The sequence below is a fragment of the Streptomyces sp. NPDC058092 genome, from assembly GCF_042884935.1.
Lineage (GTDB): Bacteria > Actinomycetota > Actinomycetes > Streptomycetales > Streptomycetaceae > Streptomyces.
This window is the reverse complement of record NZ_JBHVSY010000038.1, coordinates 1-55,022: the sequence shown is the minus strand read 5'-3', so window position 1 is coordinate 55,022 and position 55,022 is coordinate 1. Positions and strand designations below refer to the sequence as shown.

58 protein-coding genes and 4 pseudogenes (1 of these 62 running past the window's edge) are annotated in these 55,022 nt (G+C 69.3%); 30 read left to right on the top strand and 32 right to left on the bottom strand.

What is annotated here, in order from left to right:
• A protein-coding gene (locus tag ACFVV1_RS37905; RefSeq protein ID WP_389999363.1) for a hypothetical protein crosses the window boundary here: on the bottom strand, positions 1-131 show its start. 598 nt of this gene lie to the left of the window's left edge; the window shows 131 of its 729 coding nt (coding positions 1-131); it begins with the start codon at positions 129-131; its stop codon lies beyond the left edge, outside the window.
• Between the two features lie 352 nt (positions 132-483).
• Here ACFVV1_RS37905 and gcl point away from each other — a divergent pair, with 352 nt between their 5' ends.
• Positions 484-2,259: a glyoxylate carboligase gene (gcl, locus tag ACFVV1_RS37900; RefSeq protein ID WP_389999338.1), complete on the top strand. Its 1,776-nt coding sequence runs from the start codon at positions 484-486 to the stop codon at positions 2,257-2,259.
• A 433-nt stretch (positions 2,260-2,692) separates the two neighbouring features.
• On the opposite strand, the gene ACFVV1_RS37895 is transcribed toward gcl, so the two are convergent.
• From ACFVV1_RS37895 to ACFVV1_RS37885, 3 genes are all read right to left on the bottom strand, one after another.
• Complete coding sequence (locus ACFVV1_RS37895; protein WP_389999335.1) at positions 2,693-4,150, bottom strand: catalase; 1,458 nt, start codon at positions 4,148-4,150, stop codon at positions 2,693-2,695.
• 277 nt (positions 4,151-4,427) lie between these two features.
• A complete protein-coding gene (locus ACFVV1_RS37890; protein WP_389999332.1) occupies positions 4,428-5,327 on the bottom strand; it encodes a 2-hydroxy-3-oxopropionate reductase in 900 nt (299 codons plus the stop codon).
• A gap of 46 nt (positions 5,328-5,373) precedes the next feature.
• Positions 5,374-6,213: a TIM barrel protein gene (locus ACFVV1_RS37885; RefSeq protein WP_389999329.1), complete on the bottom strand. Its 840-nt coding sequence runs from the start codon at positions 6,211-6,213 to the stop codon at positions 5,374-5,376.
• Positions 6,214-6,530: 317 nt separating this feature from the next.
• On the opposite strand from ACFVV1_RS37885, the gene ACFVV1_RS37880 reads away from it, so the two are divergent.
• The 3 genes from ACFVV1_RS37880 to ACFVV1_RS37870 all read left to right on the top strand — a co-directional run bounded on the left by ACFVV1_RS37880 (position 6,531) and on the right by ACFVV1_RS37870 (position 8,526).
• Positions 6,531-7,811, top strand: a complete 1,281-nt coding sequence (locus tag ACFVV1_RS37880; protein ID WP_389999327.1) for a lactonase family protein — start codon at positions 6,531-6,533, stop codon at positions 7,809-7,811.
• A 98-nt stretch (positions 7,812-7,909) separates the two neighbouring features.
• Positions 7,910-8,161, top strand: coding sequence for a thiamine-binding protein (locus tag ACFVV1_RS37875; protein ID WP_389999324.1), 252 nt, complete (start codon positions 7,910-7,912; stop codon positions 8,159-8,161).
• Positions 8,158-8,526, top strand: coding sequence for a helix-turn-helix domain-containing protein (locus tag ACFVV1_RS37870; RefSeq protein WP_389999322.1), 369 nt, complete (start codon positions 8,158-8,160; stop codon positions 8,524-8,526). The genes ACFVV1_RS37875 and ACFVV1_RS37870 overlap by 4 nt, the downstream gene beginning before the upstream one ends.
• Positions 8,527-8,672: 146 nt before the next feature.
• On the opposite strand, the gene ACFVV1_RS37865 is transcribed toward ACFVV1_RS37870, so the two are convergent.
• Positions 8,673-9,680: a tyrosine-type recombinase/integrase gene (locus tag ACFVV1_RS37865; RefSeq protein WP_389999360.1), complete on the bottom strand. Its 1,008-nt coding sequence runs from the start codon at positions 9,678-9,680 to the stop codon at positions 8,673-8,675.
• Between the two features lie 197 nt (positions 9,681-9,877).
• Positions 9,878-10,330: an Lrp/AsnC family transcriptional regulator gene (locus ACFVV1_RS37860; protein WP_389999319.1), complete on the bottom strand. Its 453-nt coding sequence runs from the start codon at positions 10,328-10,330 to the stop codon at positions 9,878-9,880.
• Between the two features lie 111 nt (positions 10,331-10,441).
• Between ACFVV1_RS37860 and ACFVV1_RS37855 the strand changes: the two genes are divergently transcribed.
• Entirely contained in the window at positions 10,442-11,062 is a 621-nt protein-coding gene (locus ACFVV1_RS37855; protein ID WP_389999316.1) for a LysE family translocator, read from the top strand.
• 36 nt (positions 11,063-11,098) lie between these two features.
• Positions 11,099-11,555, top strand: a pseudogene (locus ACFVV1_RS37850) (PaaI family thioesterase).
• A 43-nt stretch (positions 11,556-11,598) separates the two neighbouring features.
• Here the strand turns inward: ACFVV1_RS37850 and ACFVV1_RS37845 are convergent.
• On the bottom strand, positions 11,599-11,826 hold the full coding sequence (locus ACFVV1_RS37845; RefSeq protein ID WP_389999314.1) for a recombinase: 228 nt from the start codon (positions 11,824-11,826) through the stop codon (positions 11,599-11,601).
• A gap of 162 nt (positions 11,827-11,988) precedes the next feature.
• Between ACFVV1_RS37845 and ACFVV1_RS37840 the strand changes: the two genes are divergently transcribed.
• Complete coding sequence (locus tag ACFVV1_RS37840; protein ID WP_389999312.1) at positions 11,989-12,885, top strand: aminoglycoside phosphotransferase family protein; 897 nt, start codon at positions 11,989-11,991, stop codon at positions 12,883-12,885.
• 66 nt (positions 12,886-12,951) lie between these two features.
• Here the strand turns inward: ACFVV1_RS37840 and ACFVV1_RS37835 are convergent, their stop codons facing one another.
• Positions 12,952-13,458 carry an integrase gene (locus ACFVV1_RS37835; protein WP_389999310.1) on the bottom strand — a complete coding sequence of 169 codons (507 nt, stop codon included), beginning with the start codon at positions 13,456-13,458 and terminating at the stop codon, positions 12,952-12,954.
• Between the two features lie 188 nt (positions 13,459-13,646).
• On the opposite strand from ACFVV1_RS37835, the gene ACFVV1_RS37830 reads away from it, so the two are divergent.
• Entirely contained in the window at positions 13,647-13,814 is a 168-nt protein-coding gene (locus ACFVV1_RS37830) for a hypothetical protein (protein WP_389999307.1), read from the top strand.
• A gap of 434 nt (positions 13,815-14,248) precedes the next feature.
• On the opposite strand, the gene ACFVV1_RS37825 is transcribed toward ACFVV1_RS37830, so the two are convergent.
• Together ACFVV1_RS37825 and ACFVV1_RS37820 are read right to left on the bottom strand one after the other, a co-directional pair.
• Positions 14,249-14,458 (bottom strand): hypothetical protein, encoded by a 210-nt coding sequence (locus ACFVV1_RS37825; RefSeq protein ID WP_389999304.1) that lies wholly within the window; start codon positions 14,456-14,458, stop codon positions 14,249-14,251.
• A gap of 26 nt (positions 14,459-14,484) precedes the next feature.
• Positions 14,485-14,661 carry a DUF6233 domain-containing protein gene (locus ACFVV1_RS37820; protein WP_389999302.1) on the bottom strand — a complete coding sequence of 59 codons (177 nt, stop codon included), beginning with the start codon at positions 14,659-14,661 and terminating at the stop codon, positions 14,485-14,487.
• A gap of 289 nt (positions 14,662-14,950) precedes the next feature.
• Here ACFVV1_RS37820 and ACFVV1_RS37815 point away from each other — a divergent pair, with 289 nt between their 5' ends.
• Positions 14,951-15,583, top strand: a complete 633-nt coding sequence (locus tag ACFVV1_RS37815; protein WP_389999299.1) for an NPCBM/NEW2 domain-containing protein — start codon at positions 14,951-14,953, stop codon at positions 15,581-15,583.
• Between the two features lie 178 nt (positions 15,584-15,761).
• On the opposite strand, the gene ACFVV1_RS37810 is transcribed toward ACFVV1_RS37815, so the two are convergent.
• Positions 15,762-15,971: a hypothetical protein gene (locus tag ACFVV1_RS37810; protein WP_389999297.1), complete on the bottom strand. Its 210-nt coding sequence runs from the start codon at positions 15,969-15,971 to the stop codon at positions 15,762-15,764.
• 77 nt (positions 15,972-16,048) lie between these two features.
• Positions 16,049-16,180, bottom strand: coding sequence for a hypothetical protein (locus tag ACFVV1_RS37805; protein WP_389999294.1), 132 nt, complete (start codon positions 16,178-16,180; stop codon positions 16,049-16,051).
• A 566-nt stretch (positions 16,181-16,746) separates the two neighbouring features.
• Between ACFVV1_RS37805 and uraD the strand changes: the two genes are divergently transcribed.
• From uraD to ACFVV1_RS37775, 6 genes and pseudogenes are all read left to right on the top strand, one after another.
• A complete protein-coding gene (gene uraD, locus ACFVV1_RS37800; RefSeq protein WP_389999292.1) occupies positions 16,747-17,268 on the top strand; it encodes a 2-oxo-4-hydroxy-4-carboxy-5-ureidoimidazoline decarboxylase in 522 nt (173 codons plus the stop codon).
• Positions 17,269-17,273: 5 nt separating this feature from the next.
• Positions 17,274-17,666 carry a hydroxyisourate hydrolase gene (gene uraH, locus ACFVV1_RS37795; RefSeq protein WP_389999289.1) on the top strand — a complete coding sequence of 131 codons (393 nt, stop codon included), beginning with the start codon at positions 17,274-17,276 and terminating at the stop codon, positions 17,664-17,666.
• 7 nt (positions 17,667-17,673) lie between these two features.
• Complete coding sequence (pucL, locus tag ACFVV1_RS37790; protein WP_389999287.1) at positions 17,674-18,606, top strand: factor-independent urate hydroxylase; 933 nt, start codon at positions 17,674-17,676, stop codon at positions 18,604-18,606.
• Between the two features lie 257 nt (positions 18,607-18,863).
• Positions 18,864-19,262: pseudogene (locus tag ACFVV1_RS37785) on the top strand (solute carrier family 23 protein); the annotation flags it as partial.
• A gap of 43 nt (positions 19,263-19,305) precedes the next feature.
• Positions 19,306-20,721 (top strand): 8-oxoguanine deaminase, encoded by a 1,416-nt coding sequence (locus ACFVV1_RS37780; RefSeq protein ID WP_389999284.1) that lies wholly within the window; start codon positions 19,306-19,308, stop codon positions 20,719-20,721.
• 244 nt (positions 20,722-20,965) lie between these two features.
• The gene (locus ACFVV1_RS37775) at positions 20,966-22,414 is read left to right on the top strand and encodes a nucleobase:cation symporter-2 family protein (RefSeq protein WP_389999281.1); all 1,449 of its coding nucleotides are present in this window, start codon (positions 20,966-20,968) and stop codon (positions 22,412-22,414) included.
• 90 nt (positions 22,415-22,504) lie between these two features.
• Here ACFVV1_RS37775 and ACFVV1_RS37770 read toward each other — a convergent pair whose 3' ends face one another.
• The 6 genes from ACFVV1_RS37770 to ACFVV1_RS37745 form a co-directional block, all read right to left on the bottom strand.
• Positions 22,505-23,383: a chitosanase gene (locus ACFVV1_RS37770; RefSeq protein WP_389999278.1), complete on the bottom strand. Its 879-nt coding sequence runs from the start codon at positions 23,381-23,383 to the stop codon at positions 22,505-22,507.
• 52 nt (positions 23,384-23,435) lie between these two features.
• Entirely contained in the window at positions 23,436-23,720 is a 285-nt protein-coding gene (locus tag ACFVV1_RS37765) for a hypothetical protein (protein ID WP_389999275.1), read from the bottom strand.
• Between the two features lie 124 nt (positions 23,721-23,844).
• Positions 23,845-24,714, bottom strand: a complete 870-nt coding sequence (locus ACFVV1_RS37760; protein ID WP_389999273.1) for an RNA polymerase sigma-70 factor — start codon at positions 24,712-24,714, stop codon at positions 23,845-23,847.
• Entirely contained in the window at positions 24,711-25,289 is a 579-nt protein-coding gene (locus ACFVV1_RS37755; RefSeq protein ID WP_389999270.1) for a carboxymuconolactone decarboxylase family protein, read from the bottom strand. The genes ACFVV1_RS37760 and ACFVV1_RS37755 overlap by 4 nt, the downstream gene beginning before the upstream one ends.
• Positions 25,290-25,695: 406 nt before the next feature.
• Positions 25,696-25,923 (bottom strand): hypothetical protein, encoded by a 228-nt coding sequence (locus ACFVV1_RS37750; protein WP_389999267.1) that lies wholly within the window; start codon positions 25,921-25,923, stop codon positions 25,696-25,698.
• Positions 25,924-25,967: 44 nt separating this feature from the next.
• Positions 25,968-26,807, bottom strand: a complete 840-nt coding sequence (locus ACFVV1_RS37745) for a chitosanase (protein ID WP_389999358.1) — start codon at positions 26,805-26,807, stop codon at positions 25,968-25,970.
• A 108-nt stretch (positions 26,808-26,915) separates the two neighbouring features.
• Here ACFVV1_RS37745 and ACFVV1_RS37740 point away from each other — a divergent pair, with 108 nt between their 5' ends.
• A complete protein-coding gene (locus ACFVV1_RS37740; protein ID WP_389999264.1) occupies positions 26,916-27,599 on the top strand; it encodes an alpha/beta fold hydrolase in 684 nt (227 codons plus the stop codon).
• A 74-nt stretch (positions 27,600-27,673) separates the two neighbouring features.
• Here the strand turns inward: ACFVV1_RS37740 and ACFVV1_RS37735 are convergent.
• Positions 27,674-27,766: pseudogene (locus ACFVV1_RS37735) on the bottom strand (TIGR03086 family protein); the annotation flags it as partial.
• Between the two features lie 48 nt (positions 27,767-27,814).
• Positions 27,815-28,876, bottom strand: coding sequence for an amidohydrolase family protein (locus ACFVV1_RS37730; protein ID WP_389999261.1), 1,062 nt, complete (start codon positions 28,874-28,876; stop codon positions 27,815-27,817).
• Between the two features lie 151 nt (positions 28,877-29,027).
• On the opposite strand from ACFVV1_RS37730, the gene ACFVV1_RS37725 reads away from it, so the two are divergent.
• Positions 29,028-30,023, top strand: coding sequence for a fibronectin type III domain-containing protein (locus ACFVV1_RS37725; RefSeq protein ID WP_389999258.1), 996 nt, complete (start codon positions 29,028-29,030; stop codon positions 30,021-30,023).
• 62 nt (positions 30,024-30,085) lie between these two features.
• On the opposite strand, the gene ACFVV1_RS37720 is transcribed toward ACFVV1_RS37725, so the two are convergent.
• Positions 30,086-30,394: a VWA-like domain-containing protein gene (locus ACFVV1_RS37720; protein ID WP_389999255.1), complete on the bottom strand. Its 309-nt coding sequence runs from the start codon at positions 30,392-30,394 to the stop codon at positions 30,086-30,088.
• Here ACFVV1_RS37720 and ACFVV1_RS37715 point away from each other — a divergent pair.
• Positions 30,329-30,913, top strand: coding sequence for a DUF7008 domain-containing protein (locus ACFVV1_RS37715; protein ID WP_389999252.1), 585 nt, complete (start codon positions 30,329-30,331; stop codon positions 30,911-30,913). The genes ACFVV1_RS37720 and ACFVV1_RS37715 overlap by 66 nt on opposite strands.
• A 78-nt stretch (positions 30,914-30,991) precedes the next feature.
• Here the strand turns inward: ACFVV1_RS37715 and ACFVV1_RS37710 are convergent, their stop codons facing one another.
• Both ACFVV1_RS37710 and ACFVV1_RS37705 read right to left on the bottom strand, forming a co-directional pair.
• Positions 30,992-31,195, bottom strand: a complete 204-nt coding sequence (locus ACFVV1_RS37710) for a DUF397 domain-containing protein (RefSeq protein WP_389999249.1) — start codon at positions 31,193-31,195, stop codon at positions 30,992-30,994.
• Positions 31,192-32,028, bottom strand: coding sequence for a helix-turn-helix domain-containing protein (locus tag ACFVV1_RS37705; protein WP_389999247.1), 837 nt, complete (start codon positions 32,026-32,028; stop codon positions 31,192-31,194). The genes ACFVV1_RS37710 and ACFVV1_RS37705 overlap by 4 nt, the downstream gene beginning before the upstream one ends.
• A gap of 557 nt (positions 32,029-32,585) precedes the next feature.
• On the opposite strand from ACFVV1_RS37705, the gene ACFVV1_RS37700 reads away from it, so the two are divergent.
• On the top strand, positions 32,586-33,707 hold the full coding sequence (locus ACFVV1_RS37700) for an IS630 family transposase (protein ID WP_389999245.1): 1,122 nt from the start codon (positions 32,586-32,588) through the stop codon (positions 33,705-33,707).
• 21 nt (positions 33,708-33,728) lie between these two features.
• Here ACFVV1_RS37700 and ACFVV1_RS37695 read toward each other — a convergent pair whose 3' ends face one another.
• A complete protein-coding gene (locus ACFVV1_RS37695; RefSeq protein WP_389999242.1) occupies positions 33,729-34,229 on the bottom strand; it encodes a GNAT family N-acetyltransferase in 501 nt (166 codons plus the stop codon).
• A gap of 135 nt (positions 34,230-34,364) precedes the next feature.
• Between ACFVV1_RS37695 and ACFVV1_RS37690 the strand changes: the two genes are divergently transcribed.
• The 3 genes from ACFVV1_RS37690 (at position 34,365) to ACFVV1_RS37680 (ending at position 40,516) form a co-directional block, all read left to right on the top strand.
• Positions 34,365-37,835, top strand: coding sequence for a DEAD/DEAH box helicase (locus ACFVV1_RS37690; protein WP_389999239.1), 3,471 nt, complete (start codon positions 34,365-34,367; stop codon positions 37,833-37,835).
• A 232-nt stretch (positions 37,836-38,067) separates the two neighbouring features.
• Positions 38,068-38,478: an ATP-binding protein gene (locus tag ACFVV1_RS37685; RefSeq protein ID WP_389999236.1), complete on the top strand. Its 411-nt coding sequence runs from the start codon at positions 38,068-38,070 to the stop codon at positions 38,476-38,478.
• Between the two features lie 130 nt (positions 38,479-38,608).
• Positions 38,609-40,516, top strand: a complete 1,908-nt coding sequence (locus tag ACFVV1_RS37680; RefSeq protein WP_389999233.1) for an ATP-dependent endonuclease — start codon at positions 38,609-38,611, stop codon at positions 40,514-40,516.
• A 70-nt stretch (positions 40,517-40,586) separates the two neighbouring features.
• On the opposite strand, the gene ACFVV1_RS37675 is transcribed toward ACFVV1_RS37680, so the two are convergent.
• Together ACFVV1_RS37675 and ACFVV1_RS37670 are read right to left on the bottom strand one after the other, a co-directional pair.
• The gene (locus tag ACFVV1_RS37675; protein WP_389999230.1) at positions 40,587-41,414 is read right to left on the bottom strand and encodes a hypothetical protein; all 828 of its coding nucleotides are present in this window, start codon (positions 41,412-41,414) and stop codon (positions 40,587-40,589) included.
• Positions 41,404-42,144: a hypothetical protein gene (locus ACFVV1_RS37670; protein ID WP_389999227.1), complete on the bottom strand. Its 741-nt coding sequence runs from the start codon at positions 42,142-42,144 to the stop codon at positions 41,404-41,406. The genes ACFVV1_RS37675 and ACFVV1_RS37670 overlap by 11 nt, the downstream gene beginning before the upstream one ends.
• 127 nt (positions 42,145-42,271) lie before the next feature.
• On the opposite strand from ACFVV1_RS37670, the pseudogene ACFVV1_RS37665 reads away from it, so the two are divergent.
• Positions 42,272-42,802: pseudogene (locus tag ACFVV1_RS37665) on the top strand (PIN-like domain-containing protein); the annotation flags it as partial.
• Positions 42,803-42,828: 26 nt separating this feature from the next.
• Complete coding sequence (locus tag ACFVV1_RS37660; RefSeq protein ID WP_389999366.1) at positions 42,829-43,302, top strand: hypothetical protein; 474 nt, start codon at positions 42,829-42,831, stop codon at positions 43,300-43,302.
• Between the two features lie 77 nt (positions 43,303-43,379).
• Here ACFVV1_RS37660 and aceB read toward each other — a convergent pair whose 3' ends face one another.
• Both aceB and ACFVV1_RS37650 read right to left on the bottom strand, forming a co-directional pair.
• Positions 43,380-44,999, bottom strand: a complete 1,620-nt coding sequence (gene aceB, locus ACFVV1_RS37655; RefSeq protein ID WP_389999224.1) for a malate synthase A — start codon at positions 44,997-44,999, stop codon at positions 43,380-43,382.
• 234 nt (positions 45,000-45,233) lie between these two features.
• On the bottom strand, positions 45,234-45,866 hold the full coding sequence (locus ACFVV1_RS37650; protein ID WP_389999221.1) for an NTP transferase domain-containing protein: 633 nt from the start codon (positions 45,864-45,866) through the stop codon (positions 45,234-45,236).
• Between the two features lie 276 nt (positions 45,867-46,142).
• On the opposite strand from ACFVV1_RS37650, the gene ACFVV1_RS37645 reads away from it, so the two are divergent.
• Positions 46,143-46,445, top strand: coding sequence for a DUF5955 family protein (locus ACFVV1_RS37645; protein ID WP_389999219.1), 303 nt, complete (start codon positions 46,143-46,145; stop codon positions 46,443-46,445).
• 140 nt (positions 46,446-46,585) lie between these two features.
• Here the strand turns inward: ACFVV1_RS37645 and ACFVV1_RS37640 are convergent, their stop codons facing one another.
• Positions 46,586-47,386 (bottom strand): IclR family transcriptional regulator, encoded by an 801-nt coding sequence (locus ACFVV1_RS37640; protein ID WP_389999216.1) that lies wholly within the window; start codon positions 47,384-47,386, stop codon positions 46,586-46,588.
• Between the two features lie 361 nt (positions 47,387-47,747).
• Here ACFVV1_RS37640 and allB point away from each other — a divergent pair, with 361 nt between their 5' ends.
• The 3 genes from allB to ACFVV1_RS37625 all read left to right on the top strand — a co-directional run bounded on the left by allB (position 47,748) and on the right by ACFVV1_RS37625 (position 50,646).
• A complete protein-coding gene (gene allB / locus ACFVV1_RS37635) occupies positions 47,748-49,091 on the top strand; it encodes an allantoinase AllB (protein ID WP_389999213.1) in 1,344 nt (447 codons plus the stop codon).
• Positions 49,092-49,093: 2 nt separating this feature from the next.
• Positions 49,094-50,209 (top strand): allantoicase, encoded by a 1,116-nt coding sequence (gene alc / locus ACFVV1_RS37630; RefSeq protein WP_389999210.1) that lies wholly within the window; start codon positions 49,094-49,096, stop codon positions 50,207-50,209.
• Between the two features lie 107 nt (positions 50,210-50,316).
• Positions 50,317-50,646, top strand: a complete 330-nt coding sequence (locus ACFVV1_RS37625; protein WP_093898335.1) for a putative quinol monooxygenase — start codon at positions 50,317-50,319, stop codon at positions 50,644-50,646.
• Positions 50,647-50,717: 71 nt separating this feature from the next.
• Here the strand turns inward: ACFVV1_RS37625 and ACFVV1_RS37620 are convergent, their stop codons facing one another.
• Entirely contained in the window at positions 50,718-51,548 is an 831-nt protein-coding gene (locus tag ACFVV1_RS37620) for an aldo/keto reductase (RefSeq protein ID WP_389999207.1), read from the bottom strand.
• Positions 51,549-51,754: 206 nt separating this feature from the next.
• The gene (locus ACFVV1_RS37615; protein ID WP_389999356.1) at positions 51,755-52,510 is read right to left on the bottom strand and encodes an SDR family oxidoreductase; all 756 of its coding nucleotides are present in this window, start codon (positions 52,508-52,510) and stop codon (positions 51,755-51,757) included.
• Positions 52,511-52,748: 238 nt separating this feature from the next.
• Here ACFVV1_RS37615 and ACFVV1_RS37610 point away from each other — a divergent pair, with 238 nt between their 5' ends.
• Positions 52,749-53,387 carry a dihydrofolate reductase family protein gene (locus ACFVV1_RS37610; protein WP_389999204.1) on the top strand — a complete coding sequence of 213 codons (639 nt, stop codon included), beginning with the start codon at positions 52,749-52,751 and terminating at the stop codon, positions 53,385-53,387.
• On the opposite strand, the gene ACFVV1_RS37605 is transcribed toward ACFVV1_RS37610, so the two are convergent.
• A complete protein-coding gene (locus ACFVV1_RS37605) occupies positions 53,372-54,328 on the bottom strand; it encodes a helix-turn-helix transcriptional regulator (protein ID WP_389999201.1) in 957 nt (318 codons plus the stop codon). The two genes, ACFVV1_RS37610 and ACFVV1_RS37605, sit on opposite strands and share 16 nt — an antisense overlap.
• A gap of 154 nt (positions 54,329-54,482) precedes the next feature.
• Here ACFVV1_RS37605 and ACFVV1_RS37600 point away from each other — a divergent pair, with 154 nt between their 5' ends.
• Positions 54,483-54,932 carry a hypothetical protein gene (locus tag ACFVV1_RS37600; RefSeq protein ID WP_389999198.1) on the top strand — a complete coding sequence of 150 codons (450 nt, stop codon included), beginning with the start codon at positions 54,483-54,485 and terminating at the stop codon, positions 54,930-54,932.
• The last annotated feature ends 90 nt before the right edge of the window (positions 54,933-55,022 follow it).

Here is a 55,022-nt window from a genome sequence, read left to right as displayed (position 1 = left end):
GTGATCGGTACGACCGGGGCGCCGCGCAGCACGGGCGGGGAGGCCGGCGCACCGCACGGACACGGATAGACCGGCGTGCTGTACGCGTGGTCGCGGCGGCAGGCCGGACAGCGTACCGGCACCGACTCCACCATGGTCTCCCTCCGGCCCCGGGCGTGTGCCCCGGCGGCGGGCCGCCTCGGCGCGCCCCGACGCGCCGGAGCCGACCTGTACGGGCCGGCTCCGCTCCGTACCCCCATGGTCCACCAGGAGCGAGGCCCTGGGGAGCGACTTGGCGTACTTCGCGGACCGGCGCGCGCATCGGTCCGCGCCGCGCGGGCTCTCTTGACGGCCGCCCGGGCGCGCTTTAGATTGACTTCCGTATAACAGAATCAATTTTCCGCAATGTGGAATTAACGCGGAATCAATGCGGGATTGGTGCTCTCAGGTGGCGCGACAGAGCCCGACTCCACCAGGTCCGAGCAGGAGCACTCAATGCCTCGAATGACCGCTGCCCGAGCGGCAGTTGAGATCCTCAAGCGCGAAGGCGTCAGCAACGCGTTCGGTGTGCCGGGCGCGGCGATCAACCCCTTCTACGCGGCCCTCAAGGCCTCCGGCGGGGTTCATCACACGCTCGCCCGCCATGTCGAGGGCGCCTCCCACATGGCGGAGGGGTACACCCGGGCGCGCCCGGGCAACATCGGCGTCTGCGTCGGCACGTCCGGACCGGCCGGCACCGACATGATCACCGGCCTCTACTCCGCGATCGCCGACTCGATCCCGATCCTCTGTGTCACCGGCCAGGCGCCGACCGCCGTGCTCCACAAGGAGGACTTCCAGGCGGTCGACATCGCCTCGATCGCGGCGCCCGTCACCAAGGCCGCCACGACCGTCCTCGAAGCAGCCCAGGTCCCGGGCGTCTTCCAGCAGGCCTTCCACCTGATGCGCACCGGCCGCCCCGGCCCGGTCCTCATCGACCTGCCCATCGACGTCCAGCTCACCGAGATCGAGTTCGACCCCGATCTGTACGAGCCGCTGCCGGTGCACAAGCCCGCCGCGACCCGCAAGCAGATCGCGCGCGCCCTGGAGATGCTGAACGCCTCCGAGCGCCCGCTGCTCGTCGCGGGCGGCGGCATCATCAACGCCGACGCGTCCGAACTCCTCGTTGAATTCGCAGAGTTGACCGGCGTCCCGGTCGTCCCGACTCTGATGGGCTGGGGCATCATCGCCGACGACCACGAGCTGAACGCGGGCATGGTCGGCCTGCAGACCTCGCACCGCTACGGCAACGCGAACTTCCTGGAGTCCGACTTCGTCCTCGGCATCGGCAACCGCTGGGCCAACCGCCACACCGGCAAACTGGACGTCTACACCCGGGGCCGCACCTTCGTCCACGTGGACATCGAGCCCACCCAGCTCGGCAAGATCTTCGCCCCCGACCTCGGCATCGCCTCCGACGCCAAGGCGGCGCTGGAGCTGTTCGCCGAGGTGGCGCGCGAGCTGAAGGCCGCCGGGAAGCTCAAGGACCGCTCGGAGTGGGCCGCGTCCACCCAGGAGCGCCGGGCCACGCTGCAGCGCCGTACGCACTTCGACAACGTGCCGCTGAAGCCGCAGCGGGTGTACGAGGAGATGAACCGGGCCTTCGGCCCCGAGACCCGGTACGTCACCACGATCGGCCTCTCCCAGATCGCCGGTGCGCAGATGCTGCACGTCCACCGGCCGCGCCACTGGATCAACTGCGGCCAGGCGGGCCCGCTCGGCTGGACCATCCCGGCCGCGCTGGGCGTCGCCACGGCCGACCCGGAAGGCTCCGTCGTCGCGCTCTCCGGCGACTACGACTTCCAGTTCATGCTGGAGGAGCTGGCGGTCGGCGCACAGCACCGCATCCCGTACGTCCACGTCCTGGTGAACAACTCCTACCTGGGCCTGATCCGCCAGGCGCAGCGCAACTTCGACATCGACTTCCAGGTCAGCCTGGAGTTCGAGAACCTCAACTCGCCGGAGCTCGGCGTCTACGGCGTCGACCACGTCAAGGTCGTCGAGGGTCTGGGCTGCAAGGCGATCCGCGTCACCGAGCCCGACCAGCTGCTGCCGGCCTTCGAGGAGGCCAAGAAGCTGGCCGCGGAGTTCCGGGTCCCGGTGGTCGTCGAGGCCATTCTGGAGCGCGTGACGAACATCGCGATGAGCGGTACGGACATCGCGTCCGTCAACGAGTTCGAGGACATTGCGACGGACCCGTCCCACGCCCCGACCGCGATCCGCCCGCTGACGGCATCCTGACGGCCTGCCGGCCCGACCGTGGCCCCCGTCCCCGACTCCTGGGGGCGGGGGCCACGGTCATGGGCCCGGCCCGGCCCGTCCGGTGTCCGGGGCCGGAACCCTTGCGGCGGGGGCCGGCACCCCGGGCACAGAACCGGAACGCAACGCGAAGCAGGGCGCGGAGTACGGGACCGTATCCGTACTCCGCGCCCTGGCACGGGAAAACAGAACTGGGGTCGCGGCGGCGGCGATCGGGCCGGAAGCCCTCGTCCCCTTCAGGTCAGGAGACGAGCAGGCCCACCTGCCCCCACCACCGCACTGGCATCGCACAACCGCCGCGACCTCGTCCTGCCCGCACCGCATGACATCCCTCATCCGGATTCGCGGCGCGAGCAGGGCTCGGTGGGAGGCTCAGTCCTCGCGCATGGGCGGACGGCCTCCCTCGCTGTGAGGCTCAGTCCTCGCGCAGGGCGCGGACGGCCTCCTCCACGCGCGTGCCGTAGTCGGCGTCGGCGGCGTGGAAGTGGGCGAGGTTCTTCTCGATCACGTCGTCGCGGGTCACCTGGGAGAGGCCCCCGGCGATGTTGGCGACCAGGCGGCCCTTCTCGTCCCCGGACATCAGCCGGTACAGCTCGCCCGCCTGGAAGAAGTCGTCGTCCTTGATGTGGGCGGGCGCCGCGTGGGTGCCGGTCCAGCCGTGGATCGCGAGCGGGGCGGAGAGTGCCGCGTCGGTCTGGGCGGGGCCGGCGTACGAGTTGGGCTCGTAGTTCTTGTCGTGGCGCGCGCCGTTGCGCGTGGCGTGCAGCCCGTCCCGGCCGTAGTTGTCGACGACCGCGGTGCGCGGCGCGTTCACCGGGAGCTGGGTGTGGTTGACGCCCAGCCGGTAGCGGTGCGCGTCCGCGTAGGCGAACAGCCGGCCCTGGAGCATCTTGTCCGGGGACGGGCCGATGCCGGGCACGAAGTTGTTCGGGGAGAACGCGGCCTGCTCGACCTCGGCGAAGACGTTGTCCGGGTTGCGGTCGAGGACCAGCCGGCCCACGCGCAGCAGCGGGTAGTCCGCGTGCGGCCACACCTTGGTCAGGTCGAACGGGTTGAAGCGGTAGTCCGCGACCTCGGCGGCCGGCATGACCTGCACGTACAGCGTCCAGGACGGGTTCACGCCGCGCTCGATGGCCTGGAGCAGGTCCGTCTGGTGCGAGTTGCCGTCCTTGCCCGCGAGTTCGGCAGCCTGCTCGCTGGAGAGGGAGCGCACGCCCTGGTTCGTCTTGAAGTGGTACTTGACGAAGAAGGCCTCGCCCCCGGCGTTCGTCCACTGGTACGTGTGCGAGCCGTAGCCGTTCATGTGACGGTACGAGGCGGGGATGCCGCGGTCGCCCATCAGCCAGGTGACCTGGTGGGTCGCCTCGGGCGTGTGGGCCCAGAAGTCCCAGACGTTGTCCGGCTCCTGACGGCCCGTGAACGGGTCGCGCTTCTGCGAGTGGATGAAGTCGGGGAACTTGACCGGGTCCTTGATGAAGAACACCGGGGTGTTGTTGCCGACCAGGTCGTAATTGCCCTCGTCCGTATAGAACTTGAGGGCGAAGCCGCGCGGGTCGCGTACGGCGTCCGCGCCGCCCAGCGAGTCGGCGACGGTCGAGAAGCGGATGAATGTCTCGGTGCGCTTGCCGACCTCGGAGAGGAAGTCCGCGCGGGTGAACGCCGTGATGTCATCGGTCACTTCGAAGTAGCCGTACGCGCCGGAGCCGCGGGCGTGGACCACGCGCTCCGGTATGCGCTCCCGGTTGAAGCGGGCCAGCTTCTCCAGCAGGTGCTGGTCCTGGAGGAGGATCGGGCCACCGACGCCGGCGGTGGCGGAATTCTGGTTGTCGGCGACCGGGGCGCCTGACTCGGTCGTAAGCACACGCTGCGTCATGGTGTCGGGGCGACCTTCCGTACGGGAGCTGCTGAGCTGCTGAACTGCGACGGCTCGGGGCTCCAGGAGCGTAAGTACGCCCCGAACCCGACGTCAACAGATTGTTGAATTTGGGAGTCTGGTATTCCGGATGGCGTCGACGCCTGGGCGCGACAGGACAGGTGTCGGCGCCGACGCCATCCGGAAGTCTCTGGTTGCCGGGCCCGGCGGGGCCCGGACGGCCAGGCCCGGACGGCCGGACCTGGGTGGTCAGGCCAGGACGGCCTGGCCCGGACGGTCAGGCCCGGACCGGCTGACCCGACAGGCGCTCGACCGAGCGCAGCAGTGCCGAGTGGTCCAGGCCGCCGTCGCCCTGGGCGCGCAGCGAGGCGACGAGCTGGGCGACCACGGCGCCGACGGGCAGCGCGGCACCGACATTGCGGGCGGCGTCCGTGACGATGCCCATGTCCTTGTGGTGCAGGTCGATCCGGAAGCCCGGCGCGAAGTCCCGCTTCAGGAAGTTGTCCTTCTTACGGGTCAGGACCGTCGAACCGGCCAGTCCGCCGCCCAGGACATCCAGCGCGGCGGCGAGGTCGACGCCGGACTTCTCCAGGAAGACGACCGCCTCGGCGCACGCCTGGATGTTGACCGCGACGATCAGCTGATTGGCGGCCTTCACCGTCTGCCCGGAGCCGTGCGGACCGCACAGCACGATGGTCTTGCCGAGCGCCCGGAGGATCGGCTGCGCGGTGTCGAAGTCGGCCTGCTCACCGCCGACCATGATCGACAGCGCGGCCTCGATCGCACCGGCCTCGCCGCCGGACACCGGGGCGTCCAGCACCCGGATGCCCTTCTCCCTGGCGTTCTTCGCGAGGTCCACGGAGGTCTGCGGGGTGATCGATGACATGTCGATCAGCAGTGCGCCGTGCTTCGCGTTCTCCAGGATGCCGTCGGGGTCGTACGCGATGGCCTCGACCTGCGGGGAGGCGGGCACCATCGTGATGACGACATCGGCGTCCCGGACCGCCTCGGCGATCGAGCCCGCGCCCGTGCCGCCGGCCGCGACCAGCCGATCGATCTTGTCCTGCTCCAGGGTGTAACCGGTGACGTCGTACCCGGCCCCGATCAGGTTCTCGGACATGGGGGAGCCCATGATGCCGAGACCGATCCACGCAACCTTGGGGAGGTTGTTGCTCATGAGGGTGCCTTCCGATAAGCGTGTGTACGAGGGGGAGTTGCCACCCTCAGCGGGCGGCCCGCGCGGTGGCCGGCAGCCACTCGAAGGCCTCGGCGCTCGGGCGGTCACCCGGCTTGTACTCCAGGCCGACCCAGCCGTCGTATCCGGCCTTCGTCAGCTCGTCGAGGAGCTGTTCCAGCGGGAGGGAGCCGGTGCCGGGTGCGCCGCGCCCCGGGTTGTCGGCGATCTGGACATGGCCGGTCTTCTCGGCGTACGCCGTGATGACCTGGCCGAGGTCCTCGCCGTTCATCGACAGGTGGTACAGGTCCAGCAGGAACTTCGCGTTCCCGAGCCCTGTCGCCGCGTTGACCTTGTCGACGATCTCGATGCCGGCCGGTGCGCTCACCAGGGGGTAGCGCGGTGATTCCGGCCTGTTGAGGGTCTCGATCAGCAGGATCGCCCCGATCCGGTCGGCCGCGCGGGCGGCGACGACCAGGTTCTCCAGGGCGAGTTCGTCCTGCACGGCCGGGTCCACGCCGTCGACGCGGTTGCCGTAGAGCGCGTTGAGCGCCTTGCAGCCGACCGAGGCGGCGAAGTCGGCCGACACATCGATATTGGCGCGGAAGCGGTCCGACTCCGCACCGGGCACGGAGAGCGCGCCGCGGTCGGGGCCGGGCAGCTGTCCGGCATAGAAGTTCAGCCCCACCAACTGCGTGCCTGCGTCGTCGAGCGCCTTCTTGAGGGCGTCGAGCTCGGCCTGCGGCGGAGTGGGGGTCCCGATCCAGGGCCACCACAGCTCGACCGCCGTGAAGCCGGCCGCGGCGGCGGCCGCGGGACGCTCCAGGAGCGGGAGTTCCGTGAAGAGGATCGAAAGGTTCACATCGAAGCGCTGGTCCGGGTAGCCCATGAGGGTTCGGCGCTCCTTCCGTATTGCGGAAGTTAGTTTCTACGCAACGGAAGATTGCCCGGAGCGGGGAGAGCTGTCAAGGGGGTGCCCGGAATTCGGGCCGGGTGCCTTCGTGCCCGTTGCTCGAGGGGAAGCCGGAAATGCGCCGGTTGCCGAGGGGGGCCGGGCCGGGACAGGGTGGCTGGTGCACACGGCGCGGCCGTACCCGAAGCAGCCGTGCCGACGCCCGCACGTGACGCCCATGTCCGACCACCGGCACTCGCCCCCCGCACGCCCCCGTACGCCCCCGCACTCGACCCCCGCACGAGGTGCCTCGCATGAACCACGCCACCAGCCGCCGCACCGTCCTCGGAGCCCTGTTCGCCGGAGCCGCCCTGTCCGTGGCCCCCGCGCCGCCCGGCTCGATCCGGCCCCCGGGGGCCGCGCCCGACTCCGCGCCCACGGTGGGTTCGCGCCCGCGCGCCACCGGGCAGCTGCTGCTCGGCACGTACACCTCGGTCGAGGGCGGCGGCAAGGGCATAGGCACGGCCTCGTACGCCGCCACCGGGGCGATCTCATCCGGCCCCGTGATCACCGGCGTCGACAATCCCTCGTACCTGGCCATGCACCCCTCGGGCGCCACCGTCTACGCGGTCGACGAGCAGGAGCGGGGCGGGGTGACGGCCGTCGCGCTCTCACCGGACGGCGCCCACCGGGTGCTCGGAACCCGCGGCACGGGCGGGGCTGGGCCCACCCACCTCTCCGTCCACCCCACGGGAAGGTGGCTGCTCACCGCGAACTACACCTCCGGCAGCGTCGCGGTGCACCCCATCCGGGACGACGGCTCGCTGGGGGAGCGCACGGATCTGGTCGCGCACACCGCGCCGCCGCCCGGCCCCGGCCAGGACGGGCCGCACGCCCACCAGATCATCACCACCCCGGACGGCGGGCACATCCTCGCCGTGGACCTCGGCAACGACTCCGTGTACACGTACCGGCTCGACGAGGAACACGGCACCCTCGCACAGATCTCCTACGCGGCACTGCGCCCCGGTGCCGGACCGCGGCACATCACATTTCACCCGGGCGGCCGCTTCGCCTACCTGGCCTGCGAGGTCGACAACACCGCCGTCGTCTGCGGCTACGACCCGGCCACCGGCACCCTCTCCCCGGGCGCCCCGCAGTCCACCGGGACCGGCGCCGGTACTCCGTGGAAACCCTCCACGGACGGCAACCACCCAGGCCCCAGGCCCACGTCGGCCACGGGCCGGGGTGACGCCGTTACCAGCTATCCCGCGCAGTTCCTGGTCACCGGCGACGGGCGCTTCGCCTACCTCGCCAACCGGGGGCACAACAGCCTGACGCGCTACGCCGTCGAGGACGACGGGGCCGCGCTGCGGCTGCTCGACACCGTGCCGGTCGGCGGCGACTTCCCCCGCCAGATCGCCTTCGCACCGGACGGGAAGCTGCTCTTCGCCGCCAACCAGAAGTCGAGCACGGTGACGGTCTTCCGGGTCGACGCGAGGAGCGGCGGCCTGACCCGCACCGGCGACGCCTTCTCCGCCCCGGTGGCCGTCTGCGTGCTCCCGTACCGGGTATCGGGACCGCCCCGGCACTGAGGGCGAGCCGCCGCCCGACGGCCCCGGCGCCCGTCCGTTAGGGTCGGGCCCCGGGCCGCGGGCGCACAGGGACGCGGCGAACGCACCAGGGAGGCACCGTGCGCTTGAGGGTGGAGTTCACCACCGAACCCTTCGATCTCGACGAGGCGCCCGCGCACGCGGTCGTCGCCCGCGAGGTCATCCAGAACGCCGACCTGGACGCCGTGGACGTCGGCCCCTTCGGCAACACCGCGGAGGGCGGCGCGGACGAGGTGCTCACCGCGGTGGACTCCTTGCTGCGTCGCGTGCTGGCATCCGGTGCCACTCGCGTGTCGCTTCAGGTCAACGTGATCGGGGAGGGCCCGAAGTGACCGAACCGGCGGACCACCCCCTCGTCACCGCGGTCAAGCCGCTCGTCGACGCCATGGGCGCCGAGCTGCTCGGACCCGAGCAGGCGCAACCCGATGACGTCGTGCTGGCCTGGGAGGGCGAAGACGTCATAGCGGTCCGGCTTCCCCAGCTCTCGGATTCGCTCGATCACATCCTGGCCACCATGGAGCGCCGGCACGGCATGCCGCTCGCCGAGCTGGACCGAAGGACCAAGCAGTCGGTCGTACGGACCCTGGAGGCACGCGGTGCCTTCTCCGTACGGCACGGAGTGGAGACGGTGGCGGGCGCGCTGGGGGTCAGCCGCTTCACTGTCTACAACTACCTCAACAGGGAAAAGGATGCCTGATGTGGAAGCGATATCCATACAGGTGGAGGGCTCGTATTCCGTAAAACCGCAGATCACCCCACATCTGAACCCCTCAAGGTCCGGATGTGGGGTGATCTCATCGGATGTGGACGCGTGGACGCGTTGTGGAATTTGAGAGGACTCCGCTACGAGACGACCCTCAAGCCACCCTGATCCAGGGCGGCACGCACCGCATCGACCGACCCCGCGCCGGCGTGCGTGTACAGCCACGTGATCTTCGCGCCGCGCTCGTGACCCAAGATCTTCTGAGCGTCAGCCTCCGGCACACCCGCCGCATGCAGGCGCGATGCGAAAGCGTGCCGAACGTCGTGCACATGCGGCCACCGCTCGATGCGACCCGTCACCGGGTTCTCCACCTGCCTGGCGACGCCCGCGGCCTCGCTCGCGGACGTCCACAGCCGCCAGAAGTTGCTTCTGCCCAGCGCACCTCCGCGACGCCCGCGGAACACCAGCTCCTTGGCATGCGTGCCGCTGGACGGTGCCGTGCGAGAAGGCTCGGCGGGATGCCGCTCCAGGTGCTCCTTCAGGGCGTGAGCCGCGCGGGCCGACATTGGAACCGTCCGGCTGCCGGCTGCCGACTTCGGGTAGGCCTTCCGCTTCGGCGTGCCGTGAACCTGGATGATCGTCTCGCGGATCTGGATGCTGCCCGCCTCGAAGTCCACGAAGCACCGGCGCAAGCCGACCAGTTCACCCCACCGGAGCCCAGTCTCCTCGGCGAAGACCAGCATCGCGTGGAAGTGGCCTGGCATGTGAGCCCGGATCTGCGCCAGCTGATCATAGGTCGGCGGCATCAGGTCATCGGGGTGCTTCGCCTGAGCCCTGGGGAGCTTGACGCCCTCGCAAGGGTTGTGGCTGATGCGGCGGTCTCGCACCGCGGCCGTCAGCAACCGGTCGAGCATCTGGAACGCCTTCTCAATCGTTCCTACGCCCACGACGGCCACGCGGCCGGCAAGCCACTCCTCAACATCGAGATTCCCGATGGAGGTGAGTCGCCACGACCCGAAGTGCGGCTTCACGTGGTTGGTCCACACGCTCGTCGCCGTCTCGCGAGTGTTCTCGCCGATGCGTTGCGCCGCCTGCCACTTGGCATGCCATTCCTCGACAGTGAGCGGCCGCGGTCGAGGTCCACGAATGACCCGCTGCGGACCTGGTCCCTCGTCTTGTCGAGGAACGCCTCAGCCTTCCTTTTGGCATCCTGCCCGGTGAAGGTCTTCGCGCGCTGCTTACCGGACGGGTCTCGGTAGCGGGCCTGCCGGCTTCCGGTGCTTCTCTGCACTTCACTCGGATGGATGGGGTTCGGGCGTGGGGCAGGCAGACTGCTCTGCCGGAATCATCCGGGGAGGGGCCGATCCTCGACGACGTGTTTCATCACGAGGGTCGACGTCAGACGCTGGACGCCGGGCAGGCGGGCCAGTTGCTGGTCGTAGAGCTGCTGGAAGGAGGCGAGATCGGTGGTGGCGACGCGTAGCAGGTAGTCGGGTTCGCCGAAGAGACGCTGGGCCTGGAGAACGTGGGGAATGGCGGTCACCGCCTCTTCGAATGCGGTGACGGTGTCGGGTGCCTGCCAGCGCAGGGTCGCGAAGACGAGCGCCTCGAAGTTGAGGTCCAGAGCGGTTGGGTCCACCACCGCCCGGTAGCCGCGGATCGCGCCCTGCTGTTCGAGGTCGCGGAGCCGGCGATGGCAGGGCGAGACGCTCAGTTGCACTCGCGCCGCCAGCTCGGTGATCGTCAGACGGCCATCCTGCTGCAGCTCCGCAAGAATTTTGCGATCGATGGCATCCATGTAGAAGATTCTTCCTCATTACCCTCGAATCCTGGGTAGATGCAGGAACACCTTTGGGGCAATCCGGCCTAGCCTTTCTCCTGCAAACGTGCAGGTGAGAGGTATGGCTTCATGGATACGACCACATTGGCTGCCTTCCTGGCAGTGGATCTGCTGCTCGTCTTCACCCCGGGCGCGGACTGGGCCTTTGCGATCTCCGCGGGCCTGCGGGATCGATCGGTCGTCCCCGCGGTCGCCGGGCTGGTGGCGGGCCACGTCGCGTATGCGCTGCTGGCCGTCGCGGGCTTGGCGGTGATCGTGGCCGGTTCCACGCCCGTCCTGACCGTGCTCACCGCGGCGGGGGCCGGCTACCTCATGTGGCTGGGATGGAGCGTGCTGCGCCAGCCCGCTGTCGTGGCCGCCTCGGACGAGACCGTGGGGTCCTCGCGGTGGCAGGTACTCCTGAGAGGCGCCGGGGTCAGCGGCCTCAATCCGAAGGCGCTGCTGCTGTTCTTCTCCCTCTTCCCCCAGTTCATCGACACCGCGGCCGGATGGCCGGTCGCTGCCCAGACCGGACTGCTCAGCGTCGTCCACGTGGTGGCCTGCGCGGTGGTGTATCCGGCGGTGGGACTGCTGGCCCGCACTGTGCTCAAGACCCGGCCCGGGGCCGCCCGGACCGTCACCCGGATCTCGGGTGCCATGATGATCGCGATCGGCGGCTTCCTGCTGCTGGAACGTCTGGCCGGCTGGTGACACCAAGCCGCGCCGCGGCACCACGGAAGGAGAACGATGCGCGAGCACCCCGAGCAGGATCAGCAGGAAGCGAGCCCTCAGACCCAGGCGCGCATCCGGGACAGCTTCGCCCGCCAGGGCCTGATGCGCCACCTCGGCGCTGAGGTCACCGACATCGCGCTGGGCCGTGTCCACATCGTCCTGCGAAGCCGACCCGAGGTCACCCGGCAGCACGGCTATATCCACGCGGGTGCCACCAGCGCCATCGCGGACAGCGCCGGCGGCTATGCCGCGCTCACCCTGTTTTCCGAGAACACCGAAGTTCTCACTGTCGAGTACAAGCTGAACCTCCTCGCGCCCGCCCTCGGCGATCAGATCGAAGCGGTGGGCACGGTCCTGAGGCCAGGGCGCACGCTCACTGTGTGCCGACTGGACGTGTTCGGCGTGCGCGACGGCCAGGCCAAGCTCGTCGCGTCAGCAGACCCTGATCCGCGTGGACGCCCCCGCCCAGTAGACGAGTGGCGCAGGCAGCGAGGCGAGCCGCCCGGCGTCTTCGTTCACTGCAGCCGCATTTGCCTGCGAGGCTCGGGGATGCCCAGCTCGGTGGGCGGGCGATGTGCGATGCGCTGGGTGTCTTCGCGCTTGGCGCGGAGGAGCTGGAGGGTGAGATCAAGCCCTTCGATCTCCCCGGCCCAGCCTTCGGCTTGGGCGTGGGCTCTGCGGGCGATCAGCTCGGCTTCGAGGTCGTACAGCCGGCTGATCATCTTCGGGCTGACCTGGAACATCGGACACCGGATGCAGGCTTCTCTGAACTTTGGGGCCGTGCCGTCCCAAAGCTTCTGATCTGCAGCTCTTTGAAACCGAATTGGTGATGCCAGAGGGATCACAGCGAGATGTTCCGGAGAGCGAGAACTGCTCCGCCTGCCGCCTCGGTACTGTGACTTCGCATGACCGACACCGAGATCGAGATCACCGCAGACCTGGTCCGCGACCTGCTGCAGGAGCAACATCCAGACCTTGCAGGGCTGGCCATCCGGGAGGTGGCGGGCGGCTGGGGCAACCAAATGTGGCGCCTCGGAGACGAGTTGGCCGTGCGCATGCAGCGCATGGACCCCACTCCGGAGCTCCAGCTGAAGGAGCGGCGGTGGCTACCGGTGCTGGCCCCGCGCTTGCCGCTCCCGGTGCCGCTCCCGGTGCGGTTCGGCGAACCGTCCGAGCGCTTCCCCAAGCACTGGACCGTGATGACGTGGGTTCCCGGCGAGCCGCTGGACCACGGCTCGATCAGCCGCGGCGACCACGCGGCCGACACGCTGGCGGGTTTCCTCCGGGCGCTCCATGTGGAGGCGCCCGCCGAGGCGCCGATCGCTACGGACTTCGGTGCCCATCCCAGGAACTGCACGGACGGCTTCGAGAACTTCTTCCAGGCCGTTGGCCCCAACGACATCGCTGCCGACGTCCGGGCCGTCTGGGACGACGCCGTTGCGGCCCACGCGTGGGAGGGCCCGCCGGTGTGGGTGCACGGCGACCTCCATCCCGCGAACGTCGTCGTCTCGGACGGAACGCTCTCGGGCATCGTCGACTTCGGCGCCATGTTCGCCGGCGATCCGGCGTGGGACCTCGCCGCCGCATGGGTGCTGCTGCCCGCGGGCACGGCCTCACGGTTCTTCGACATGTACGCCCATGCAGACGAGGCGGCGATCCGGCGCGCCCGCGGGCTGGCTGCTATGAAGAGCCTGTTCCTGATGCTCATGGGGCAGAACGGAGATCGGGGCCTTCCCGGCGGCAAGCCGCACTGGGGACCTGCAGGCCGGGCGGCACTTGATCGTGTTCTGAAGGGCCTTTGATGCACGCTTCTTTAAACCTATTCTCGATCTTGGTTGAGGGTCATGCGGCATCCCACCTTCGTAGGTTCATCGATCACCACGCATGGTGGGGATGCCAAGGTCCACGGCCGTATGCTGCCCGTGGCCCCGATCGAGTTGGCTGAGCTTCTCCTCTGCGCCAGCCGGGCTGACCTGGAGACCCTCGACCTCGCCGAGCCAGCCTTCCGTCTCGGCTTCGGCGATTCGGGCGATCAAGTTGTCGCGGATCTCGGCAAGCCGTCCCCGTTGGGCCGGGTCAGGTCGGAGGAGCGAGCATCTGACACAAGCGTGCTCATGGATGCAGGGGGATCCGAAGGCGCGTGCGCAGGTGCCGATGGACACCTTCCGCTTTTCGAAGTGGGCGAGGAAGGCGTCCCACTCGTCCTCTGTCGGGATCCGGTACTCCTCGCCGGGACGGGAGGCCCGCCGGCGGGCGATGAACGCCCGGTGGGCCTCGATCGTCTCGGCAGGGTAGACCGCCTTGTATCCGATCGTGGTGTCGATGTTCTTGTGACCGCAGATGACCTGAGCAATGTGCGGGGGCAGTCCGTTCATGATGGCGTCGGTTCGCGACGGCAAGTCGGGGCAGACCTGCCCGGACGGCTACAGTCTCCAGGTGCCGCCGGATGATCCGGATGCCCTGGTGTGCCGCCGCGCTGGCGCCGCCACTCCGACGCCGGACCAGCCCCGCAGCCTCCTCGGCCTCGGCGCCCTGGCGGCAACCTCGATGTACAGGAGACTTGATGGCTGACTTTCCGCCGCAGCAGGTGCAGCGGCGCGTGGACGACAGTGCCGCAGATATGGAGACGCTCGTCGATCTCGGGCTCGTAGAGGAACGGTCGAAGCCGCAATACGCCGGGCTGTTCGTCGAGCCCGACATCTCGCCGGCCGCTGAGGACGATGCCGCCTGAGTAACGAGATGCGCCCGCTGCCCTTCTGGGCGGCGGGGGCATCTTTGCGTCTGGGACGCGAAACGCCGCTGACTGGCTCACTGGATCGGCGGGTTGTCCATCTCCCGGGCTAGAACCCACATCTGGTCTCCACGTCGGCATGTTATGCGCAATCGGATAGGAAGCCCGGCGTAGTGTCCCTGCCATCCCTCGGCGCCCATGCCTTCCATCCAGTGGCCCGGCCTTGTGCGTTCTACAGCGAAAGGGCGGCCGCGCCCCATCTCGAGCGGCACGGGTGCCACGTGACGCCCCAACTGGTCGGCTCCATCGATGCCTGGCGCGAATCGGAACGGACCCCAAACGTGAGCATCGACGCAGACGACTTCATTGACGAAACGCGTCGCCTCTGGCACTTGGACAAGCGGTTCGACTAGAAGTGACGGGCCAGCCGCAGGTCACGCCGCCGCGTACTGGTGCGCCCGCCCGCCCCGCCATTCGACCCAGTGCGGGGCGTCGAGGATGGCCCAGGCATCGTCGAGGCCAGCCCGCCGCAGGAATTCGACGAGGTCGCGGTCGTCGCGCGCGAGCCCGGCGATCCGACCGTTGATGGCGACCCTCCGCCCGCCAGTGCGGGACAGCCCGTGGACAACTATCGGCATGCTCATGCTTTCAGGGTGCGACGGGCTGCTGCTCACAGCACCCCGAGCTCGGTGTCCGGTCGGCGGTGAGCGCAGGCCCTGATGCCTTCGGCGAGTGCGGCGAGGGCTTGCTCGCGGCTGATCGCTTGGTGACGTTTCCCGATGGCGTAGCAGTGTCCGGCGTGTACCTCGATGGGTCGGGCACCGAGGCCGATGCTGAGCTCCAGCACCCAGTCCGGGGTGGGCGGTTGCCGCTCCTCGCCCTGCTGCTGTTCAGCCTCGCGGCGCTCCTCGTCGGCGATCCAGCGGTCCGTCTGGGCGGCCAGTGGAAGTGATCCAAACGAAAGACCCTAGCGAAACGTGGCGTCGGGCCCGTTTAATGCACTGCGATCATGCGAGGAAAGGACCTGTTCTGTGAGTACAGCGCCACCGCCCGACGACGGTACTAGGCCGCCGTTACCCCCCGCACCCCCAACGCCTGCCCCCGGTCCGGACCCCCAACCGGATCCGGGCCCCCCGGTGACGCGGAGGCGGCTGGGCGAGATAGCCGCCCTCATCTCGGCGGGCGCCGCTGTCATCGGTCTCCTGCTCGGCTTCTTCGGACTGCCGACCGTGGTCGACTCGCCCTCCGCCAGGACCGTGACCGTCACTGAGACGGTGACCGCCACCACCACCGTCACGGCGGCGCCCCCGGACGCGCCGGAGGGCGCCGAGACGCGGTCGCCCTCCGGCACCGCGCCGCCACCGGCCAACGAGGTGCTCCTGGCCGACCTCACCCCGCTCGGGATAGCCCCCGACCAGATCTTCTCGATCCAGGACGTGACCATGGGTGGCAAGCCCTATCCCGGCGCCATGGTCATCACCTACCTCTGTCAGTCGGGCCTTGAGTACAGCATCAACGAGAAGTACAAGACGCTGACCTTCACCGCGGGCCTGGACGACGACGGTGTCGCGGTGTCCGGCCGGCTGTCGGTCATCGGTGACGGCAAGCTCCGTAAGAACGTCAGGGTGGAGATCAACCGCCCCCAAACCGTGACGATCGACGTCTCCGGCGTCGTCAAGCTCGCCATCGTCCCCGAATTCGTCAAGGGACAAACCTGCGACGTGGACGGCGTGGTCGCCGCGGTGGCCGACGGGGTCCTGAAACCCTGAGACGGGCGCCCCCGCCGGAGCTTCCGGGCCGCCCGCTCGATCTGTCCGTGCGTCACTGGGAGGCCCGGTGCAGTGTCCGCACCCGGCTCGGGGAGGAGGGAAGCGATCGTGACGTCCTCCCCGTACAGCTCAATGATCCGCAGGTTGATGGTCAACCTGCGGATCCAAACGAAACTGCCTAGCCCTCGTCAGCTGGGGGCTCCGGGTGCAGGACCGCCTTCTTCACGGCCATCTCCAGCTCGTACCGGGACACCCCGGCCGCCTCGGCATGTGTGGTCACGGCGGCCTGGAACTTTGCCGCTGCCTCACGCCACGGCGCCCACCCCTCCTTCGTGTACGGCTCGGCGAGGGCCTTGCGTTGCTCTTCAGCGGCGGAACGTTCCAGCATGATCAGATCTTCAGGGATATCGATTGCCACGGCGGATCGTAAACGGCAGCGCTGACAATCGAACGGAGCCGCGCAGGTCAGGCCGCTGCGACGACATCCGCCCGGACCGCGGCCTCCCACTCCACCAGCAGCCGCTCATACTCCCGCCGCCCCTCCGGCGACAGACGCCCGCCCGACCGCTCCCACAGCGCGCGGATGTCCGCGTTCACCGCGGCGGGGGCGCTCCCAGTGGAGTCGAGGCTCCACCGACGGGGCCGAAGCCCTGTCGACCATCGTCCCCACCGGTCTACGCATGGGGGTGCATCAGGGACTGCGCACAGGTGTGCACCCTCCCCGGGATCAAGATCTCAGGTTCGGACCCGTGTAAGCGGAACGGGTCCGGCCGCCCCTCACTCCTTCGGGTTACTCGGGCGTGTGGCGGCGTTGTGGATGCTACGTGGACTTCGAGGCTGAGCCGCCCTTGTGGATCACGCAGTGTGGTGGCGATGCATGGCTACCTACCTGCGCATATCCACATGTGGAGCCTCGCGGGCTCCACATGTCACAACTACCTCAACAGGGAAGATGCCGCCAAAGGTGAGTAGTTGAGACCGTAGGTGAGCGAGGGCCGTGGAAGGCCGCGCGAGGCCGTCGTCCGGAGCGCCGGGCGACGGCCTTTTACATTCGCGTAATTTCAACAAAGTGTTGACGTGGTGTTGTGGAGGGCGTTAGCTATCCGCAGCCCGACCGACGCGACGCCGAGCGACGCACAGCAGAATCAGCCACGGAGGCTCCCGTGACTTCGAGCTCCACGCCGGGCCTGGCCCGGTTCAACACCCTGGCGGACGACGAGGCAACCACCGCGTTGCACGAGGTGTGTGCCAGTGCGGCTTGGGGAAGAGCGATCCTCTCCCGACGCCCGTACGCCACCGCGGAAGCCCTTCTCTTCGCCAGTGACGCCGCCACGGCCGCGCTGACCCCGGAGGATCTGGCCGACGCGATGGCCGGCCACCCGCCGATCGGCCGCCCGAAGCCCGGAGACCCGACCTCCTCCCGCGAACAGCGGGGCATGGCCGGCGCCTCCGAGGAACTCAAGGCCGAGATGCTCGAACTGAACCTGGCCTACCAGGAGCGGTTCGGACACGTCTTCCTGATCTGCGCCACCGGCGCCACCGGTGGGCAGATGCGCGACGCGGTGAAATCCCGGATCGGGAACTCGCCCGAGCAGGAGCGCGGGATCGTGCGCACCGAACTGGGCAAGATCAACCGAATCCGGCTCACCCGCCTCGTGCAGGACTTCTCAGAACAAGGAGCGTGACGGTCTTGAGCACCGACACCACCGCATCGGTGTCCACCCACATCCTGGACACCAGTACCGGCCGCCCCGCCGCAGCCGTCACCGTCTCCCTGGCCGCCCGCAGCGGCGGCGACGCGCAGTATGTGACGCTCGGCGGATCCGCGACCGACGCGGACGGGCGCTGCAAGGACCTGCCGGCCCTGCCGGAAGGCACCACTCACGTGCGGCTCGTATTCGACACCGAGTCGTACTTCACCAGCCAGAAGCAAGCCGAGGCGCAGCAGGACGCCCCCCGCGTAAGGGACAGCGGTGCGTTCTTCCCGGAGGTGGCGATCACGTTCGCCGTCGCTCCGGGCGAGCACTATCACGTACCGCTGCTGCTCAACCCGTTCGGCTACTCCGTATACCGAGGGAGCTAGCAGACACATGCCCACGATTCTCGGCCAGAACCAGTACGGCAAAGCAGAGAACCGCGTCGTCAGGATCGCGCGGGACGGCGACACCCACCACATCAAGGACCTGAACGTCTCGGTCGCCCTCTCCGGCGACATGGAGGACGTGCACTACTCCGGCTCCAACGCGAACGTCCTGCCCACGGACACCACCAAGAACACGGTGTTCGCGTTCGCCAAGGAGCACGGCATCGAGTCCGCCGAGCAGTTCGGCATCCACCTCGCCCGCCACTTCGTGACGTCGCAGGAGCCGATCAAGATCGCGCGCATCCGGATCCAGGAGTACTCCTGGGAGCGCATCGCGACCTCGGACAACAACTCGAAGTTCATCGGCTCGGACAAGGTCAACCACTCCTTCGCCCGCAAGGGCCAGGAGCTGCGCACCACGCAGATCACCTTCGACGGTGAGACGTGGCAGGTCATCTCAGGCCTGAAGGACCTCACGGTCATGAACTCCACCAACTCGGAGTTCTGGGGCTACGTCAAGGACAAGTACACGACGCTCAAGGAGGCGTACGACCGCATCCTGTGCACCGACGTCTCCGCGGCCTGGCGCTACAACTGGACCAGCGACGCCGACCGGATGCCCAACTGGGAGAAGTCGTACGAGCAGGCCAAGAAGCACATCCTGCAGGCCTTCGCCGAGACGTACTCCCTCTCGCTGCAGCAGACCCTGTACCAGATGGGTTCGCGGGTCATCAACAGCCGCAGCGAGATCGACGAGATCCGGTTCTCACTGCCGAACAACCACCACTTCCTGGTGGACCTCGAACCGTTCGGTCTCAAGAACGATACCGAAGACAGCGCTGTCTACTTCGCGGCGGACCGCCCGTACGGCCTGATCGAGGCCACCGTGCTGCGGGACGGGATCGAGCCGCAGATCCCGGTCGACATGACCAACCTCTGACGCGGCGCCGATCCGGTCCCCGCCCGCGCACAGCCGGGCGGGGACCGGCCGGACCGGAGGAACTACCATGACACAACCTGCACGTGGGCCGGCAGAAGCAGAAGGCCCCTGTCCCGCCCCACCGGAGACCTCGGTCCACCCGGTGGACGAAAAGCTCCGCCCCTCGCGGCTCGTCCCCGCCGCGCTCCAGCACATCGCCGCCAGGTACGCGGGCGTCGTCACCCCTCCGCTCATCATCGGCCAGGCCGTCGGCCTCGACGAAGGTACGCAGCCGCTCCGTCGTCGCGGCCGCGGGCGGTGCACTGCTGGTGCTGGGCGCCTTCCCGGTACTCGGCGCGGTCGTCTCCCTCGTGCCGATGCCCGTGCTCGGCGGCGCGGGCATCGTGCTGTTCGGCTCGATCGCGGTGAGCGGCATCCGTACGCTCTCGGAGGCCGGACTCGACGACAGCTCCCACATCATCCTGGTCGCCGTCGCGCTCGGCGCGGGTATCGTCCCGCTCGCCGCGCCCGGCTTCTACGCGGGATTCCCGTCCTGGGCGCAGACCGTGCTCGGCTCCGGCATCAGCGCCGGAGCGCTCGTCGCGGTGCTGCCCAACCTGTTCTTCCACCATCTCGGCACCCACGGCCGTCCGGCTGTGGCACTCAAATCCTCCTAGGGTCCTGCCGTGCCCACATCGCCGGAATAGAAGAGGAAGCACCATGGCAGCATCGGCAGCATCGGCAGCACCGGCAGCTCCTGAGCACGTGGAACGCATCGTCATCGAGAACTGCTCGATCGCGACCGTCGACGCCGACGACACCGAGTACGCCTCGGGCCATGTCGTCGTCGCGGGCAACCGCATCGAATCCGTCGGCGCGGGCCGGGCACCCCAGGGCCTGGAGAACGTCGTACGCCGCATCGACGGCACCGGGCATCTGGTCACACCCGGCCTGATCAACACGCACCACCACTTCTACCAGTGGATCACCCGCGGCCTCGCCACCGACCACAACCTGTTCGACTGGCTGGTCGCGCTGTACCCGACGTGGGCGCGCATCGACGAGCCGATGGTCCGCGCCGCCGCGCAGGGCTCCCTCGCCATGATGGCCCGCGGCGGCGTCACCACCGCCATGGACCACCACTACGTCTACCCGCGGGGATCCGGCGACCTGTCCGGCGCCATCATCGGGGCCGCCCGGGACATGGGCGTACGGTTCACCCTCGCCCGCGGCTCCATGGACCGCAGCGCGAAGGACGGCGGGCTGCCACCGGACTTCGCGGTGGAGACCCTCGACGGCGCGCTCGCCGGCACCGAGGCGACCATCGACGCCCACCACGACACCTCCTTCGACGCGATGACCCAGGTCGCCGCCGCACCCTGCTCCCCGTTCTCCATTTCCACCGAACTGCTGCGACAGGGCGCCGAGTTGGCTCGCCGCAAGGGAGTGCGCATGCACACCCACGGCTCGGAGACCGTGGAGGAGGAGAAGTTCTGCCACGAGCTGTTCGGGATGGGCCCGACCGACTATTTCGAGTCCACCGGCTGGCTCGGCGACGACGTATGGATGGCGCACTGCGTCCATATGAACGACTCCGACATCGCGGCCTTCGCCCGCACCGGAACGGGCGTCGCGCACTGCCCCTCGTCCAACGCGCGGCTCGCCGCGGGCATCGCCCGGGTGCCCGACATGCTCGCCGCGGGCGTCCCGGTCGGCCTCGGCGTCGACGGCACCGCCTCCAACGAGTCCGGCGAACTCCACACCGAACTGCGCAACGCCCTCCTCATCAACCGCCTCGGTGCCCACCGCGAAAAGGCCCTGAATGCCCGTCAGGCCCTGCGTCTGGGTACGTACGGCGGCGCGCAGGTACTCGGCCGCGCCGACCAGATCGGCTCCCTGGAGCCCGGCAAGCTCGCCGACCTGGTGCTCTGGAAGCTGGACACCCTCGCCCACGCCTCCATCGCCGACCCGGTGACCGCACTCGTCCTCGGCGCCGCGGCCCCCGTCACCCTCTCCCTCGTCAACGGCAAGCCCGTCGTCGAGGACAACCACCTGATCACCGCGGACGAGGACGCCATCGCCCGCGCCACCCGGGACGAGGCCCGCCGCCTCGCGCGGATCGCCGCCGGAGCCTGACGCTCCGGGGCACCCCCGATACCGGCCGGCCGAGGGGGACGGCCCTAGGCCGGCCGCCGTGGACCCGAGCGGGGTCCACGGCAACCGGTGCGGGGGCGCGTACGCACGTACGCGCCCCCGCACCGCTGGACAAAGCTGCCCGCACCAGCTGCAAGACCTGCCCCCACCCGCACCAACGCACCACTTGCACCACCTCCCTGACACCCACGTCACCGCAGACGTGTACCCGACCGGAGGAACCGCCGTGGCAGCTACGCCCAGGTTTCGCAACGACGCAGACGCAGCACCCGATGCCGACCCGCACCTCATCCCCGAATCGGCCTCGGCAGACCGGAAACACCCGGTCGACGAAACGCTCCCCCCGCTGAAGATGTTCACCAGCGGCCTCCAGCACGTGGCCGCGATGTACGCGGGCGTGGTGGCGCCGCCGATGATCGTGGGGCCCGCCGTGGGCCTCACTCCCAAGGAGACCGCCTTCCTGATGGGGGCGAGCCTCTTCACCGCGGGCCTCGCCACCCTGCTCCAGACCCTCGGCTTCTGGCGCATCGGCGCCCGGCTGCCGTTCGTCAACGGCGTCTCGTTCGCCGGGGTCACCCCGATGGTGGCGATAGGGAAGGACCGTGGACACGACGGCATAGCCGTCATCTTCGGCGCGATCATCGTGGCGGGCCTGCTCGGCTTCCTGCTCGCCCCGTACTTCTGCAAACTGGTCCGCTTCTTCCCGCCCGTCGTCACCGGCACCGTGATCACCTTGATCGGTGTCTCGCTGCTGCCGGTCGCCTTCAGATGGTCCCAGGGCGGCAACGCCACGGCCGACGACTACGGCTCGATGACCAACATCACCATGGCCGCGGTCACGCTGGTGATCGTCCTCGCACTGCGCAAACTGCTGCGCGGCTTCCTCCAGCAGATCGCCATTCTGCTCGGGCTGGTCATCGGCACACTGATCGCGATCCCGGTCGGCATCACCGACTTCGGCGCCATCAAGGACGCCGACCTGATCGGCTTCCCGACGCCCTTCCACTTCGGGGCACCGCAGTTCGAGATCGCCGCGATCGTCTCCATGTGCATCGTGATGCTGGTCTGTATGACCGAGTCCACCGCGGACATGCTGGCCCTCGGAAAGATCGTCGGCCGGCCGGCGGACGAGCGGACCATCGAGGGCGGCCTGCGCGCCGACACCCTGGGCAGCGCCATCAGCCCGCTCTTCAACGGCTTCATGTGCAGCGCCTTCGCCCAGAACATCGGGCTGGTCGCGATGACCAAGGTCCGCAGCCGCTTCGTGGTGGCCGCCGGCGGCGGAATCCTGATCGTACTCGGGCTGGTTCCCGTTGCCGCGTCCGTCATCGCGATCGTCCCGCTGCCCGTCCTCGGCGGCGCAGGCATCGTGCTCTTCGGTTCGGTCGCCGCGAGCGGCATCCAGACGCTGGCGACCGCCGCGCTGGAGAAGGGCGAGAACGCGCTGATCGTGGCAGCGGCCGTGGGCGTCGGACTGATTCCGATAGCCGCACCGGACTTCTACCATGCGTTCCCGAAGGATCTGCTGGTCGTGCTGGACTCCGGTATCTCGACCGGATGCGTCGTGGCGATCCTGCTCAACCTGGTCTTCAACCACCTGGGCGGGAAGCCGGATCCGGAACCGGCGCCGCAGGAGCGGAGCCCGGCGGCCGCGGCCGCGGTGGCCGCGCACTGACCGAACCCGGCCCCGGCCGGAACGGCGCTGTGGCGCGTACGGCGACCCTCACGGGTGCTGCCGTACGCGCCACAGCCATGCCTCGGGGCGTCAGCCGATGTGGTAGCTGTCGCCGTACACCTTCCAGTCGAGCGGCGGATTCAGGTTGAGGTTGCCCTTCTTCAGGAAGACCCGCTGGGCGGTGTCCACCCGGCTGGTGTCGGAGTGGGCCTCCTCCTGCTGCATCGCCCAGACCCGGGCGTCGAGGAAGGCGTTGAGGTACGTGACCTCGTTGCCGCCCTGGGCCGGCGGCTTCGCCTTGGCGAGGGCCCGCTTGCGGATGGAGCTGAAACTGGTGCTGTCTCCGCCGTCGCCGTGCATGACGATGGCGTCGTAGTAGGCGAACTGGCCCAGCGTGCCGATGCCGTCGGCCTTGCCCTGCTTGACGGCCGGGTTGAAGTACACCCGGTCCCGCTCGTCGTCCTGCGCCTGCTTGAACGCCGAGTCGGACGCGGCGGTCGCCCAGTCCTTCTTGAAGTTCGGGTCGAGACCGCTGTGCGAGTCGGTGCCGTTGACCTTCCGCAGCGCGGGCAGGTACTTCGCGAGGACGTTGCCCGACTTGCGCTGGGTGTACAGCTCGACGAGGTCGAGCATGTCGCCGGTGCCGGAACAGAAGCCGATGATGCCCGCGGTGTAGCCGCGGCCGTCGTCGATGTCCTCGATGTACTTGTACTGCGCCTTCCAGTTGAGCGAGGAGTTCTCCGCGCTGGAGACCAGTTGCATGGCGATCTCCTTCTTCGCCGGATCGTCGAGCCCGGTGGCGGCTGCGGCCTGCTGGGCCACCGCCGTCTGCTGATGTACAGCCGGGTGCGTGGGGGCGCCGGCGTACGCGGTGACGGGAATCGTCGTGAGGGTCAACCCGACCGCGATGACCGCGATGCGCATGGAGCGGGTGTTGCGACGTGCGGCGCGCTTATGGGGAGCGTGCACCAGTCCTCCAAGGGGAGTTCGTCGTTCCTCAATCTGTTAGGAAGCTTTCCTATCAGAGTGCGGTGAGTGCCGTACACCCCTGCGGCACAAGGGAGTTGAGAACGATCCCCGAAACGCGGAACGGCCCTGAAACGCGGAACGCCCCTGAAACGCGGAACGGCCCCGCGTCGCGCGGAAGGCGCGGAGCGGGGCCGTGGCGCGCCGGTCTCAGCGCGCCGGTGACGTGGCAGGTGAAGACCTGCCACGTCACGTCGTAGTTCACCGAGACGGTCCCCTGCGCCGCGGTCGTCGCCGTGGTGGAGGTCTGCCGGCAGCCGTTGACACTGTCGGTGTCCACGACCGCCGACGCGACCCCGCCCCGGTCCTTGTGGGGCCGGAAACCGACCCCATGGTGTGGTGGTGAGTGTTCCGGGCGGTTCGAACCGCCCGGAACACTCACACCGCCCGGAGCAACAGCGGGCCTACCTGGCGAGTTCGGCCGGTTCATCCAGCCGCGTCAGCTTCCGCGGGTTTCTCACCAGGTAGATCTGGGTGACCCGCCCGTTCTCCATCACGAGGCTCACCGCGGCCGGCTCGCCGTCGACGTCGATCCGGCCTGCGGGCGCGCCGTTGAGCCACACGGTCGTCGCCTCGAACGCGGCCCCTTCCACCCGGTTCGCGCGCGCGAGCACCTTCGCCACCAGTTCGGCCCCGTGGACCGGAGCCAGAGCGGCGGCTGCAACCCCGCCACCATCGGCGATCAGGACCACGTCCGGCGCCATGATCTCCATCAGCTGCTGCAACTGCCCGGTGTGCAACGCGCCCAGGAACCGCTCCACCACGGCCTGCTGCTCCGACCGGCTCACCTGCACCCGCGGCCGCCGAGCCGCCACATGCTCGCGTGCCCGCCGCCCTATCTGCCGCACCGCGGCCGCGGACTTGCCCGTCGCCTCGGCGATCTCGCCGTACGGCATCTCGAAGACCTCGCGGAGCACGAACACCGCGCGCTCCGTCGGCCCGAGCGTTTCGAGCACCGTCAGCATCGCGATCGAGACGCTCTCCGCGAGTTCGACGTCCTCGGCGACATCCGGGCTGGTCAGCAGCGGCTCCGGCAACCACTCACCCACGTAGTCCTCGCGGCTGCGCGACAACGTTCGCAGACGGTTGAGCGCTTGCCGGGTGACGACCCGGACGAGGTACGCCCGCGCGTCGCTCACCTGCGACTGGTCGACGTCGGCCCACCGCAGCCAGGACTCCTGCAGCACGTCCTCCGCGTCGGCCGCCGACCCGAGCATCTCGTAGGCGACCGTGAACAGCAGACTGCGATGGGCGACGAACGGGTCCTCGGTCATGCCGACGAAGCCGCGGCGGAAGTCCCGGCACGCGCGGCCAGCGGAATCTCGCAGGCGTCGGAGAAGCCCTGCGAGGTGATCCCGTTCGCATTGTTGTTCCTGGTCGCCATGTTGACGAAGGCGATGTACGCGGTGAGCTCTACCATCGCCGCCGCGCCGAGCCGGTCGAGCAGGCTCGCATGCAGCTCGTCGGTGACGGTCGGCGGCGTGTTCGTCATGGCCTCGGCGTACTCCAGCACGTCCCGCTCCAGCGGGTTGAACACCTCCGACTCCCGCCAACGCGGCACCTGGCTCGCCTTGGCCAGGTCCAGGTTCTGGTTCTGCGCCTGGAAGTAGCCGACGTCGAGGCACCAGCCGCAGCCCACCTGCGCCGCGACCGCCATGTGCGCGAACGACTTGAGGCTCGCGTCGGCCTCGTCCCACTCGGCCAGCTTGGCCGAAAACTCCAGGTTGGACGTGGCGACCTCGGGGTTGTGCCACACCACCTCGACGGGCTCGGGCACGGCACCGAGCTGCTTGATCATGTTTTCGCTGAGCTCGGTGGGGAGCTCGGCCTTCGGGACGCGTAGCGCCATGGTGTTCTCCTTGTACGTGTGCCTGTTTGGCCGTTCGGCATGAAGACACCGCCGGACCCTCGAATGTGACAACCACCGCCACCGCGAACAGAGGTTCATCGGGAGGCGTTCGGGGGATGAGAGCGCGGGCCTCAGAGTGCTGCCGGCTGGCGTTCCGGGCCGGGAACAGAGCGATCTTCAGGCGTTCTTCACCGGTCGGAACACGGCCCTCGCGCTCCAGGAACCGGTCGATCGTCTTGGCCTGGCGCTGCTGGATCCGCCCGTGGAGGCGTTCGGGGATGCGGATGGCCTGGTCGTAGTTGCCGACCTTGGTCGCGTCGTAGCCAGAACATCGCCAGACCCTTGAGGTGACCGATGCACTCCAGCCGCAGTTCCAGCACCTCACCGCAGCGGCGGCCAGTGAGGATCAGGCCTCCCAGATGTCCCGCACGCCCCGGTTGTCGACGTCCCGGGCAGCGAGGGCCTGCAGGTCGGTCTCGGTCGCGACGGCTGTGGAGACATCATCGGGAAAGGGGCGGCGACGTCCCTTGGTCCGTTTGCCTGCGGGGATCGCGAGGATGAACGCCCGGTCCAGGCCGAGACGTTCGCAGTCGAGGAATAGAAGCGCAGGCCATATGGGGTCGAACCGGCGCACGCAACCAATCGGTCGGACGCTTCCCGCGCCCGTGGACCATGGGTTCAACGGGCGTCGATGCGGTAACTGTCGCCGTACACCCGCCACCGCAGCGGTGTCTCCAGCCCGAGCCTGCCCTCGCTCACGAACACCCGCTGGGCCGTCTCGATCCGGCCCGTGTCGGAGTGCGCGAGTTCCGTCTTCATCGCCGCGACGCGGGCGTCGAGGAAGGCGTTCAGATAGACCGCCTCGTCCCCGCCGCGCGCCGGGGGCGTGGCCGCGGCGATCGCCTCGCGGCGCATCGTACGGAAGCCGACCGCGCCGTCCGAGTCGCCGTACCCGTGCATCACGTAGGCGTCGTAGTAGATGAACTGGCCCAGTGCGCCGAGTCCGTCCACCCTGGCCCGTGTGACCGCAGGGTCGAAGTACGACCGGTCGCGCTCGGCGTCCTGCGCCGACCGGAAGGCCGGGTCGGTGGCCGCCGCGGCCCATGCCTCGGTGAACGGGCTTCCGAGCCCGTCGTGCGCATCGCTGCCCCGCACGGCTCGCAACGCGGGGAGGAACCGCTGCAGCGGATTGCCGGGACGCGCCGCCGCGTACCGCTCGACGACCTTCAGCATGTCGCCGGTACCGGAACAGAAGCCGATGATGCCCGCGGTGTAGCCGCGGCCGTCGTCGATGTCCTCGATGTACTTGTACTGCGCCTTCCAGTCGAGTGAGGAGTTCTCCGCGCTGGAGACCAGTTGCATGGCGATCTCCTTCTTGGCCGGATCGTCGAGCCCGGCTTCTGGTTCCGCGCCGGCTGACCGGGCCGCCGAATCGGATCCCGAATCGGATCCAGAGCCGGATCCTGACGTGGATCCCGAGCCGGACGCCGAGCATCCGGAGAGCACGGAGACGGCCATGACGGCCGCAGTGGCAGCGACGAGCTGGAGACGGGAAACGATCTTCACCCCTCCACCCTGCCACGGCGGGGGAGTGGTCTTCGCCCGTTCGGCTGTAGCGTCATGGGCATGGAAGACCAATCTGTTGTCGACGTCGGCGATGTACGGCTGGCGTATCGGACCTGGGGCGACCCCTTCGGCTCGCCCGTGGTCCTGCTGCACGGCCTCGGCGGCTCCGCCGCGAGCTGGGAGGCGGCCGGGAGTCTGCTCGGCGAGCAGTGGCGGGTGTACGCCCTCGATCTGCGCGGGCACGGCGAGAGCGACTGGCCCGACGAGTACTCCTTCGAGCTGATGCGGGACGACGTCCTCGGCTTTCTCGACGAGTGCGAGCTCGACCGGGTGGGCCTGGTCGGCCACTCGATGGGCGGGGTCGTCGCGCATCTGCTCGCCCACGAGCACGCGGACCGGGTGGAGCGGCTGGTGCTGGTGGAGACCCCGCCGCCGTTCCCGAGCGAGCCGAAACCGGCCCCCGAGCCGGAGGGTCCGGTGGACTACGACTGGGCTGCCGTCGCTCCCATCCGGGCCCAGGTGTCCGACCCCGACCCCGAGTGGGCGGCCGGGCTCGGCGAGATCGTCGCGCCGACGCTGCTGATCGCCGGCGGCCCGGAGTCCACCATGCCCCAGGGGCGCCTGCAGGACATGGCCTCGCTGATCCCGGACTGCCGGCTGATCACGATCGGGGGCGGCCACCGGGTGCATGAGGTCCACCCGGACCAGGTCGCCCAGCAGATCACGGAGTTCTTCACCAGCTGAAGGACCGATGGTACGGTCTTCGGCCCGCGCCCGCCGGGCAACCGCTCACTGTCCTGCGGAAGCGCGGCCGACGTGCCCGGCTGCCGGTCCGGGCGGCGGCCGCTCATGGCGACGGCCCGGTCGACGAGGGGCGCGTCGGCCGGGACCGGAACGGGCGGGCCGAAGATGTGTGTATCCATGAAGTGCGGACCGCTCCGGCGCCCGAAACTCATCGTTCAACGCACGACGCGCCCCCGGAGCACGATCCGGCTCGGGTGATCCAGGGCGGCCGGGTCCAGGGTCGGGTCGGTGGCGTACGCGACGAGGTCGGCGGGTGCGCCGTCCACGAGACCCGGCAGCCCCAGCCAGGACCTCGCCGTCCAGGACGCCGCGCCGAGCGCCGCCTCGGCCGACAGCCCGGCCCGCAGCAGCCAGGTCATCTCGCCCGCGACGGTCCCGCACGGGAAGGTGTCCGTTCCCGCCAGCACCGTCACATCCGCCTCGTGGGCCGCGCGCACATTGCCGAGCATGGTGTCCCAGCCGGCCAGCCACAGATCACGGCGCACGCCCGGCTCCCGGGCCCGCATCTCGTCCACGTTCGCGCCGAAGGCGCTCAGCGTCGGGACGAACGCCGTGCCCTGCGCCGCCATCCGGTCCAGCAGTGCCGGGTCCAGATGCATACCGTGCTCCAGGCTGTCTGCGCCCGCGAGTACGGCATTGCGGGTGCCCTCGGCTGTCTGGCAGTGCACCGCCACCTTGCCGCCGGCCGCGTGCACCGCCTCCACCACCGAGGTCAGCAGCGCGAGCGGTACGGCGGGTTCGTCGGCGGCCCAGTCGCCGATGACCTTGCACCACCCGGACGAAGCGGCGGCCTCCTCCACGGCCGCCTGCACCAACTCGGCCTCGCTCACATCCCGTCCGGCGCCGGGGAAGAACCGGCCGGGCGTGGCCAGCCAGCGCCCTGCCGAGGTCACGCGCGGGAGTTCGGGGTCCTTCTCCACCCAGGCGGGCATCCGCTGCGCGGTGCCCGGGGTACGCACCGCGAGTACTCCGGCGTCCCGGTGCTCGCCCAACTGCCTGCGCAGCAGCTCCTCGTCGAAGGGTGTGCCCGGCTCGAGCGCCCCGGGGTGGGTATGCACGTCGACGAGTCCGGGCAGCAGCCAGCCGCCGTCGACGATCGTTTCCGCGTCCCGGCCCGCGAGCCCGCCCGGGGGGTCGCCCGCGCGAAGCACCTCGCCATCGATCCAGAACACCCGCTCCTCGCGTTCCGGCAGCACGACCCCACGTATGCACAACATCGGCCGACCGTACGTCACCTACAGCGCTGCTGCCAACGGATCACCGACCCACGGTCACCTGCGCACACCGGAACATTGCGGAACGTTCCGGCCCACCCTCTTGTCGGCGGCCCCCGCGTCATGCGATACAGGTCTGGACCATTGCCGCCGGATGGAAGGCACGACCGTGCAACGCCCCCACGCAACCGCCGCGTTGGCCTGCTCCGCCGCCGCCCTGCTCCTCGCCACGCTCACCGCCTGCGATTCCGCCCCCGAGGCCGACATCCAGAAGCCCACGACCCCGGACCATGTGACGGCGCAGGCCAGCAGCGCCACCTCCGCGCACGTCATGTGGGAGCAGGCTGCCGACAACGAGGCGGTCACCGGCTACGAGGTCTACCGCCAGGGCGAGAAGGTCAAAACCGTCCCGGCGGCCAAGGTGATGACCGACGTCGACGGGCTGACCGCCTCGACCGCGTACACCTTCACCGTCCGGGCCCGTGACGCCGCCGGGAACCTCTCCGCGCCGAGCGCCGCCGCAACCGTCACCACACCCGCCCCGACCCCCGCCGACCACGAGCCGCCGACCCGCCCGGTGAGACTGCGCGGCACGGCGGACGGCAGCCGGGCCGCGAACCTCTCCTGGGGCGGCTCGACGGACGACGTCGGCGTCACCTCGTACGACATCTACCAGGAGGATTCCCGGATCCACAGCGTGCCCGGCACACAGACCACGGCGCATCTGACCGGACTGCGCCCCGGCACCGTCTACACCTTCACCGTCCGCGCCCGCGACGCCGCCGACACCTCTTCGCCGGACAGCAACGCCCTCGACCTGACCACCGCTTCCGCGCCGGGCGCACCCGCCGGTACCGCCCCCACGGACCTGCGGATCAGCAACCGCGTCCAGGGCGAGGAGTACGCCGTCGACCTGGACTGGAGGCAGCCCGACACAGGTGGCGAGATCCTGGCGTACCAGCTCTTCGTGGACGGCCGGCTGACCACCGCGATCGTGTGGGGCGCCACCCCGCCCACGGGCCGGGCGCACTACCGGCTCACCGTCAGCGACCCGCGCGGCACGCGCTACTCGATGAAGATCCGCGCCAAGCTGCCGGACGGGAAATGGGGAGACTTCTCCGCCCGGCGCACGGTCGTCCTCGGCGACTGAGTCGCTCACGGTCCGTCGGTCCGGGGGCGGTGGCGGCGGCGACGTCGACTGCCCGGCCGGGCTCAGCCGGTGACGCGGACGGTCTCCACCCACCTCGGGGGCTGCGGGGCGTCCGGGCCGATGAGCGCCGCGACGAGCCGGCACGAGGGGGCCTCGTCCGGCCAGGGCGTACAGCCGTCGGTGAGCACGACGACGATATTCGGGCGGTCGCGCGCCGCGAGTGCGGCGGCGATGCCCACGCGCATGTCGGTGCCGCCGCCCCCGCCCAGGGTGATCTGCTCGGCGGCCGTCACCCTGGACACGCTGTGCACATCGGCGTCGCAGGCCAGCACGGTGACGCGGTTGCCCCGGACGCCCACCTCCCGCAGCACCCCGGTAAGCGCGAGCAGTGGGGGCAGGTGTGGGACCTCCAGTGCGAAGAGGACAAGACGGGCAAGCGGCTTGAAATCCCTGCACCTCCGAGGTACGTGTCAGCCGACTTCCTGAAGGCGTCTTACTGGTCGCACCGAGGCAAGCTGGACGTGCCCGAGGAGCGGTTCATCTCCTACCCCAACGCGTCGCCGGACTCGGACCCGACGCTGTTGCTCGGCTGGGCCGGCTGGGATCACAAGGATCAGGTGCAGGCCCTGATCAACGTGATCAATGAACGTACTGAGCAAGCTGGTTGGGAGACCTCGCGACTGACCCCGCTCATCGCGGGCATTCAGGAGCTGATGCCGTGGGTGCACCAGTGGCATGGCGAGTACGACGAAGAGTGGGACGGCACCCCCGCTGAGGAGTACCAGGCGTATCTGGACGAGCAGTACGCCAAGCACGGGCTCTCGGCGGAGGACCTCACGGCCTGGCGGCCGGAGAAGAAGACCCGCGGTCGGGCGAAGAAGGCTGGTTGACCTCGCGTACAAGCTCGTGCAAGAGGACGCCCCGCCGCCGGAATACCTCGGTAGCGGGGCGCCGTCTGCCATGCATGGTCAGCCCTGCGCGGCGAACTCCACGAAGGCCGCCCAGCCGCCAGAGGTGACAGACAGGATCGGCCCCGTCTTGTCCTTCGAGTCGCGGACGTGGACGGTGTTCGTACGGGTCGCAACCTCGACGCACTCGCCGCCCGCTCCGCTGCTGTAGCTGCTCTTGAACCACGCGGACTCAGGCGTCCCCACAAGCGCTTCGGCGTTCATGTCTCTCCCAGAGATTTCTCGATGAGGGCCAGCGATTCGCGCGGAGTGATTGCCTGGGCCCGGAGGACGCCATACTGCTCCTCGAACTCCCGGACCGACCTTCGCTCCGTGTAGAGACGGCTGTCCTTGTGCGCCTCAACGTACGCGATCCTCCGCTCTTCCTTGGTCTCGATCAAGGTGAAGGCGCCAGCCATGCCCGCGTGATCCTCGCGTCGGGTCGGCATCACCTGGATCTCGACGTTGCGGTATTGGCCGACCAGGAGAATCTGCTCCAACTGGCCACGCAGCACTTCGTCCCCGCCCAGGGGACGGCTCAGCATGCACTCTTCGATCACGAAGCTGATGATGGGCCTGGGACGACGGGAGTAGATCTCGTGCCTGGCCAGGCGTGCTGCCACCCGTTGCTCGACGATCTCCTCTTCCAGTACCGGTCGCCACATCTTGAACACCGCCCGCGCGTACTCCTCCGTTTGTAGCAGCCCAGGTACGCCATGGTTGGCGTACACATGCAGCTCAACCGCCTCCGCCTCCAGCCGCGCCGCATCCCGGAAGAAGGCCGGATACTGCGCCCGAGCGACCTCCTCCTTGCTGGCCTTCAGCACCCCGCCCGCGTCCAGCAGTTCGTCCGCCTGGTCGATGAACTTCGGTTGCGGGATCCTGCGCCCCTGCTCGAACGAGGCGATGCTCGACGCCGAGTACCCCGTCATCGCTCCGAACTCCGCCCGCTCCAGCCCCGCCCGTACCCGGAACAGCTTCAAGTGCTGGCCGAACACATGCAGGATGCCCGACCCGACCTCGTACTCATGCTCCGGCTGCTGTCGCTGATCGTCCACGTCCCACGCCTCCGTAACGTCCCGCGTCGCCCTACCTGCCCCGAACGTCCCACCTACGCATCGGCCAACGCGGCCCACTGGGGCCGGTCATGCCCCGCACCGCGTACAACCCGCGCGCGGACGCGTACAACAGTGACCCGTCGGCGCGTCTCTCCTGGTCAACGGTATGCACGTGCCGAGATCGTTTACTGGCTGAACCGAGCAGTTCCCCCAGATGTGCGCACCCTGTTGCCGCCCGGCGAGGAGTGTGAAGTGCGCATCGCGCAACTCGTCCCTCGACGGACACGTAATCCAGGCCATCCAGGGCGCGTTGCCCATTCAGATAGCAGCCCCGACGACTCGAAGCAACGCCTGGGCCAGCTCGATTCCTGACGGTCGTCCGGCTCCCCGTTCGCCACCAGCAGCGCAGCGGACACCGACTTGAGGTCGCAAATGCGCCAACGCGCACTCCGCACCGCGCACGGAGCTGGCTAGTGCTGTGACCGCATAGGTTCGCCGGGTTGGTGGTCGGGGCGGTTGGATGGGCGGTGACGTCCGATCCGAGCGGTGGAGGTGCGGTGGCCGAGCCTGTCCGTGTGCGCAGACTGACCGACCAGGAGGGGCAGAAATTGCAGCAGATCGTGCGGCGAGGCAGCACCAGTTCGGTGCGCTACCGACGCGCGATGATGCTCCTGGCCTCGGCTGGCGGGAACCGGGTCCCGGTCATCGCCCAACTGGTAGCGGCCGACGAGGACACGGTGCGCGATGTGATCCACCGGTTCAACGAGATCGGCCTGGCCGCCCTGGACCCTCGCTGGGCGGGAGGCCGTCCCCGCCAGCTCAGTCCTGACGACGAGGACTTCGTCGTCGCGACGGCCACCACCCGACCGGCCAAGCTCGGCCAGCTCTTCACCCGCTGGTCGATCCGCAAGCTCGTCACCTACCTGCACCGTGTGCACGGTCGGGTGATCCGCATCGGCCGCGAGGCGTTACGGTGCCTGCTCACGCGACGCGGCGTCACCTTCCAGCGCACCAAGACCTGGAAGGAGTCCCCGGACCCCGAGCGCGACGCCAAGCTCGACCGCATCGAGCACGTCCTGGAGCACCTTCCAGACCGTGTCTTCGCCTTCGACGAGTTCGGCCCGCTCGGGATCCGGCCCACCGGCGGCTCGGGATGGGCAGCATCCGGCCACCCCGAGCGACACCCCGCGACCTACCACCGCACCCACGGGGTGCGGTACTTCCGCGGCTGCTACTCGATCGGCGACGACACGCTCTGGGGCGTCAACCGCGGCAAGAAGGGCACCGCGAACACCCTGGCCGCGCTGAAGTCGATCCGCGCCGCCCGCCCCGACGGCGCCCCGATCTACGTGATCACGGACAACCTGTCCGCCCACAAAGGAGAGAAGATCCGCGTCTGGGCAAAGAAGCACCGGGTCGAGCTGTGCTTCACCCCTACCTACGCCTCTTGGGCCAACCCGATCGAGGCCCACTTCGGGCCGCTGCGGCAGTTCACCATCGCCAACTCGAACCACCCGAACCACCCGGTGCAAACCCGTGCCCTGCACGCCTACCTGCGCTGGCGCAACGCCAACGCCCGCCACCGCGACGTCTTGGCCGCCGAACGCCGCAAGCGCGCTCGCATCCGCAGCGAGAAGGGCATCCGCTGGGGCGGACGCCCGCTCGCCGTGGTTGCATGACCAAGCGCGCCGGTGATCTACCTAGCTGTTCGTCAGGTCCTTGGCCAAGACCTGTTCGCTGCCCGTGCCATCAGGCAGAAGGTCACCCGGCACACCGGTGTCCGTGAACCCGTGGCGCTCGTAGAGAGCGGCAGCCCTTTTGTTGTCCGGCATCACAGACAAACGCAGAGACTTGGCACCTCGCTCTGCAGCCCACCGGGCAACCTCCCGGATCAGGCAGTCGCCGACCCCTCTGCCCCGGTCCGCGGGACTGACCCCCATCGAGATCAGCTCAACGCGGTCTTCTGCATGCTCAACTGGAACGCCGCTGGCCATCCCCGCAGGACGACCGTCAACTACCGCAACGACATTGTGTGCGCCGGGAATCTCCAGACGGGCACGCCAGCGGTCTTCGCGATCACCGGCTCCCTGCCACTGGGCAAGCGTCGACCCGAACGCGTAGGGCGCCTCCGCCAGGGCTGCCTGCCGCAGTTCCCGCCAGATCGGCCAGTCGTCTGATTCCAAAGTGCGCAGTTCAAGCATGACGCAGACCCTGCCGTACTGACGGAAGCAACAGCAACGGGATAACGTCCGATCTTCGTGCCAAACCGGTGAACCTATGCGGTCACAGCACTAGGGTGATCGTTCCTGGCGGACCGGAACGAGGGGGCGGGCCGTATGGCGGCGAGCAGCGAGCGACGGCGCAGGGCGGACATCGTGCGCTACTGGCGCGCGGTGGAGATGTTCAGCCCGCAGAAGGTGGAGAAGACCTCGCCGCCGAAACACATGTATCCCGTGGAATCCGGGCGTCCTCTGCCGTGGGAAGAGGGGCATCCCGTACGGCGGCGGAACCCGGGCCGGAACATGGTCAGGCAGCACACCGTCTACTGCGGCGTGTACCCGGTCGCGTCCGTCCGCGATGTCCTGCTTGATGTCTTCGGCAGCAGCGAGGAGGACCACGACGGCCGCGTGGACGGTGACAGCGCTCTGCTGGCCTTCGAGGTCACGGACGAGGGGCTGTTGGTCCAGGACTCCATCACCTTCTCCGCGTGTGCCTGGGCGGTGGGGCGCAGCCGTAAGCCCGGCCCGGAGACCCAGGGATGGCTCGACGGCTTCGAGGCGGAGGCCGACGAGTGCGAAGGTGTTGTGCTGGGCGTCGGCGACGGCAAGGTGACGATCGCGGACACGGTGCCGGGGCGGCGGCAGCGGCCTTTCGCGGGGTTGCTGTGCGAGATCACGGTCGGCGCGGTCGGCGGCGCGTTGAACGCCGTGCTCGGACCGGTGCTCGGTGACCTGGCGGTCGGTGCCCTCTCGGGCGCCGTCGATGCAGTGGCCGACGGCGGTGCCAGGCGCTCCGCCAGGCGTGAAGACAACGGGGCGCTGGACGAGAGCCCGTTGGACGAGGGCGACGCAGCCGATGCGGGGGACGACGACGAGGCTCCGCCCCGGCTCGGGGAGAAGCCGCTGACCGTGCGTGACCTGTCGGCCGTCACCCGCTGGGTCGCAGAACAGTTCGGCGTCACCGACGACCTGCGGCCGGAGACGATTCGGGTCCAGTGCAAGTCTGTGTCCCGGCGGAAGGCAGGCCGGTCGGGAGGGTCGGACTTCCTGAACAGCTTCATAGCGGCGGACCTCGGTCTGGTCGCGGGCAGCCTCAGCAAGGACGAGCCAGGGCCTGCGCTACGGGACTACCTGACCGCCTCGACCGCGCTGCGCGGCCGTACGCGAACCGACGTCAGGGACGAACCGGCAGCAGTCATCAACGGGGTGCAGCCGGCCCTCTTCCCGCTCGGACGATGGCCGTCGAAGACAGAGCATCCGCTGGTGCTGAGCCAGCAGTTCGCGGTCAACCGAATCGTGGAGCAACTGGCCGACGCCGACGGGTTGTACGCGGTCAACGGCCCGCCCGGTACGGGAAAGACCACGCAGCTGCGGGACCTCATCGCCGCCGTCCTGGTCATGAGGGCGGAGCGGCTGTCCGAGCTGCGGCGGCCCGAGGACGCGTTCATCGGCCAGGCGCACCGCTGGAGCACCGGCACGTACCAGCGGTCCGTGGCGTCGCTCAAACCAGAGCTCGCGGGTTACGAGATGGTGATCGCGTCAGCGAACAACGGCGCCGTCGAGAACGTTTCCAACGAGATCCCCGCGCTCGAATCCGTTGCCGAGGAATGGCGGGAGGAGGCGTCCTTCTTCCCGGAGCAGGGACGGCTTGTGCTCGACGGCGTACCGGCGTGGGGGACCCTCGCCGCAAAGCTCGGCAACAAGGGGAACCGTTCGAACTTCCGCAGCACCTACTGGTTCGGCCCTCCCCGCGAGGAGCGGGCCGAGCGTGGCGAAGGCATGCGGGACGTGCTGAGGGCTGCTGCGTCGCGCGGCGGCGACCTGGCGGCATGGCGGGAGGCAGTGGCCCGCTTCCGGGAGGCGCGGCAGACGGTGCTCACTCTGCGGGATGAGCGACAGCGCGTGGATGACGCGCTCATGGACTTCAGCCGCGCCGAGGCGGCCGTCACCACTGCCCAGCAGTCAGTTCAGACGGCCCAGCAGGACCTGGAGGAGCTCCGAGCGCCGGCTGTCGCGGCCCGTGTGGCCCGTAGCGCAGCGCACACGGACCTCGCGGGCCCCGCCGGCCGCAGGGCGGAGCACCGTCGGCACCGTCCCGGCCTGACCGCAGGCATCTTCACACTCGGCGCGGCGCGGCGCGATTGGCAGGCGGAGGACCAGCGGCTGGCCTCAGCTGAGGAGACGGCTCGGACCGTGTACGAGGAACGGGCGCAGGCGGCCGCCGCGTACGACCGAGCCGAGGGCGCGGGCAGGGCGGCTCTGAGTGAGGCCGAGCGGGCCCTCCATGTGGCGGAGCGGCAGCTCGCACAGCTCCAGCTCACCTTGGAGACGGCGGTCGAGCGCTGGGAGGCGTATCTGCCGCTCATCGGGACTCAAGGTGATCGTGCTGAGGAGGAGGCGAGGGAGCTCTCCTCGCCCTGGTCCGATCCGGAGTTCACCCGGGCCCGCACACGGCTCTTTCTCGCCGCGATGGATCTGCACCGTGCGTTCATCGAAGGCGCGGCCGACCGTATGCGCAAGAATCTCGACGCCGCGATGGACGTCCTCTGCGGCGACGCTCCCAAGACCCTGAAGCCGGAGGTGGTGCTGGCGGCCTGGCAGAGCCTCTTCCTCGCTCTGCCCGTCGTCTCCACCACATTCGCCTCACTGGACCGGATGTTCACGGGGCTGGGGCCCCGGTCGCTCGGTTGGATGCTGATCGACGAGGCCGGCCAGGCGACCGCCCAGATGCCGGTGGGTGCCCTGTGGCGGGCGCGGAGAGGAGTCATCGTGGGCGATCCGCTGCAGCTGGAGCCAGTGGTCACGCTGCCGCACACGGGTCAGCAGGCCCTTCGCCGCACCTTCGGTGTGGCTGAGGAGTGGGAACCGTCCCGCACCTCGGCACAGCGCGTCGCGGACCGGCTGAACCACTACGGCACCTGGCTGCCCGCACCCCAGGGCTCGGAGGACGACCAGGTGTGGGTGGGGTCGCCTCTGCGCGTGCACCGGCGCTGCGACGACCCGATGTTCACGATCAGCAACGAGATCGCCTACGACGGGCTCATGGTGCACGGGGTGCACCGGGACGACGATTACGCGGTGGCCAGGCGCGGCGTGTGGTGGCCGGTCAGCGGCGGGCGCGCACCGCAGGGCAAGTGGACGCCGGAGGAAGGGGATTGCGCGAACGTCATCGTGCACCGACTGGTCGACCAGGGCCTTGATCCCGAGCGTGAGCTCTTCGTCATCAGCCCGTTCCGGGATGTCGTGGCCGGACTCCGTCGCAGCCTGTGCCAGGTTGTCCCGCGCGACAGGGTGGGCACCGTGCATACGACCCAGGGGAAGGAGGCCGACGCAGTGCTGCTGGTTCTCGGCGCGGGCGGGGACAAAGCAGGCCCGCGAGCCTGGGCGGCCTCTGCCCCGAACCTGCTGAACGTCGCGGTGAGTCGCGCTCGTCGGCGGCTGTTCGTCGTGGGTGACCACGACGCATGGCGTGGACACCAGCACTTCGACGTACTCGCACGTCAGCTGCCGTGCATCTCGGAGGCCGAGCAGGCGGCCATGCGGGAACTCGCCCCGACGGCGCTGGCCGAAGGCTGCCGCTGCCGATAGGGGAGGGCGCAGTCCACCCGGGGTGGCGGCCGAAGCGGGCCCTCTGTGCCGAGCCCGAGCCCGTCACGCTCTGTTCCGTGTACAGCGCGCACTGACGCGTACAGCCCGTTCTCGTCCGCGCGTCCGCCCTGGTCAACGGTATGCCGGGGCCGAGATTGTCGTCGTCACGAGCCGAGCGACTACCCCAGAGGTGCCCGTCCAGCAACCGGCGGCACCCGTACGCGAATTCGCCATGCAGTTCACTTCCACTCCACGCGGCGCCCGGCTTGCTCGGCGCCTCGTCTCGCACCGGCTCGACGAGTGGGGTTACCCCTACGACTCCACCCCCAACGAAACCTTGACCCTGATCGCCGCCGAGCTGGCAGCGAACGCCATCCGTCACGGCCACGTGTCCGGACGCGACTTCCACGTGAGGCTCATCGAAGGCACATCCGAGGCAACGACGGTTCTCCGCATCGAGGTTGCTGACACCCGCACCGAACGGTGCCCTTCCCCCGAGACGCCCACTCCGCCGGCTACCGACGAGGAGTCAGGTCGCGGTCTGTTTCTCGTCTCGCAGCTCGCCGACCGCTGGTGCGTGGCACCCCGTGTCGGAGCCCCGGGCAAGAGCGTATGGGCGGAACTCGAACTCAATCACGGGTAGTTCCAGCCGAGTTGGCCGACGAAAAATCATCTGATTCTCAGTCACTCTCGTCGCTAACATCATGATTGTCACAGTGGGCCCATCCGGCTCACCCGAACCACTTTCCAGGACGACCGTGAAAATCAAGCGCGTGCGCGTAGAGAACTTCTGCTGTCTGCACAAGGTGGACATCGCCTTCGAGGAAATCACCTGCTTCATCGGCCCGACCGGTGTCGGCAAGTCCACCGTGCTGCGCGCACTCGACTGGTTCTTCAACGGCGAACGTTCGGTCTCGCTGAGCACGGACGATGTCCACTCGGCGGCCGACGGCGAGCGTATCTCCGTCGAGGTCGAGTTCGACGGGCTCACCGCTCACGACCGCGATGCCCTCGGCCGATACGCACCCGAGGGCGCCGAGACCGTCAGCGTCTGGCGGACCTGGGAGGCGGGGGACGACAAGATCACCGGGAAGGCTTTGGCCTACAGCCCCTTCGAGGAGATCCGACGGCACGCCAAGGCGATGGACAAGCGCCGGGCGTACAACGATCTCCGCGAGAGCGACCCCGGGCTCGGACTGCCCCCGGCCGGGAAGGCCGAGGCCGTTGACGAGGCCATGAACCTCTGGGAGCTGGCGAACCGGAACCGGCTCACTGAGACCGAGATCGAGGGGACACACTTCTTCGGGTTCGCGGGGCAGAGCAAGCTGGCCGAGCTGATCGACTTCGTCTTCATCTCGGCCGATCTCCGTGCCTACGAGGAAGCTGACGACTCCAAGGCGACGGCTCTCGCCCGCATCCTCAATTACTCGGTGGACCGTTCCCAGGCGAACGCGCAGCTCGGTGAGATCGAGGATGCCGCTCACCTGGCACGCCAGAAAGTGCACGCCGACGTCTACGGGGCCGTGCTCCATGATTTGTCGGCTGCGTTATCGAGGGAGGTGGCGCAGTTCACGACCGGTCGGGACATTGTCGTCACCCCCACTGTGCAGGCGCCCAGGGCCTCCAAGACCGTGTTCGAGGCGAGTGTCATGGATGGGGCTGCCAAGACGTCCGTGTATCGCCAGGGGCACGGCTTCCAGCGCGCGCTGATCATCGCGACCTTGAAGTACCTGGCCGAGCAGCGACGCGCGGACGGAGGGACGCGCACGCTCTGCCTCGCTGTCGAGGAGCCTGAGCTGTTCCAGCACCCGCCGCAGGCAAGGGTGTTCGCGGAGGTGCTGCGCGGGCTGGTCGCGTCGTCCGTGGAGGGTCGGACCCAGGTGATGTACGCGACGCACAGCCCTGTGTTCATCGACCCGGAGGGCTACCACCAGATTCGCCGGCTCAGCCGTGAGGTGGTGGAGGCGCATCCGGTCACCAGGGTCTGGCAGGCATCCGAGGCCGAGTTGTGTGCGTCGCTCACGGGGCTGGTGGGCGAGGATGCGATCAAGCGGCGGACGGGTCCCCGGCTGGCGGGCTCGCTGGCCGAAGGCTTCTTCGCCCATGCGGTCGTACTCGCCGAAAGCACTACGGACGGGGCCGTACTCACCGGCTGCGCGGAGAGGGCCGGAGTGAGCCTCGGCGCGGAGGGGATCACGGTCATCGATGTGACGGGGAGGGACAACATCCTTCTCTGCCACGCGATTCTCAGCGCCCTCGGAGTGCCGTGTCATGTGATCTTCGACGGTGACGCCGGAATGCTGGACCGTAAGACGGAGTCCGTCCAGCACCTGGATCCTGCGAAGCGGGAGGAGAAGGTACGGGACTTCGAGCGGCAGGCGCGGAAGCTCGCTGACAGCAACGCGAGCCTGCTGGGCTACTTGGGAGCTTCTCGGACGCCCTGGCCCTCGACCGATTCGGCCGCGAGGTACACGGTGTTCGAGGACGTCCTGGAGACGTCCCTCTCGGAGCAATGGCCGGCCTGGGGCGCTCGTCGGCAGGAGCTGATCGACACGGGGGACGGGGCGCCGGACAAGAATGCGGCTACGTACCGTGAGGCCGCCCGAACGGCGACGACCGGGCCCCCGTACGTTCTCCAGGCGGCCCTGGAGAACGTACGGGCCTTGACCAGGGCCTTCTGACTCTCCGACCTGATGAAAGTCCGTGGAGGGCACGTATCTCGTGCCCTCCACCGCATCGTCCGGCGCCGCCTCAGCTGCAGGCGCTCGCCGCAGCGTCCGTAACGACCACGTCCTCAAGCCGGACGGACAGTGACTGGTCGCGCTTGGGGTCCCACAGCCATACGCGGTCCCCGGAAGTGCCGAAGGTGAGTAGAGAGCGCGTAGCGGCAAGCGGGCCGTTGAATACAGGGATCTCCTTGGACACAGGCTTGACACAAACGAGTCGGCCCTGGGCTCCGTAGTACGCCGCAGGGGTCTCGCCGGACGCGGCAGCCGCGCGTGCTCGGTTCGCGGCCGCTTCCGCTCCGATGAGTCCGGCGGTCAGAGAGATCCCGATGACGAAGAGGCTCATGAGCGGAACGCCGATCCGGACCATGCCCCGCGCGTGGACCCACTGGTGGTAGTGGCGCATCCAGCCGGCGATTGCCAGCACCACTACCGCGAGCCCGAGCGCGATTCCGATGGGTCTGAGCGAGGCCGCGTAGGACCAGTACACCGATACCTCGATGACGTCGGAGGGGACGCCGAAGCCAGCCTTCAGATACATCGTGTGGAGCAGGCCGCCGAACCAGGGCAGGCTCAAGGCGAGCGCGGGGACGAGTGCTGGTACGGCCCAGTTGGCGTTGCGGCTGAACCAGGAGTGAACCAGGGCGTACCCGAGTCCGTAGAGGACCAGGCCACAGAGAGCCACCCCGAGCACCGCGTACGCCGTCACGCGCGCCACTTGCGCCGGGGGACCGGGCATGGTGAGGGCCAGCAACAGGCCGGCCACGGTCATCGGGGCGACGGCCACAGTGCCCCAGACCATGGTGACGGCAAGAGGCCGCTCCTCCCTGCGGTTGGTGATCTCATGGCCCACGGGCCACACCAGAGCGCACGCCACGAGCAGCGGCACCAGCACGAACAGGCCATGCGCGGCCGCAGTGGCGAATCCGCACCACCGCCACGCCCAGGCCCGCCAACACGGGGCCTGCCAGGCTCCATGCCGACACCGGACTCGGCGGTGGAGCGTCGGGGTCCCGGCCTTCCATGCCCATAGGGATGCGTAGTTGGAAGCCCTGCGGGTCGTACGGGCGCCCGGTGAGTGTTCCGCGCTCCAGACGCAGTTCGAGCGCTTCGACGGAAGGACGGCCGGTTTGCTTGAGAATGCGGACGGTGGAGATCACACCGAGCGACGTGCGCAGGGCTGCGACCCAGGCTCGAGGGCTTGGGGAACCCGAGAGGGCGGACGTCTCCGGGAGCCGGCGGTGGGCATGGAACACGGAGCGGTAGTCGTGGGCCAGGTCGTGCTCGATGAGGAACGCATCCACCACCCACATGCCTGCCTGGTGCCGACGAGCCAGGTTCTCGATCTCGGAGACGGCGGCCTGCACCGCGCCGAAGCGCGCACCGTGCAGCCGGACTTCGACCAGCAGCCCCACACGGCCGGGGCCGAGCGCCGAGGCGTCCGCGGTGTCGTTGCGGGGAAGCCATGGCCGCACCGACCACCCACGCCCCTCCAGGAGCTGTGCCGCGAGACTCGTCTCGTCCGGGCTGTCGACGACCGCGACCAGGACCTCGATCCGGCGGTTGAAGGGCTCGGCGGGCACGGGCGCCGTGTCCGCACGTTCGCCAGGACCGCCGGGGTCACCGGAACCGGCGGACCCGGACCCGGTTCGCGGACCCGGTACCGTCCTTCCGGCCGAGCGTCGGGTGGCTGTCCGTAGCGTTCGTAACATGCCGCTCTCTCCGTTCCGAAACTGCTCCCGCACGCCGTCAGCGCTCCTGCACCGGTCGTGCTTAGTTGGCCGAGATAGCTCTCTCGTATCACGGCCAAGCCTGGAACCATGCGCTTCATCGCCCCGGGGAGCACGAAGGGGCCAACGAGGGGAAGCACAGAGCACCATGGCGTTCAAGGACGATCCGGCGGAGAGCGGGACCGATGCCGGAAGAGGGCTCGGACGAGGGATCTTCGACTGCGACGGAGCCCATCAGAGCCCTCGAAAGAACGACTTCCAGAGCGGCATGGTCGCTCTCGACACCAACGTGCTACTCAACCTCTACCGCTCCAACGCCTGTACCCGGCAGGACACCCTGGCGGTGCTCATGAAGCTACGGGACCGGCTCTGGGTGCCGCACCAGGTGCTCACCGAGTTTTGGCGCAACCGCGAGCAGAAGTCCGTCCGCCACCACCACAGCACCAAGGCCAAAGAAACCTCGGCGGCCTTGGAGCGGGTTCGGCGGTCCGCGAGTGACGCCGTCGATCGGTGGGTCAAGGACGTACTATGCGAGCCATGCGCGAGGTCCTGCTCGGGGCCGACCCGGACGTGGCCCTCTCGAAGCGTGCAGTCACGGCGCTTGCTGAGGCGCGGGACCACTTCGTGCATGTCGTTCACCCGGGCGGCACGCTCATCACTCGCGCTTCCGGCGGACAGGTGCGCTGGTGGACCTGGGCCGGTCACCGGGCCAATGCCACGCTCGCGGCGACGCTCGGCACCGTTGCCGCCCCCGCCCAGCGGGTGAACGACTGCTGGATTCGGCTACGGGAGGACGTTGACCGGGAGCACTGGAAGCAGGCCGTCGCCGATGTGCCGAACCAGCTCTGCCTGCCCGAGGTCGACCAACGGGCCGTAAAGGGGCTGAAATTCGGTGAGGTGTTGCCGCCTCGCCTCGCGCAGGCGACCCTGGCGACGAGGTTCGCCTGCCTTGAGGGTGCACAGGCCGTCCTGCAAGAGCCAGTCAGATTTGTCTTCCTGACCCCTTCCTGACATCGCGCTCATCGGGCATGGAGCCGCCCCCGGCGCCGTGCGGCACCGAGGGCGGTCAGATGTGCATGCGAGCGGTGTCAGCCCAACTGCTCGTACGCCGGCAGGGTCAGGAAGTCCGCGTAGTCCTGGTCCAGGGAGACCTGGAGCAGGAGGTCGTGGGCCTGCTGCCACTTGCCGGACGCGAACGCCTCGTCGCCGATCTCGGCGCGGATCGCGGCGAGTTCCTTGGTTGCGACCCTGCGGGTCAGGTCCGCGGTGGCGTGTTCGCCGTTCTCGAAGACCACGTCCGCGTTGATCCACTGCCAGATCTGCGAGCGCGAGATCTCGGCGGTGGCCGCGTCCTCCATCAGGTTGAAGATGGCGACGGCACCCATGCCGCGCAGCCATGCCTCGATGTAGCGGATGCCGACCGCGACGGCGTTGCGCAGGCCGTCGTACGTGGGCGTGGCGTCCAGGGTGTCGATGGCGATCAGGTCGCCCGCGGCCACCGAGACGTCCTCGCGCAGGCGGTCCTTCTGGTTCGGCTTCTCGCCGAGGACCGCGTCGAAGGAGGCCATGGCGATCGGGACCAGGTCGGGGTGGGCGACCCAGGAGCCGTCGAAGCCGTCGTGGGCCTCGCGGTCCTTGTCGGCCTTGACCTTCTCGAAGGCGACCTTGTTGACCTCGGCGTCGCGGCGGGACGGGATGAAGGCCGCCATGCCGCCGATGGCGTGCGCGCCGCGCTTGTGGCAGGTGCGGACGAGGAGTTCGGTGTACGCGCGCATGAACGGGGCGGTCATCGTCACCGCGTTGCGGTCCGGGAGGACGAACTCGGCGCCGCCGTCACGGAAGTTCTTGACGATGGAGAAGAGGTAGTCCCAACGGCCCGCGTTCAGCCCGGAGGCATGGTCGCGGAGCTCGTACAGGATCTCCTCCATCTCGTACGCGGCGGTGATCGTCTCGATGAGGACGGTCGCGCGGACCGTGCCCTGCGGGATGCCGACGTAATCCTGGGCGAAGACGAAGATGTCGTTCCAGAGACGGGCCTCCAGGTGCGACTCCGTCTTCGGGAGGTAGAAGTACGGGCCCTTGCCGAGGTCGATGAGGCGCTGGGCGTTGTGGACGAAGTAGAGGCCGAAGTCGACCAGCGCACCCGGCACCGGGGCGCCGTCGAGCTGGAGGTGACGCTCGTTCAGATGCCAGCCGCGAGGGCGGGTGACGACCGTGGCGAGCTCGTCGGCGGGCCCCAGGGCGTACGACTTGCCGGACCTGGGGTCCGTGAAGTCGATGTCACGGGTGTAGGCGTCGATCAGATTGAGCTGGCCGAGGACGACGTTCTCCCACGTGGGGGCGGACGCGTCCTCGAAGTCGGCGAGCCAGACCTTGGCGCCCGAGTTCAGGGCGTTGATGGTCATCTTTCGGTCGGTCGGACCGGTGATCTCCACCCGGCGGTCGTTCAGCGCGGCCGGGGCCGGCGCGACCTTCCAGGAGTCGTCCGCGCGGATCGCCGCCGTCTCGGGCAGGAAGTCCAGCGTGGAGGTACGGGCGATCTCGGCGCGGCGCTCACCCCGGCGGGCGAGCAGTTCGTCGCGGCGGGGGGTGAACTGCCGGTGCAGCTCGGCCACGAACGCGAGAGCCGCGTGGGTAAGGACCTCGTCCTGCCGGGGCAGGGGCTCGGCATCGACGATGGCCAGCGGGGACGGCGCTGGTGCGGACATGAGCTGTCACTCCTTCAGCGGGCGGTGCGGGCGGCGTCTCACGGCCGCCGGGTCGCCTGAAACGGCACGGCGTGCCAAGGCTCCGAGATACGGCCGTGGTCGCCGCCTGAGGTGCAGAGGGCTTCTGATCAGTGGATAGTAGTTTCCTCATGGTGGAAGTTCAATGGTTTGTTGATGTCGAGATTCTCCGGGTCGACACAAGTGGTGCGTCGCTGGCGCAGCGTGCCAGTCCACTCAATCAAGGTGCTTCAGGTCCTCCACCGTGTCGATGTCGTACGCCTGAGCCACATCGGAACACTCGACCAGCGTGATCGCATCGCGGTGCGCCCGCAGATACGCCCGGGCGCCCTGATCACCCACCGCTCCGGCCGCGACGTCCGCCCACCGGTCGGCCCCGAACAGCACCGGATGGCCGCGCTCCCCGTCGTACGAGGCGGCCACGAGACTCCTTCGGGAGCGGTACGCCGATCGCACCCGCGCCACCGCGTCCGCGCCGATGCCCGGCTGGTCCACCAGGAGCACGAGCGCCGCGTCCGCCCCCGTACCGGCCAGCGCCCCGAGCCCCGCCCGCAGCGACGAGCCCATGCCCTCGGCCCACGCGGGGTTGACGGTCACGGGGCAGCCGGCGAGATCGGCGCGTGCGCGCACCTCCTCGGCCGCGGCGCCCAGGACCACCTGGACGCGGTCGCAGCCGCCCTCCCGCAGGGCGCGTACCGCGTGCTCCACCAGCGGCCGGCCGCGGTGGTCGAGCAGCGCCTTGGGCCGCCCGCCGAGCCGCCGCCCGCCGCCCGCGGCGAGCAGCAGCCCGGCGACCACCGGGGGCCGGGTCTGTCCGGTGACAGCCGGGGCCTGTGTTGTTCGAGTCATGGGGACTGAATACCCCGGAGATGCCTCGCCCGCGCAACCGGGAAGCGGCGGGGCGGTGAGAAGCGGAGAGGGCGGGCTCGGCGGCGTACGCGGAGCCGTCCACGGAGCGACGTGCGCATCACCCTTACGGGAGACCCTGAATTCCGTCCGCGGAGTGGCGCTCGACACCTGCCATGGCGTTAACTTGCGGGCATCTCCGGACACTTGACCACGGTCCGGGGTCCGGTCGAAACACTGGCACAAGGATGTGCGAGGGGGAGTGCTTTGTTGCGAAGCGTGGGGCAGACGCGGGTGACCAGCAGTGGTGAGGATCCGAGGGTGGCGGAGCTGCGTACGGCCGTCTCCCGGCTCCGTCGTGAGCTGGCGGGGCATCCAGCGGAGTTCCCGGACCGGGGGATCGCCGAGGACGAGCTGGCCGCGCTGGACGCGATGGCGATCAGCGGCGCACCCGAGATTCCCCGCCTGCGCCGTTCGCTGCTGCTGATCGCGGGGGCGATCGGCTCGGTCAGCGCGCTGGCCGCCGCACTCAGGGACGTACGCGTCGCCGTCGATCTCTTCGGCGAGCCGCCGCGCTCCTGACGGCCGCCGCAGCTCCTGACGCGCGACGGCCGGGAATCGGTCGCGGATCGGCCGACGGGCAGTCGCCGCCGCGACCGCGAGCCCCTGAGGTCGTCACGGCCCCGTGGCGACCTCAGGCGTCACGGGGGCCACGGCACGGCTCAGCCGGGTGAACCGTTGCTGGCCAGTGCGTCGGACAGCTCCTTCGCGGCCTGCTGCAGGATCGGCACGATCCGCTCCGTCGCCGCCTCCGTCACCCGGCCCGCCGGGCCCGAGATCGAAATCGCGGCCGAGGTGGGGGAGTTGGGTACGGAGACCGCCAGGCAGCGCACCCCGATCTCCTGCTCGTTGTCGTCGACCGCGTAGCCGACCCTGCGGACCTGCTCCAGCGCGTCGAGGAAATCGTCCGGGGTGGTGATCGTCTTCTCGGTGGCGGCCGGCATTCCGGTGCGGGCGAGCAGGGCCCGTACCTCCTCCGGGGGCGTGTGTGCCAGCAGTGCCTTGCCGACGCCCGTGGAGTGGGGGAGCACCCGGCGGCCCACCTCGGTGAACATGCGCATCGAGTGCTTGGACGGCACCTGCGCCACGTACACGATCTCGTCGCCGTCGAGCAGCGCCATGTTCGCGGTCTCGCCGGTCTCCTCGACCAGGCGCGCGAGGTACGGGCGGGCCCAGGTGCCGAGCAGCCGGGAGGCGGACTCGCCGAGCCGGATCAGACGCGGGCCGAGCGCATAGCGCCGGTTCGGCTGCTGGCGCACGTATCCGCAGACCACCAGCGTGCGCATCAGGCGGTGGATGGTCGGCAGCGGAAGCCCGCTGCTCGCGGAGAGTTCGCTCAGCCCGACCTCGCCCCCGGCATCCGCCATCCGCTCCAGCAGATCGAAGGCGCGCTCAAGGGACTGCACGCCACCGCTGGAAGCGGCGGGCTTGGAGTCGGATGTGCTGGCGTGGGACGACGGCACGTCAACGGTCCTTTCGAGGCGGAAGAGCGGGTGCCTCGCCGGGCGAGGCACCCAGCAGACTACCGGGCGGTTCCCGATCGGCGCACTGCTGTCGGGTGCGGCGTCCTGGCCGGTCAGAGCCCGTTTGTCCTGGTGTCTGCAGTCAGCGGGGCCTTTCTGTGGCGCCGCACTGGTCCCATGTTACGTTCCGCTCTCCGAAATTGGTCTTTTACTTTGTGGAAACCTCCAGTCGCGGCTACGGGTGGTCCGCCTGCCGTCGGGCGAGGAAAGTGGGGTCTTGACGGGCCTGAATCCCGCGTGAAGACTCCTTCAACAGTTCGTTGAATTTGTCAGTGCCGAAAGTCCGAAGTGAGGAGCACGGGTGTCCGGTGCGGACGTGAAACTGGTACTTCGCTCGACGCGTGTCGTCACCCCGGACGGGACACGCCCCGCAGTGGTCGCCGTCGCCGAGGGGAGAATCGACGCCGTCCTGCCGTACGACACCGAGGTGCCGGCCGGTGCCCGGCCGGAGGACTTCGGTGACGACGTCCTGCTGCCCGGACTCGTCGACACCCATGTCCATGTGAACGACCCCGGCCGCACCGCGTGGGAGGGCTTCCACACCGCCACCCGCGCCGCGGCGGCGGGCGGCATCACCACCCTGCTCGACATGCCGCTCAACTCCCTCCCGCCGACCACCACCGTCCCGCATCTGCGCACCAAGCAGCAGGTGGCAGCCCCCAAGGCGCACATCGACACCGGATTCTGGGGCGGGGCGATCCCGTCCAACGTCAAGGACCTGCGTCCGCTGCACGAGGCCGGGGTCTTCGGTTTCAAGTGCTTCCTCTCGCCCTCCGGCGTCGACGAGTTCCCCGAGCTCGACCAGGAGCAGCTGGTTCGGTCCATGGCCGAGATCTCCGGCTTCGGCGGGCTGCTGATCGTGCACGCCGAGGACCCGCGCCATCTGGCCTCCGCCCCCCGGCGCAGCGGGCCCGCGTACGCCGACTTTCTCGCCTCCCGGCCCCGGGACGCCGAGAACACCGCGATCGAGGGGCTCATCGCGCACGCCAGGCGGCTGAACGCCCGGGTCCATGTGCTGCACCTGTCCTCCAGCGACGCGCTGCCGATGATCGCCGCCGCCAAGCGCGAGGGTGTACGGGTCACCGTCGAGTCCTGCCCGCACTTCCTCACCCTCACCGCCGAGGAAGTCCCGGACGGCGCGACGGAGTTCAAGTGCTGCCCGCCGATCCGGGAGGCCGCCAACCAGGACGCGCTGTGGGACGGCCTGGCCGACGGGACGATCGACTGCATCGTCTCGGACCACTCGCCGTGCACCGCCGACCTCAAGACGCCGGACTTCGCCTCCGCGTGGGGCGGTATCTCCTCCCTCCAGCTGGGCCTCCCCGCCATCTGGACCGAGGCCCGCAGGCGCGGCCACTCGCTCGACGACGTCGTCCGCTGGATGTCCGCCGCCCCCGCCGAACTGGCCGGGCTGACCCGCAAGGGCGCCATCGAGGCCGGCCGCGACGCCGACTTCGCGGTCCTCGCCCCCGACGAGACCTTCACCGTCGACCCCGCCGAGCTCTTCCACCGCAACCAGGTCACCGCCTACGCCGGCAAGACCCTGCACGGCGTCGTCAAGTCGACCTGGCTGCGCGGGCGGCGGATCGCGGCGGACGGCACCGTCGCCGAACCCACCGGACGCCTCCTCGAAAGGAACCACTGACCATGACGGCGACAGCCCGCTTCACCGGCGACGCGACCCCGTACGGCGGCGGCGATCCGTACGCCGACTACCGCACCGCAGACTTCCCCTTCACCGACCTCGTCGACCTCGCCGACCGGCGGCTCGGCGCGGGAGTGATCGCCGCCAACGACGAGTTCTTCGCCGAGCGCGAGAACCTGCTGAAGCCGGAGCCCGCCGAGTTCGACCCCGAGCGCTTCGGCCACAAGGGCAAGATCATGGACGGCTGGGAGACCCGCCGTCGTCGCGGCGCGGACGCCGACCGGCCGCACCCCACGGACGAGGACCACGACTGGGCGCTGGTACGGCTCGGCGCGCCCGGAGTCGTACGCGGCATCGTCGTCGACACCGCCCACTTCCGCGGCAACTACCCGCAGGCGGTCTCCGTCCAGGCGGCCTGCGTCCCCGGCTCCCCGTCGCCCGAGGAACTCCTCGCGCCCGGAGTGAGGTGGACAACGCTCCTACCGCGTACGGTCGTTGGCGGACACGCGGCCAATGGGTTCGTCGTCGCGGCCGAGCTGCGCGTCACCCATCTGAGGGTCAATCAGCATCCCGACGGCGGGATAGCCCGGCTCCGGGTGTACGGCGAGGTCACCCCCGACCCCGCCTGGCTGGCCGCGCTCGGCACCTTCGACCTGGTCGCCCTGGAGAACGGCGGCCAGGTCGAGGACGCCTCCGACCGCTTCTACTCCCCGGCCACCAACACCATCCAGCCGGGCAGGTCCCGCAAGATGGACGACGGCTGGGAGACCCGGCGCCGGCGTGACAAGGGCAACGACTGGATCCGCTACCGCCTCGTCGAGCAGGCGGAGATCCGCGCCGTAGAGATCGACACCGCGTATCTGAAGGGCAACTCGGCGGGCTGGGCGAGCCTTTCCGCATGCGACGGGGAGGGCGCCGAGTGGGTCGAGGTGCTGCCCCGGACCCGGCTGCAGCCCGATACGAACCACCGCTTCGTCCTGCCGGAGGCGGTGCGGGCCACGCACATCCGGATCGACATCTTCCCCGACGGCGGCATTTCCCGGCTCCGGCTGTTCGGCTCACCGACGGAGGAGGGCGCCACGCGACTGGCCGCGCGCCACCGCGAGCTCGGCGGTTAGGGCCTCTGGCCCACCCGGGAGCCGGACGGGCCAGAGGCCCAGCCCGTCCGGCTGCATCCGGGTGTGCCCGATCGGTCCGCATCCAAGGCATATGGGACCCTAGGGGCATGATCTTCATCGCCGTCAAATTCACCGTCCACACCGCCGACCGCGACAACTGGCTCCCGGCCGTCGAGGACTTCACCCTCGCCACCCGGAAGGAGCCCGGCAATGTGTTCTTCGAGTGGTCGTACAGCGTCGAGAACCCGGACCAGTTCGTCCTGCTGGAGGCCTTCGCCTCCCCCGAGGCCGGGGAGGCCCATGTGAAGTCGCAGCACTTCGCCGCGGCGATGGACACGATGGCGGATCTCGTCGCCCAGACTCCGGAGATCATCAACGTCGAGGTGCCGGGCGAGGGTTGGTCCCGGATGGCGGAGCTCACCCCGCGCTCGCGGTGATCCGGACGTCGCTTTGTCCGCGCCGAACGACGCGGACACGGCGACACGGACACACCGGTGCGAAAGGCCCGTCAGAACTCCTCGTGGACCTCGGGATCCCCGCCGAACCGCTGCCGCGGCCCGGCCGAGATGCGGGCCAGCTCGTCCGCCGTCAGCTCGAACCCGAACAGGTCCAGGTTCTCGCGCTGCCGCCCCGGATCGGCCGACTTGGGGATCGGTACGGCACCGAGCTGGGTGTGCCAGCGCAGTACGGCCTGAGCGGGCGTCACACCGTGCGCATCGGCGATGGCGGCCAGCTCCGGGGCGGCCAGCAGATCGCGTCCGCGGCCGAGCGGGCTCCAGCTCTCCGTGACGATGCCCTTGGCGGCGTGCGCGGACCGCAGTTCGTCCTGCGGCAGGCGCGGGTGCATCTCGATCTGGTTGATGGCCGGCAGCACCCCCGTCTCCCGCTCCAGCCGGTCGATCTGGGCCGCGGTGAAGTTGGAGACGCCGATCGAGCGCACCAGGCCGTCCTCACGGAGCCGGATCAGCGCCTTCCAGGTGCCGACGTACAGATCGAGCCGGGGCAACGGCCAGTGGATGAGATACAGATCCACGTACTCCAGCCCGAGATTGCGCCGCGACTTTTCGAACGACGCCAGCGTCGGCTCGTAGCCGTGATGCCGGCCCGGGACCTTGGTGGTGACGAAGACGTCCTCCCGCGGCACGCCACTGCGGGCGATCCCGCGGCCGGTACCGCTCTCGTTGCCGTAGTTCAGCGCGGTGTCGACGAGCCGGTAGCCGAGGCCCAGGGCCCCGGCTACGGCCCTCTTTGCCGCGTCGTCGTCCAACGGCCAGGTGCCGAGCCCGACGGCGGGAATGGCGCGGCCGTCGTTCAGGGTGTGAACCGGGGTCTCGGTCAAGATCTCCCTTTTCGTTCGGAAACCTTTCCGGCCAGGGTAGGACGGACCCGGGCGCGAGGCATGGACCGTGCGGGTGCGCCCGGCTCACGGCCCCGCGGCCCTGCGCAGTTGGGTGATGGCCCCGTCGCCCCGGCCGCGGTCGTGGCCCCGGCGGGTCAGACCGAGGGCCGGAAGACCGGCCGGCGGGTTGCTGCTGCGAAGCCGGGTCAGGCGGCGTGGCCCCCGTCCACCGTCAACTCCGTACCTGTGATGTACGCCGCTTCGTCACTGGCCAAGTAGGCGATCAGGGAGGCCACTTCGTCCACGGTGCCGAACCGGTCCAGTGCGGTCGCGGAGAGCTGTCCGGCGGCGAACGGGCCGTCGGCCGGGTTGAGGTCCGTGTCGACCGGCCCCGGCTGGACCAGGTTGACCGTGATGCCGCGCGGGCCGAGTTCGCGGGCGAGCGGCTTGGTCAGGCCCGCCAGCGCCGACTTGCTCATCGTGTAGAGGGTGGAGCCGGGACCGCCCGCGTGCCGGCTGAGAGCCGTGCCGAGGGAGATGATGCGGCCACCGTTCCCCATCAGCCCCGCCGCCGCGCGGCAGGCCAGGAAGACCGCCCGTACGTTGACCGCGAGCACCCGGTCGACGTCGGCGGGGGTGAGGGTTTCGATGGGGCCGAGTACGCCGATGCCCGCGTTGTTGACCAGGATGTCGAGCCGGCCGAGCGCGTCAGCGGCACGGCGCACGGCTGCCGGGACGGCATCCGGGTCGGCCGAGTCGGCGCGCAGGGCGATACCGCGACGGCCGTACGACTGGATCTTCTGGACGACCGCCTGCGCGCCGTCCTCGTCCCGCACGTATGTCAGCGCCACATCGGCGCCGTCCCGGGCCAGCCGCAGGGCGGCCGCGGCACCGATGCCCCGGCTGCCGCCGGTGACGAGTGCGGTCCTGTTCGAGCCGGTGGTCGTGGTGGTGCTGGTCATGGTCATGGTGAGTCTCCTGGTCCGTGAGGCCGGGTACTGCGCGGCGTCGGTTCCTCCGACACCCGGGTCTGCCGACACGGACAAGGAAAGATCTTCTGCGCGGCGGATACCGGCGGGAATCGGACTCCCACCCCGATGCGCCCGGGAACCGGGGTTCCTGCCGGGTGGACCGATGAGTTCTGGACGAGAGTGAGGTCAGAAGAGGGAAACGATCGATTTCCGGACCAGGAGAAGGACCATGGCGAAGCTGACTCTCACCACATTTATCTCGCTCGACGGCGTCATGCAGGCGCCGGGCGGCCCCGACGAGGACACCAGCGGCGGGTTCGAGTACGGCGGCTGGCTCGTACCGTTCGCGGACGAGGGCATGGGGCAGTTCATGACCGAGGTGTTCGACCGGTGCGCCGCGTTTCTGCTGGGCCGCCGTACGTACGACATCTTCGCCGCGCACTGGCCCAAGGTGACCGACCCCGACGACCCGGTCGCCGGCCGCCTCAACACGTACCCCAAGTACGTCGTCTCGACCACCCTGGAGAAGGCGGACTGGCAGAACACGAGCGTCATCTCCACCGACGTCGCCGAGGAGGTCGCCCGGATCAAGGAGCGGACGGATGGCGGCGAACTCCAGATCCACGGCAGTGGTGCCCTCGCCCGGTCCCTGATGGCACACGACCTGATCGACGAGTACAACCTCCTCGTTTACCCGGTTGTGCTCGGCCGGGGCCGTCGGCTCTTCCCGGACGGCGGGCTGCCGACGGCCTTCGAGCAGACCGGGGCACGCACGACCCCGAACGGCATCTCGATCCACACCTACCGGCCCACCGGCCGCGCGCAGTTCGGATCCTTCGCCCTTTCCGCCCCTCAGCCGGAGGCGTAGCGCATCGCCAGCGCGCGTACGGTCGCGGCGACCGCGGCCCTCAACTCGGGTGGGCCCAGCACCTCGACATCCTCGCCCAGGGCCAGGAACACGCCGTGGCCATGGTCGAGCGACTCGATGGGCAGCACCGCGCGGATCCAGCCGTCCGGATCCGGCGTTCCGCTGTCGGCCAGTGCCCGGGCCGCCGCCCCCATGAGGTGTGACGTGGCGTGCGGTGCGATGCGTACCAGTGCCTCCGTCTGATGGAGACGGGCGTGGAAGTCCGCCTGATGGCGCTCCCAGTGCCCGGCCAGATCGAAGTTCTCGGGAGGAGGGAACCTTTCGTCGAGGACGGTGAGCCGGAGGATCTGGTCGACCCGGTACGTACGCGGTCCCGGCCCGGCGACGACGTACCAGCGTCCCGCCTTGAGTACCAGCCCGTACGGCTCCAGCCGCCGGTCGACATCGGTCGGCTGCTGCCAGCGGCGATAGCGGACGTCGAGGACTCGGCTGTGCCACACCGCGTCGGCGACCTGCTGGAGGTACGGGGTCTCCTCGTCCTTTGCGTACCAACCGGGCGCATCGAGATGGAAGCGGGCGCGCATCCGGTCGGCCTGCTCGCGAATTTCGGGCGGCAGCGCCGCGCGCAGTTTGAGCTGGGCCGCCGCCAGGGACGCGCCGAGGCCGAGATCCGCCGCGGGCCCGGGGATGCCGGACAGGAAGAGGGCCTCCGCCTCGCCCGCGCTGAGCCCGGTCAGCCGCGTGCGGTAGCCCGCGAGCAGCTGGTAGCCGCCGGAGTGCCCGGCATCCCCGTACAGCGGAACACCCGCCGCGTGCAGCGATTCGATGTCGCGGTAGACGGTCCGCACGGACACCGCCAGCTCCGCCGCGAGCTGTGCGGCGGTCATTCGGCCCCGGGTCTGGAGCAGCAGGACGATCGAGAGGAGTCGGCTGGACTTCACTGACACAAGGTGTCGGTGAAGTCCGTCTACGGTCCAGCCATGGCCTTGGAGGAGGACCCGGCCGGGATCGATTCCCGGGACGGGAGGAGAGCCGCCGCCCCGCCCGTCGGCCTCCTCCGACCGACCTTTTCCGACGAACCGCAGGAGATCTCTCATGAACGACTTCGACTTCCTCGCCGGCACGTGGGACGTCACCAACCGCCGGCGGACCGACTTCCTCGACGAGGCGAGTGCGTGGGAGGAGTTCCCCGCCGTCAGCCGCGCCTCGCGTCACTTCGAGGGCGGAGCGAGCTTCGACGAGATCGACTTCCTGGAGCAGGGGCACTGCGGGCTCACCCTGCGGCTGTACGACCCCGAGCGGGAGCAGTGGTCCCTGTACTGGTCGAGCAGCCGCACCGGAGCGCTGTTCCCGCCGGTCGTGGGCCGGTTCGAGGACGGCCGGGGCGAGTTCCACGGAGACGACACGCACGACGGAAAGCAGGTCCGGGTGCGGTTCATCGGATTCCTCCGTGGATACTCCGCCCTTCAGGGCGGAGAGGAAACGGACTCCTGCGGAGCAGGGCAAGGAGCGGAGTTTCGCTCCCGGGGCGAAGGGCCGTTGTGACCCGCAGATTTGATCTTAACTCGCAGCATCACTAGTTTGTGAGCGTGACCACGAGGCGTGTGAAGCGGGCGTTCAAGTACCGCTTCTATC

Coding starts and splice junctions, on each gene's coding strand:
- gcl (WP_389999338.1), top strand. CDS start 484: ATGACCGCTGCCCGAGCGGCAGTTGAGATCCTCAAGCGCGAAGGCGTC.
- ACFVV1_RS37895 (WP_389999335.1), bottom strand. CDS start 4,150: ATGACGCAGCGTGTGCTTACGACCGAGTCAGGCGCCCCGGTCGCCGAC.
- ACFVV1_RS37890 (WP_389999332.1), bottom strand. CDS start 5,327: ATGAGCAACAACCTCCCCAAGGTTGCGTGGATCGGTCTCGGCATCATG.
- ACFVV1_RS37885 (WP_389999329.1), bottom strand. CDS start 6,213: ATGGGCTACCCGGACCAGCGCTTCGATGTGAACCTTTCGATCCTCTTC.
- ACFVV1_RS37880 (WP_389999327.1), top strand. CDS start 6,531: ATGAACCACGCCACCAGCCGCCGCACCGTCCTCGGAGCCCTGTTCGCC.
- ACFVV1_RS37860 (WP_389999319.1), bottom strand. CDS start 10,330: ATGGATGCCATCGATCGCAAAATTCTTGCGGAGCTGCAGCAGGATGGC.
- ACFVV1_RS37855 (WP_389999316.1), top strand. CDS start 10,442: ATGGATACGACCACATTGGCTGCCTTCCTGGCAGTGGATCTGCTGCTC.
- ACFVV1_RS37845 (WP_389999314.1), bottom strand. CDS start 11,826: ATGTTCCAGGTCAGCCCGAAGATGATCAGCCGGCTGTACGACCTCGAA.
- ACFVV1_RS37840 (WP_389999312.1), top strand. CDS start 11,989: ATGACCGACACCGAGATCGAGATCACCGCAGACCTGGTCCGCGACCTG.
- ACFVV1_RS37835 (WP_389999310.1), bottom strand. CDS start 13,458: ATGAACGGACTGCCCCCGCACATTGCTCAGGTCATCTGCGGTCACAAG.
- ACFVV1_RS37830 (WP_389999307.1), top strand. CDS start 13,647: ATGGCTGACTTTCCGCCGCAGCAGGTGCAGCGGCGCGTGGACGACAGT.
- ACFVV1_RS37825 (WP_389999304.1), bottom strand. CDS start 14,458: ATGAGCATGCCGATAGTTGTCCACGGGCTGTCCCGCACTGGCGGGCGG.
- ACFVV1_RS37810 (WP_389999297.1), bottom strand. CDS start 15,971: ATGCTGGAACGTTCCGCCGCTGAAGAGCAACGCAAGGCCCTCGCCGAG.
- pucL (WP_389999287.1), top strand. CDS start 17,674: ATGCCCACGATTCTCGGCCAGAACCAGTACGGCAAAGCAGAGAACCGC.
- ACFVV1_RS37780 (WP_389999284.1), top strand. CDS start 19,306: ATGGCAGCATCGGCAGCATCGGCAGCACCGGCAGCTCCTGAGCACGTG.
- ACFVV1_RS37760 (WP_389999273.1), bottom strand. CDS start 24,714: ATGACCGAGGACCCGTTCGTCGCCCATCGCAGTCTGCTGTTCACGGTC.
- ACFVV1_RS37755 (WP_389999270.1), bottom strand. CDS start 25,289: ATGGCGCTACGCGTCCCGAAGGCCGAGCTCCCCACCGAGCTCAGCGAA.
- ACFVV1_RS37745 (WP_389999358.1), bottom strand. CDS start 26,807: ATGGCCGTCTCCGTGCTCTCCGGATGCTCGGCGTCCGGCTCGGGATCC.
- ACFVV1_RS37740 (WP_389999264.1), top strand. CDS start 26,916: ATGGAAGACCAATCTGTTGTCGACGTCGGCGATGTACGGCTGGCGTAT.
- ACFVV1_RS37730 (WP_389999261.1), bottom strand. CDS start 28,876: ATGTTGTGCATACGTGGGGTCGTGCTGCCGGAACGCGAGGAGCGGGTG.
- ACFVV1_RS37725 (WP_389999258.1), top strand. CDS start 29,028: ATGGAAGGCACGACCGTGCAACGCCCCCACGCAACCGCCGCGTTGGCC.
- ACFVV1_RS37710 (WP_389999249.1), bottom strand. CDS start 31,195: ATGAACGCCGAAGCGCTTGTGGGGACGCCTGAGTCCGCGTGGTTCAAG.
- ACFVV1_RS37695 (WP_389999242.1), bottom strand. CDS start 34,229: ATGCTTGAACTGCGCACTTTGGAATCAGACGACTGGCCGATCTGGCGG.
- ACFVV1_RS37690 (WP_389999239.1), top strand. CDS start 34,365: ATGGCGGCGAGCAGCGAGCGACGGCGCAGGGCGGACATCGTGCGCTAC.
- ACFVV1_RS37685 (WP_389999236.1), top strand. CDS start 38,068: ATGCAGTTCACTTCCACTCCACGCGGCGCCCGGCTTGCTCGGCGCCTC.
- ACFVV1_RS37660 (WP_389999366.1), top strand. CDS start 42,829: ATGCGCGAGGTCCTGCTCGGGGCCGACCCGGACGTGGCCCTCTCGAAG.
- aceB (WP_389999224.1), bottom strand. CDS start 44,999: ATGTCCGCACCAGCGCCGTCCCCGCTGGCCATCGTCGATGCCGAGCCC.
- ACFVV1_RS37650 (WP_389999221.1), bottom strand. CDS start 45,866: ATGACTCGAACAACACAGGCCCCGGCTGTCACCGGACAGACCCGGCCC.
- alc (WP_389999210.1), top strand. CDS start 49,094: ATGACGGCGACAGCCCGCTTCACCGGCGACGCGACCCCGTACGGCGGC.
- ACFVV1_RS37625 (WP_093898335.1), top strand. CDS start 50,317: ATGATCTTCATCGCCGTCAAATTCACCGTCCACACCGCCGACCGCGAC.
- ACFVV1_RS37615 (WP_389999356.1), bottom strand. CDS start 52,510: ATGACCAGCACCACCACGACCACCGGCTCGAACAGGACCGCACTCGTC.
- ACFVV1_RS37610 (WP_389999204.1), top strand. CDS start 52,749: ATGGCGAAGCTGACTCTCACCACATTTATCTCGCTCGACGGCGTCATG.
- ACFVV1_RS37600 (WP_389999198.1), top strand. CDS start 54,483: ATGAACGACTTCGACTTCCTCGCCGGCACGTGGGACGTCACCAACCGC.